The sequence below is a fragment of the Lacrimispora algidixylanolytica genome (genome assembly GCF_003609635.1).
Classification (GTDB): domain Bacteria; phylum Bacillota; class Clostridia; order Lachnospirales; family Lachnospiraceae; genus Lacrimispora; species Lacrimispora algidixylanolytica.
This window is the reverse complement of sequence record NZ_MCIA01000033.1, coordinates 57,672-115,342: the sequence shown is the minus strand read 5'-3', so window position 1 is coordinate 115,342 and position 57,671 is coordinate 57,672. Positions and strand designations below refer to the sequence as shown.

Below are 57,671 nucleotides of genomic sequence, written 5' to 3'. Positions count from 1 at the left end.
TTTTCCATAAATGGTATTCACGATTCGATTATCGATGCTACACATTCTGCTTAATAAGGCATCCTTTTGCTTTCTTCCGGTAATAATAAATAAATATTCAATGTTATCCATGGGCGCCCTCCTCTAAATCAATAAACGGTTCCATCTCACATTCAGTATCCTGAAGTATGGGTTCTATAGAACTGGCATCCTCTTCCTCCAGCTGTGCTGCATAAAAAGATAATTCCTCGTATTTTTCCTGCTCAAACTTCTCATTTAACGCCTGAGCCTGCTTCAACTTTCGGTTATAAAGTAAACCAAGAGACTGAACAGCGATTAATGGTGTAACTGAAATAAATGCGATGATTCCAAATCCATTGGTAAGCACAGATTGAGCCTCACTCCCTGCTGTAAGAGCTACTGCCTGGGCGGTTCCCAGAGTCAGCGGTGTTAAAAAAGCAGAAGTTAATGCTCCCCCTGTCACTCCCCCCGAATCAAATGCAAGGCCTACGAACAAAGGAGAACTCTTTATCATCATAATCAGAGATATCGCATAAAGAGGTACCAGAAACCAAAGTATATTAATCTGGGTTAAGATCTTAAGCATTGAGAAAAGTGAAGCAAAACCGATTCCAATGGCAAGAGTCGTCCGTATGGTCATCTTTTGAATATGACCATTGGTTATCTCTTCTAGCTGCTCTCCCAATACCGTAACCGCTGGCTCCGATAAAGTGATAGCTGCTCCCAGAACAAAACCTAGAGGAAGAAGCAACCACTTAAACCATTGGGGACGACCTGCGCTTAAAAACACTTCACCAATGTATTTTCCTGCAAATGCAAAACCATAATCAATCCCCGAGAGAAAAATGAGCAATCCAAGATACACCGGAACAACACCAAGTATGGTTCTTATAAACTGTTTCTTTGGAAGCTTAACCACAAAGAACTGAAATGGCAAAAAAACAATGATAATTGGAAACAACGCTAAGGCAACTCCAGTTACATTAGAAAGAATTAACTTTAAAAAGCTTTCCGCTCCGCCTGGATCATAAATACCGGCAGGAGGCAGATTCCCTCCATAACTAATCTTTAAAATAATACCATAGATAAATACTGCAATAATGGGACCTACCGAAGCGATTCCTATGATACCAAACATATCATCGTTTGTCTTACGCTTTGACATGGTTGCCGAAATACCCATACCAAGTGCAAGAATAAATGGAACTGAAATGTCACCTGTGGTCGCGCCGCTTCCATCAAAAGCAAGTGCCATGAATTCATCAGGAACAAAAATTATAATCAAAAATGTCATCACATAAAGAATTGCAAATATGAACTTGATGTTCATGTCCTTAATGACTCGGTATAAGGCTAATCCAACAAAGATACCCACACCTGTGCTTAGTATCCATACAAAGACAGTTTCATTGACCTCATTCATGGTCATATGAGTTTGTCTTGCAAGTACCGCCAGAGCGGGTTCAGCAACCGTGGCCAAAATACCAAAAAGGATTCCGAACAAGATAATAAATAAACTTTTATTAAATTTAATCAGGGAACTACCAACCAGCTTTCCAATGGGTAGAATACTGGAATCAAGTCCAATTAAAAAAAATGCCTGCCCAAATACGACGCTCAAATAACCAATTACCAATTTTACATAGTCGGATGATCGTTCCATTGGCGCCACAAAGACACAAACAATTATAATAATAAAAACAAGCGGAATTGAAGATAAAAAAACCTCTTTTAAAGTACGTAATGTTTTCATATTTTAATTATATTAAGAAATAAATAAAACTGCAACTTCTATTTCCAATTCTGGAAAATTATTTACGTCTTATAAACCTTTCCTTCAGTTTTGGCCATAATGATATTTAAATTGTTTTGCTAGGTACATAACCTTGTCTGCTTCTCTTATAAGTTCTGCTGCCGTAAGCGGGATATCTTCCATTGTCTTAATCCCATAAGTAAGAGACAACTTAATACTATCTTTTTCTGAATAAATTGGAAGGTTGCCCACATCCCTCTGTATTTTTTTCATAATCAATTGTGCATCTTCTTCCCTTGTACCATTTAAGCAGACAAGAAACTCATCTCCTCCGTATCTGGCTGCCCAGGATTTGTCACAATCAATGTTACTGATAATAATTTCGCTCACGGTTTTGATCGCCTTGTCCCCCGCCCCATGGCCATAAGTATCATTGATAGCCTTAAAATTATCAAGATCAAGAAAGCAAAGGGATAGAGGTCTGTTAGCCAGTGTGGACTCCACAATGTCCGCTGGAAGCCGCTCCTCCACAAACCTTCGATTAAATAGTAACGTAAGAGGATCTTTTATGATGGCATTGCTAATCTCCTCCACATACCTGCTAAGCATCTCACTTTTATTGTACTCTCCGCTTCCCACAAACATGGTATCTGTCACATTTTTAAGTAGCTCTAAAACAGCAGGAGATTCATTCGTAGTAATGGGGATCGCGGTCACAAGAAAAACAGCATTCTGGCTTTTTTCCATCTTTACCAAGCTTTTGTCCTCCTGATAAGACCGCATAGAAATGCAATTATCACATATTTTTTTATCTCCCCAATAGTGATAGCACACTTCTTTTGTAATCAAAATATCAGAATCTTGGCATTCTATTACTTTTTTATGCAGCGGATCTATCAAACGAACAGCATCAAACATTTTATGAAAAAAATCTAATTTATCCTTAATCTCGTTAAGAGTAATTCTATCCATGTATCCTCCTAAAAACTTAAAAATGTTTTGTAAAAACAAAAATATAAAACAGAAAACAAAACTTTTTTTCATATTACCATATATTATCTTAATTTAACAACAAAAAATTCCATTTTGTTTAAATAAACAATTTATTATTTAGAATGAACAGCTGGGAACATACCTCAGTTACTTCCAATCATAACCACCCGTTGAACGGGTGGTTTGCTCTACCCCTATAAGGGGTTATTACCGACGTTGGAGCCTAAAGGCTCTTCGAAAAAAATCCACAGCCGCACAAACATTTATCTACTGAGCCCAACAGGGCTCATTTTATTTGCTTTGTTTTACCGGCTCACCCGTGAACGGGTCTATGTATTCTTTTAACGTCATTTGATCATATTCTAAATCTTCTTTTAATTGATTCTGAATATATTCTTGTATCTTCTTTGCATTCTTTCCCACTGTATCTACATAATATTCACGACACCAAAAATGTCTGCTTCCATATTTGTATTTCAAATTTGCATTCCTTTCAAATATCATAAGCGTACTCTTCCCTTTTAAATATCCCATAAAACTTGATACACTGATATTTGGTGGTATTCTCACTAAGGTTTTTTACTTGAAGCTAAAGCTACTGTGGTCACACCTGCATAGCAGGTGGTTTATTAAAAGACTGCCATACAATAAAAAAAGCAGGCTAAATTCTACGCCTGCTTTTTTCCAGTCCCTTCAGACCTTCCATTTGCTAACACAAAAAACCTCCAGGTTTTATCCTGAAGGTTAATGATGACCTATCCGAGAATCGAACTCGGGATTCCGCCGTGAGAGGGCGGTGTCTTAACCGCTTGACCAATAGGCCCTTACAAATAAAAGGTGCAGAATCGAGGCGACAAGATTCGAACTTGCGACCTCTGCGTCCCGAACGCAGCGCTCTACCAAACTGAGCCACGCCTCGATTACGTTAGGTAGTATAATATAAATCCTAACGTATGTCAACCATATTTGCAAAATATTTTAAATAATATCAAATAATGGAAAAATATATTTAACCCAGATCAAACAATGACAACTGATTGGATTCAGGAAGTTCTCCTAAAAGACTCATTTCTCCCATCAGATCACAAACTGTCTTGCTGACCTTCGAACGATTCCTAAAGTCTTCCCTGGAAAGGAATTTACCATCTTTGACCGCATCCACCACGGCATCTGCAGCCTTTTCCCCCAATCCGTCTATACTGCTTAAGGACGGCATCAGTTTTCCATCAAAGATCTGAAAATGTCTTGCCTTTGCCCGATAGATATCAATCGGCATAAACTCATAACCCCTAGCATACATCTCCTGTACGATACGCATATCACGTAAGGTATCCAGTTCTTTTTTTGATAGCGTATCCATTCTCTTACGGTAATCAGCTAGGTAATGCTCCAGCTTTTCCCTTCCCTGACACATGAGCTCATAGCTAAAGCCGCTTGCGCGAATACTGAAAAAAGAGGCATAATAAGCCAAAGGATAAAACACCTTACAATAAGCTATACGCCAAGCCATCATAACATAGGCCGCCGCATGGGCTTTGGGGAACATATATTTAATTTTTTTACAAGACCATATGTACCAGTCAGGCACCCCATGTGCAATCATTTCTGTTTCCCAATCTGGCATCAGTCCTTTTCCCTTACGAACACTTTCCATGATAGAAAAAGAGAGACCTTCCTCCATCCCCATTGAAATCAGATAAACCATGATATCATCTCGAGTACAGATGGCTGTCTGAATGGTTGCCTTTCCTTCTTGAATCAAAGCTTGGGCATTACCAAGCCAAACATCGGTTCCGTGGGCAAGACCTGCGATACGCACCAAATCGGAAAAATACTTAGGTTTTGTATCAATTAACATCTGCATAGCAAAATCCGTACCAAATTCAGGTACACCCAAAGCCCCCAGCTTACATCCTCCGATATCTTCTGGCAAAATAAAAAGTGCTGAAGTATCCTGAAACAGGGACATAACCTCAGGACTATCTAGCGGGATGTCTTTTACTGGATCAAATCCAATGAGATCCTGAAGCATTCGTATCATAGTAGGATCGTCGTGTCCCAGAATATCAAGTTTCAAAAGATTATGGTCAATGGAGTGATAATCAAAATGGGTGGTCACCGTCATGGTAGTCATATCATTGGCTGGGCGTTGCACCGGAGTGAAGGAATAAATTTCCTCACCATGAGGCAGAACAATAATACCGCCTGGATGTTGCCCTGTGGTCCTTCTTACTCCCACGCACCCTTGAACGATGCGGTTAATCTCACAGTTTCTCTTTCTTACTCCATGCTCTTCGTAGTAATTCTTAACATATCCAAAAGCCGTCTTATCCGCCAACGTACCAATGGTGCCCGCTCGGAAAGTCTGCCCTTTTCCAAAGATGACTTCCGTATAATCATGTGCTTTGCTTTGATATTCACCGGAGAAATTAAGATCGATATCCGGTTCCTTATCTCCTTTAAATCCCAGGAATGTTTCAAAGGGGATATCAAATCCATCTTTTTCCAGTGGATGACCGCAAACCGGACAAGTTTTATCTGGCATATCGCAACCTGCCATACCAGAAAACTGTTTTACTTCATCTGAATCAAAATCATAATAATGACATTCCGTACAATAGTAATGAGGACTTAATGAATTAACCTCGGTAATACCTGACATATAAGCCACGAAGGAAGAACCTACAGAACCCCTCGACCCTACCAGATATCCATCTTCATTGGATTTCCAAACCAGCTTCTGAGCGATAATGTACATAACCGCAAATCCATTGGTAATAATGGAATTCAACTCTCTCTCCAGGCGCTCTGTAACGATTGTAGGCAGATTATCCCCATAGATTGCATGAGCCTTGTCATAACAGATGTTTCTTAAATCCTCATCAGAATTTTCAATGACAGGAGCGCATTTATCAGGGCGCACCGGAGATATCTTTTCGCACATGTCAGCAATTTTCCTGGTGTTCTTAATCACCACTTCTTCTGCTTTGTTGGGGCCAAGATACTCAAATTCCTTAAGCATCTCTTCTGTTGTTCGTAAATAAAGGGGCGCTTGTTCATCCGAATCCTTAAAACCTTGGCCTGCCATGATAATTCTTCGGTAGACCTCATCTTCTGGGTCCAGAAAATGCACATCACAAGTTGCACAGACCGGCTTTCCAAACTGTTCTCCTAAGGATACTATCTTTTTATTAATATCAATGAGATCTTGCTCTGTTTTTACCACACTTTTTTCATCTCGAAGCATAAACCCATTGTTACCAAGAGGCTGAATTTCCAGATAATCATAATAATTCACAAGTTTTGTAACATCTGCATCGGAAGAACCTCTTAACAGTGCCTGATATACCTCGCCCGCTTCACAGGCAGAACCAATGATTAAACCTTCCCTATTTTCATTTAATACACTTTTAGGAATTCGCGGTCTCCTGGCATAAAAGTCAATATGAGATCTGGAAATTAGACGGTATAAGTTTACCCTGCCTACATCATTGGCAGCCAATATAATAACGTGATGAGTCGGTAATTTTTTGATCATGCTAGCTGACATCGTGCTTAACTGGTTCAGTTCATCCAGGCTTTCCACTCCACGGTCTTTTAACATTTGAACAAACTTCGCAAATATAAGTGCGGTACATCCTGCATCATCCACCGCTCGGTGATGATTTTCCAACGAAATTTTAAGTGCTTTCGCAACCGTATCAAGTTTATAACGGTTTAAACTTGGCAAAAGAAGTCTTGCCAGAGCCACTGTATCAATCACCGTAGGAGTAAATGGAATTCCCAAACGTGTTGCATTATAGGCAATAAAACTGATGTCAAAAGAGGCATTATGTGCGACTAAAACCGCATCTGAACAAAAGTCCAGAAATTGAGGAAGTATTTCATCTATCTTTGGATGAGGCAGTACCATGTTATCATTGATGCCAGTCAACTTTTCAATTTCAAAGGGAATGGGTACCTCAGGATTTACAAAGGTGCTATATCGATCTATTACGGTACCATCTTGTATCTTTACCGCACCAATTTCAATAATGCGATTTTTGGAAGAACTAAATCCCGTAGTCTCAATGTCAAAAACAACATAGGTATCGGAAAGCTTCTGTCCACGTGAATTATCCACCAACTGCTTTAGATCATCTACTAAATACCCTTCCACTCCATAAATAATTTTAAAGGTATCTCCCTTGTCCAATGCATGATTGGCGTCGGGAAATGATTGTACACATCCGTGATCTGTGATAGCAATGGCAGGCATCCCCCACTTCTTAGCACGCTTAACAATATCTTTTACCTCGGATACCCCATCCATATCACTCATCTTAGTATGGCAGTGTAGCTCTACTCTCTTTTGCAAGCTGTTATCCGTTCTTTTGCCGGTAAAATCTTCTGATTTCTTGATTCCCACTACAGAACCCAGTGTAAGCTCACCATCAAATTTATCAATGGTAGTAACGCCTTTAATCTTAATAAAGCTTCCCTTTACTACCGCAGCCTTCAGGTCATCTACCTGCTCTTCTTTTGCAAATATTTTTACGGTAAGCGTATCGGTGAAATCACTCACATCAAAGATCATAATAGTTTTACCGCTTCTTAATTCTCTGCTATCCACTGTCAGAATCTTTCCACGAATATTTATTTCACCGATTTCGCCCTCTATCTTATCAATCTCAATTGTGTCTCCATCAAAATCTCGGCCATAAAGTACATCTGGATTATCGGAACGTTTTACATAAGGATTTCCACTCTTTTTATAGTCTTTCCATTCCTTCTTTCCATTCTCTTTTTTACCAAAATCAGACCCAGAAGCTTTTCCAGGCTCCTTTTTTCCGCCCATACGAAGTGCATTCGTCTGGCCGTCCTGAACAAACGGTACTTCCTGTGAAGTATCGCTTGCCACAGATTCGGGGCTTATGTTATCTGCACTTAAAGAAGAAGCCTCTCCCATATTTTCTTCCATAAGTTTTGATCCAAACGCAGTACGTCTTACAATCTCCTCAACTTCCCGTTGCATCTGCAGTTCTTTTTGCTTAGCAAGTTCATTGACCCGAGGAGCCACATAATCATACTGTACCTCTAAAGGTAAGCCGCAGCGTTCGATAAATATCTTCTCTAAAATCCGTTTTAGTTCTCCTGCCTTTTCCCTGGTAACAATGGTGTCTTCCACGGTAAGCTTAAGCAAATCCTGCTCCGGAAACTTAAATATCGCTTTACGAAACATATTATACTCGATGATACTGTAATTCTTCAGCTCCATTAACAAGCTATCCTTATATGCTTTTAAAAGCTTCTGAGGCGTATACTGTTCCGACAGATTAAAACGTTCAATCACTTTCACACTAAGCTGCTTAGAAGGAAAAAGCTGTTCTTTAATTCCTTTTTCCAAACCATAGATATTCTGCTTGTGGATTAATCTTTGACTAATCAGATAAACACGAATAGAGCTTCTATCTCTGGTGGAAGTGATTTTTTCCACTTCCACCAGCTTTAAAAGCTCTCGTAGTTCGTCTGTGATATGTAAATTTGGAAATACATCCAAAAATTTTTTCATCATCCTATCACCTATTACATTTTCATAAGTTCTTCCTGAAGTGCCATTAGTAACTGATCCTCAGGAACCTTACGGATAATTTCTCCTTTTTTAATAAGAAGTCCTTCGCCAACGCCTCCAGCTATACCAATATCCGCTTCTCTGGCTTCTCCTGGTCCATTAACGACACAGCCCATAACTGCCACCTTAACATCAAGATGGTCGAATTTGGATACCATTTCCTCTACCTGATTCGCCAATGTAATAAGGTCTATCCGGGTTCTTCCGCAGGTAGGGCAGGAAACCACTTCTACTCCGCCTCTTCTTAAACCAAGACTCTTTAATATCAATCTTGCAGCCTTAATTTCTTCTAACGGATCGCCTGTCAATGAAACGCGAATGGTATCGCCAATTCCTTCATAAAGAATAATACCCAGACCTACGGAAGACTTAATGGTTCCTGATACCAGAGTACCAGATTCCGTAATACCTACGTGAAGAGGATAGTCGGTTTGCTTTGATATTAATTCATGCGCCTTGATGCACATAAGAACATCGGAAGACTTAATGCTGATTACAAGATTGTCATAACCCAATTCTTCAATCATGCGCACTTTGTCTAGGGCACTATCTACGATTCCCTGAGCAGTCACACCACCATATTTCTCAATCAAGTTTTTCTCCAGAGAGCCACTGTTTACTCCTACCCGAATGGGTACGTTATATTCCTTGGCTTTTTCAACAACAGCACGAACCCGGTCAACGGAACCTATATTACCTGGGTTGATTCGAATCTTATCGGCTCCTGCTTCTATAGAAGCGATAGCAAGCCGGTAATCGAAATGAATATCTGCCACTAGTGGAATTGTAATTTGTTTCTTTATTTCCTTTAAAGCATTTGCTGACTCCATATCTGGAACAGCGACCCGGATGATATCACAGCCTGCTTTTGCAAGTGCATTGATTTGAGAAACCGTTGCTTCTATATCATGGGTCTTTGTGTTGCACATGGATTGAATAAGAACCGGGTTACCACCTCCGATAACCCGATCACCAATTCCAATCACTCTTGTATGCTCACGGTTCATGTCTTCCTCCAATCTGAGTCCATACCCGCTTACGTAAATCTGTTGATATCGTTAAAGACCACAAAAATCATAAGTGCCATTAATGCGGCCATGCTAATCATATTAACCAGGCCTTCTTTGTTAGGATCCATACGCTTGCCTCTGATTGCTTCAATAATCAGAAACAAAAGACGTCCTCCATCAAGGGCCGGAATGGGAAGCAAGTTCATAACACCTAAGTTGGCACTGAGCAGAATACACATGCTGAGCACATTCATAAACGCAGCTGCAAAACTGACTGTAAGGCCAGCCTTTACGGAATCATCTATCATTACTACAATTCCAACCGGACCACTTAAATCATTTACACTTGCTTTACCTGAAAAAAGCATACCAAGACTTTTTACCGTAAGTTTTACATCGTATTCCATTTCTTTATAACCGTATTTAACAAGTTCTCCAATAGAAGCTACCTTCGCATTCTGAGGCGCAATGGTAATTCCAATGAGATATTTCCCGGTATCCTTTGAAAGCTCTGGAGTAACGGAAACGGTTTTAATGCTGCTCTCACCGGTTTTAGAGTCCACTCTCAAAAATTCCACTTGATTCATCTTCTCATCCGGCTTTAATAACTTATAAAGAATGTATTCTCGGTACATGGAGACACTTTCTCCATTTATCTTAAGAAGCTTATCACTGGGTAAAAGCCCTGCAGCATATGCTGGGGAATCCTTAGTCACTTCTTTAACATATGTCATATCATATCCGCTCATCCCAACAAGGATCAGCGAAAGAAGAAAAGCTAGTATAAAATTAAAAATCGGTCCTGCCGCAATAACAGACATTCGTGCAGGAATGGATTTGTTTTGAAATGCGCCTTCATCTGCATCCTCTTCATCCTCACCTAACATCATACAGGAACCACCCAGAGGCAATGCCTTTATGGAATAAATCGTTTCTCCCTTTTTGAAATGCAACAGTCTAGGTCCCATCCCAACGGAAAATTCTACTACTTTAATCCCATTCTTTTTTGCGAACAAAAAGTGACCTAATTCATGAATTAAAACAATAAGTCCAAATACTAGAATTGCTACGATAACACTGGACAATCTACCACCTGCTTTCTATATATTCATAAGCCGCATTCTCTGCTTCAAGAATCTCTTCCACTGACGGATTCTCCTTTACAGTATGCCCGCTCATAGCTCCCTCTATTATATCTGTGATGGAAAGATATGAGATTTCCCTGCTTAAAAATTTTTCAACTGCGCGCTCGTTAGCAGCATTGAAGACGGTGGGAAGGGTTCCGCCTCTTTTACCCGCCTGGTAAGCTAAAGAAAGGCCAGGGAAATTAACCATATCAGGCTTTTCAAAAGCAATCTCTTTCAGACTCCAAAAGTCAAGACGTTCACCAGGAAGAAACCTTCTTTCGGGATAATAAAGTGCATACTGAATTGGAAGTTTCATATCTGGCGTACCTAATTGTGCCATAACAGCCCCATCTTTAAATTCTACCATAGAATGAATGATGCTCTTAGGCTGTACCACAACTTCAACCTGATCCATATCAACATCAAACAGCCACTTGGCTTCCATGACCTCAAGACCCTTATTTACCATAGTTGAGGAATCGATGGTAATTTTTCTACCCATAGACCAATTGGGATGCTTTAAGGCATCCTCGACCTGAACTGCTTTTAATTCTTCTCTGGTCTTTCCACGAAAAGGACCGCCAGAAGCTGTTAGAAGAACCTTATGTATGGTTTTTTTATTTTCACCGTTCAGACACTGAAAGATTGCGCTATGCTCGCTATCAACTGGGAAAATGTTCACTCCTCGTTTTTTTGCCAGTGGCATTATAATGTGTCCGGCGGTTACTAACGTTTCTTTATTTGCAAGAGCAATGTCTTTACCAGCTTCCATGGCTGCGATGGTCGGACGTATTCCAATCATTCCCACCACTGCGGTCACAACGATCTCAGCAGAAGGTTCCGTGGCGGCTTCAATTAACCCTTCCATTCCAAACACAACGCGGACCGGAAGATCCTTTATGGAAACAGCCAGTTCCCTCGCCTTTTCCTCTTCCCAAACGCAGACCAGTTTAGGCAAAAACTTTCTTGTCTGTTCTTCTAAAAGTTTAATATTACTACCCGCAGCTAAAGCGGTGACTACGATATCCCCTTGGGTTTCAACCACCTCCAGGGTCTGAGTCCCAATGGAACCTGTAGAACCCAAAATTGCTATTTTCTTCATCTTATGCTGCCAACTCCTTTTCTTTTACAAAATTCCAGCAAATATCTCATTACCGTAAAAAAGTAATTGCTAAATAAATAGCTGGTGCTGTAAAAAGCATGCTGTCAAAGCGATCTAAAATCCCACCATGCCCTGGAATCAGTTTTCCATAATCTTTTACCTGGTGATTTCTCTTGATCGCAGAAGCTGCCAAATCACCAATTTGTGATATAAGGGCTGCCACTACACATGCCAGCATACATGTAAATATAGGGGTACTAAGTCCAACCATTGATGCGCCAAAAACACCAGCATACAAAGAACCGAGAAGAGCTGCTCCCACAACGCCTCCAATCGCACCCTCTATGGATTTATGAGGGCTGAGGACGGGCGCAAGCCGATGCTTTCCTATTAGGCTTCCAACACAGTAAGCACAGGTATCACTCCCCCATGAACTTAAGAATACTAGCCATACCAGATACTTTCCATCTTCCATGGTTCTGACCTGATACAAATAAGATAACATAACTGCAACATAAAACAATCCTAAAAAAGCTACTGACACATCTTCCAACTGATACTTTGGAAAGGCAAAAACGTAAACGCTCATAAGGATCATAAGGAATATAACAGATAATAAAAGCATCCTATCTTCCATATGGTACCATAACAATCCGTAATAAGCCAATACAGCAAAATATCCCAGATACCCCAATAAGCTCCTCTGTATCTTCATCACACGATACAATTCAAACAAACCGATGATAGAAATGAAAACGGTGGTAGCAAAAAGCAAAAGCCCTCCATTGCCCACTGTCAAAAGAGCAATCAAGACAAGTACAATTCCGCTTATCAGTCTGATCGTAAACATCGCGTTACCTCCCTTAAGATCACTTCACTCCCCCGAATCTTCGTTCCCTGCTATTGTACGCTGCAATAGCCTTTTTCATTTCATCTATATTAAAATCAGGCCAATAACAATCAGTAACATAGAGTTCTGTATAGGCAAGCTGCCATAACAGATAATTTGAGAGTCTTAACTCTCCACTTGTACGAATTAACAAATCAGGGTCTGGAATCTTCGCTGTATCCAGATAAGACTGAAACATCGTTTCATCCATCTCTTCCGGAAGAACGTTTCCTTCTTTTACATCTTTCATGATATTTCTGGTTGCACGGACAATTTCATCACGTCCTCCATAATTCACTGCAATTACAAGAGTCAGACCGGTATTGTCTTTCGTCTCTTGTTCCAATTTATGGATTCCTTCTACTATATCTCGGTCAAACCTCTGCTGATCTCCAATCATACTGACTCGAACGTTATTGGCCTTTGCTACCTTTAACAATCTTACCATATAGTAACGAAAAAGCTGCATAAGTGCTCCTACTTCGTCGGAGGAACGCTTCCAGTTCTCTGTAGAGAAACCATAAACCGTTAAATATTTGATTCCAAGTCTGGCTGAATCTTCCACTGTTTTTTCTAAGGTAACACAGCCTTCTTTATGTCCCAAACTTCTGGGAAGTCCTCGCTTTTTGGCCCACCTGCCATTACCATCTAATATAATAGCAACATGCTCCGGTATCACCATATCCTGTATCTTATCATTCATACGAATCACTCCTTATAAAACACAAAACAGGACAGGCGAAAAGCCTGCCCCCCTGTTCAAAATTTTATACTGTAAGAAGATCTTTAGACTTCTCTTCAATTGCTTTATCTATCTGAGCTATCATCTTATCTGTTAATTTCTGAATTTTATCCTCTGCATCAGCCTGCTCGTCCTCAGAAATTTCCTCTGCCTTCAGCTGTTTCTTAAAGGCATCATTGGCATCACGGCGAATATTTCGAATTGCGACTTTTGCATTCTCGCCCTTCTTTTTCACATCTTTAACCAGTTCTTTTCTACGATCTTCTGTAAGCTCTGGGAATACAAGACGAATCATAGTTCCATCATTGGTTGGGTTAATTCCTAAATCAGATGTTAAAATAGCTTTCTCAATGGCCTTTAACAGACCCTTTTCCCATGGCTGAATCACAATCATGCGAGCTTCTGGGATAGTGACATTACCTACCTGCTGAAGTGGGGTCGGTGTACCGTAATAATCCACTCTAATTTTATCCAACACATGAGGATTGGCACGACCTGCACGAATGGTCACAAAATCATTCTCCAGTGCATTTAATGTCTTATTCATCTTCTCATCGTAAACCTGTAAAATTTCTTGCATATCGTCCTCCTGGTTATGCGGTAACTATCGTACCGTTTATTTTTCCCTGCATGGCATTGGCAATGCCATCTTTTTCATTCAAGCTAAATACCGCAAGCGGCATCTTATTTTCCATACACATTATGGAAGCAGTCAGATCAATGACTCCAAGCTGCTTATCTATTACTTCCTGAATTGTAATCTTATCATACTTTACAGCATTTGGATTGATCTTAGGATCGCTGTCATATACACCATCAATGGCCTTAGCCAGCAAGATACAATCTGCATCCATCTCAATCGCACGCAGAGCAATTCCAGTATCCGTAGAGAAATAAGGATGTCCGGTTCCACCAGCAAAAAATACGACCTTACCCTCTGCAAAGTACCCATTGGCTCTGTCTTTGGAAAAAAGCTCTGTCATGGAACCACATGAAAAAGGTGTCAAAATCTCAGTACCCATTCCTTCATTCCGGAAAATTTCCGAAACATAAATACAGTTCATAATAGTAGCCAGCATTCCGATCTGGTCTGCCTTAGTTCTCTCAATGGCATTACTGGTTCTTCCTCTCCAGAAGTTCCCTCCGCCAATCACAATACCCACCTGGACACCTGCATCAACGGATATCTTAACCTGCCGTGCAACCTCTTTCACTGTAGCCTCATCATAACCGGTCTTCTCTGTTCCGGCAAGAGCCTCACCGCTGAGTTTTAATAATACACGTCTTGGATTCATAGCCTTAACTCTCCTGTACTTTTGTATTGTCTTAAAAGATTATAGCATACTTTTATAAGGTTGGAAAGAGGTATTTCCCCGCAAAAAAACCCGGGAATGAATTCCCGGGCATGTAATATCAGGCTTTTATTCTTATTCCATCGTAGCATACTGAAAGAACCAGTAGCCAAATGGAGAATACCATGTTCCTTTTAACTTTGGATTCTGTAACCAGAATTCATTTCTGTAGTTAAGTGGAGCGATTGCAGCATCTTCAAGTATCATATTTTCTGCCTCATGAAGCTTTGCATAATGTTCTTTCACATCAATAGTTGCGTTGGCTTCATCTAACAACTTATCAAGTTCTGGATTTTTATATTGAGCATTATTATTGCCGCTTGTTGATTTCAATAAGTTTAAAAGATTGGATGGATCATCGTAATCAAGACTCCATGCATCACGTGCTGTGAGATAATCTCCTGCACGGCGAGTTGGTGCGAAGGTTCCCCATTCCACGATTTTAATATCCATCTTTACCCCAAGTTCCTTCCAACAGCTCTGTAAATACTCTGCCACTGCTTTGTTATGACCTGCATCATTGGTCATATATTCAACAACTGGGAATCCCTTTCCATCTGGATATCCAGCTTTTGCAAGAAGCTCCTTAGCCTTTGCTAAATCTGCTTCATGATCTTTAATATTAAAGAAATCTCTGCCGTTGTTTTTCCGAGTTACATCTTCAAAATAAGTTCCACTTTCTGCATCACTAACACCTTGAGGCACAAAATTTCCAGCAGGAGCACCGATTCCCTGCATCACTGTATTTGACACATAATCCCGGTCAATGGCAAGACTCAGAGCTTTACGAACATCCGAATTGGTAAAAGGCTCTTTCTGGTTATTAAAATCTAAATAAGAAATTCCTACGTTTGGTTCAACATGGAACTCCTCTTTGCCTTTCAAAGAAGGAATCTCCTCTGTGGGAACATCCTTAATCATAGCTACTTCTCCAGTACGGTATGCACTGTAAGCTGCATTTGAATCTTCCATTAAAACAAATTTCAAAGTATTAAGAGTGACTTTATCTGCATTCCAGTAATTTTCATTCTTACTAAAGGTAACATGGGAACCTGGAACCCAATCGATCATCTTTAAGGGACCGTTGGAAACATAAGTTTCAGGCTTTAAGCTCCACTGCTCCCCATTGGCCTCTACAGATGCTTTCTGCACAGGAACCATGGTTGCATGTGTCACAATCTTTAAAAAATATACACAAGGAACTGATAACTCTACAACAAAAGTCTTATCATCAGGTGCTGAAACTCCAAGAGCGTCAATATTTCCAGCTGCAGCTTCCTGATACCCCTTTACATACCCAAGCATGTCTTCTCCATATGGAGCTGCAACATTGGGATCTGATAACCTTTTCCATGAGAATACAAAATCGTTTGCGGTTAAGGGAGTACCATCACTCCACTTTAAACCATCACGTAAATGAAAGGTATATGTAAGCCCGTCCTTCGACACATCATAAGTTTCTGCCTGACCAGGTACAATCTTATTGTCCTTGTTAACAATTAACAGTGTCTCAAACGCATGCATAATCATGTTGGCAGCGTCAGCCGAACTGTTTAAGGCAGGATCAATGGTTTCAGGGTCAGGACCAACCTCTACTGCAAGATCAAGACCTGTAGTTCCGTTAGTCGGGGCTGTCATTTCCCCGTTTGCTGCTGTGGTAGCACCTTTCGATGATTCAGCCGACTTATTCCCACCGCAAGCAGAAAGTATAAGACTTGACACCATTACAGCAACTAATAAAAGTGACTTCTTTTTCATAGCTCATCCTCCTATAAATATCATGATATTGGCATAACATTACTTTACTGAATGCTTTACCAATTTTTTACAGAATAACATAGAAGTAGAAGAAAATCAATCATATAAAGATTTCGTTGTTCATTATTACCATGAAATATAGAGTTATTTTGAGGTTTGAGCACAAAAAAACACCCAGGAAAAATTCCTGGGTGTTTTGAGTAAAATCTACTTAATCCATCGTTGCATACTGGAAGAACCAATAGCCATATGGTGAATGCCATGTACCTTTTAACTTTGGATTCTGTAACCAGAAGTCAGTGTAATAAGCAACTGGAGCAATTGCAGCATCCTTAAGAATCATGTTCTCAGCATCATGAAGCTTTGCATAATGCTCAGCTACATCCGCTGTTGTGTTAGCTTCATTTAAAAGTTTATCTAATTCTGGATTGCTGTATTTCGCATTGTTATTACCACTTGTTGACATCATTAAGTTTAACATGTTGGAAGGATCATCATAATCATAAACCCAACCATCACGAGCCATCTGATAGTCTCCTGCACGACGAGTTGGTGTGAAGGTTGCCCACTCAACAACTTTAATGTCTACAGTAATGCCAAGTACTTCTTTCCAGCAGCTCTGTAAATATTCAGCAACTGGTTTGTGGTAGCCAGTATCATTAATCATATATTCAGTAACAGGGAATCCCTTGCCATCTGGATATCCTGCTTTTGCAAGAAGCTCTTTTGCTTTTGCAACGTTAGCTTCATGATCTTTTGTATCAAAGTAATCTTTACCGTTGTTCTTTTTGGTTATATCTTGAAAAAAGCTTCCTGGTTCAGCGTCAGAAATTCCAGGTCCTACAAGGTTAGTGGCAGGCATATAAGTTCCCTGCATTACAGTGTTGGCAACGTAATCTCTGTCAATTGCAAGGCTTAATGCCATACGCACGTCAGGATTGTTGAATGGCTCTTTCTGGTTCTGGAAATCAAGATAGTAAGTACCCATGATAGGCTCAACGTGGAAATCTTCTTTTCCCTTCAGCCCTGGAACTTCTTCAGTAGGTACAGTCTTGATCATGGAAACTTCGCCAGTCTGGTAGGCACTGTATGCAGCATTGCCATCTTCCATAAGAACAAACTTAAGTGTGTTTAAAGTAACTTTATCTGCATCCCAATAATTCTCATTCTTTGCAAATGTAATATGTGATCCAGGAACCCACTCGATCATCTTTAAAGGACCATTAGAAACATAAGTTTCTGGCTTTAAAGTCCACTGATCTGCATTGGCTTCAATTGTTGCCTTCTCCACAGGAACCATGGATCCGTGAGTTACAAGTTTAGAAAAGTATACACAAGGAGCTGATAATTCAACAACAAATGTATTATCATCTGGTGCTGAAAGTCCAAGAGCATCAAGATTACCCTTTGACGCCTCTTCATAACCCTTTACATATCCAAGCATGTCTCCTGCATAAGGAGCTGCTGTCTTAGGATCAGCAAGTCTCTTCCAAGAATATACGAAATCGTTTGCTGTTAGAGGTGTACCATCACTCCACTTTAATCCCTTACGAAGTTTAAATGTGTAAGTTAATCCATCTGGTGATACATCAAAAGATTCTGCCTGACCTGGTACGATCTTATTCTCAGAATCCACAATTAATAATGTCTCAAAAGCGTGAAGAATCATGTTACCACCATCAACCGCGCTATTTAAAGCAGGATCGATTGTCTCAGGATCTGGTCCAATCTGAACTGCAAGATCAAGTGCTTTTGAATTTCCTTCTACAGGTGCGGTCGTTTCCCCGTTTGCAGCAGTAGTCGCAGCAGTTGTTGGCTGAGCTGTCTTACTTCCGCCACAAGCGGTAAGAATCACACCTGTCGCCATTACGGCTGCCAGTACAAGTGACATTTTTTTCATAGTTTTTCCTCCTACAATAGTATTCTTAATCAGCGCAGTAACACTTTACTCGGCTACTGCGCTGATTTATTGTCTAGCATATCATAATTATGGAAAAATAGCAATTTATTTTTAGTTTAGTTTATCCAGATGATGGCAAGCAGCAAAATGTCCAGTTGACACTTCTTTCCATTCCGGTTCCTGGAGTGCGCAAAGCTCATCCGCATAAGGACAGCGTGTTCTAAAACGGCAGCCAGATGGTGGATTTACAGGGCTTGGAACATCTCCTTCTAATACAATTCGGTTGGATTTTCTGCTGAGTTCAGGATCTGCTATTGGAATCGCAGAAATCAAACTTCTGGTATAAGGGTGCATGCTATGGAATGTAAGCTCATAGCTATCTGCAAGCTCTACCATCTTACCCAGATACATTACACCGATACGGTTGGATATATGCTTAACAATAGAAAGGTCATGGGCAATGAATAAATAAGTAAGTCCACGTTCCTCCTGAAGCTGTTCAAACATGTTAACAACCTGTGCCTGAATGGATACGTCCAAAGCAGAAACCGGCTCATCACATACAATAAACTGTGGGTCCACTGCCAAAGCTCTGGCAATACCAACACGCTGACGCTGTCCACCTGAAAACTCATGAGGATAACGGTTTGCATGCTCGGAGTTAAGACCTACCGTAGATAGCACTGAAATAATTTGTTCCTGACGATCTTTTTTATTGGCAGCCAAACGATGAATATCAATTGCTTCACCAATAATATCACCAACTGTCATTCGAGGATCCAGGCTAGCATAAGGATCCTGAAACACGATCTGCATCTTGCGGCGGTAAGGAAGCATATTTACGTTTGTTATGTCCTTTCCATCAAAAAGGATTTTTCCTGCGGTAGGCTCATGAAGACGAAGCAGGGTACGACCTGTCGTGGTCTTACCACAACCGGATTCACCTACAAGTCCAAGAGTCTCTCCCTTTTTAATTCCAAAAGAAACGTCATCAACCGCTTTTACAACCCTTTTTTCAAGTAGCTTGCCACCGGAAACCGGGAAATACTGCTGTAAATTCTGAACTTCTACAAGATATTTATTGTCCATCATGCATCTCCCTTCTGAGCCTGCTGCTTTTCAAACTCCTGCTTCTGTAGGAGCCAGCAAGCACTATAATGTATGTCTGTAACATCTGTATACGGCGGCATTTCGCGCAGACAGATCTTCATACAGGATCCACATCTTGGCGCAAAAGGACAACCTGCTGGCGGATTGAGCATGTCTACAGGGCTTCCCTCAATAGGAATAAGCTTGCTGTGTTCTTTTTCCGTCAACTTCGGAATGCTTCGAATCAAACCTTTTGTATACTCGTGGCTTGGGTTATAAAAAATATCATTGGCATCACCATACTCAACTACTTTTCCAGCATACATAACTGCAATGCGATCACACATATTAGCAACTACGCCCAAATCATGAGTAATCATAATAATAGCCATACCAAGCTTTTCTTTTAATTCCATCATTAATTCCAGAATCTGAGCCTGAATGGTTACATCAAGAGCGGTTGTTGGCTCATCTGCAATCAGAAGCTTTGGCTCACATGCTAATGCAATGGCAATCATAACACGCTGGCGCATACCACCTGATAACTCGTGAGGATATTGTTTCAAACGTTTTTCCGGCTCATTAATTCCAACTAGGCTTAATAACTCTTTTGCACGCTCGTTAGCTCCGCTTTTATTCTTATCTGTATGAAGCATAACAACTTCACAAATCTGGTCTCCAACGGTATACACAGGATTTAAGCTGGTCATAGGATCCTGAAAAATAATCGAAATTTCATTTCCTCTAATTTTTCTCATTTCCTTTTCTGTCATCTGGTCAATCTGATGTCCGTTAAACTGCAAAGATCCCCCGATTAAACGTCCAGGATAAGCAGTCAGCCCCATAAGGCTGTATGCAGTAACGGATTTTCCAGAACCTGATTCTCCAACAATACCAAGAACTTCTCCTTCACGTAATTGAAGGGAAACATCATTTAAAGCCTTAACTTCCCCTGCTGGAGTAAAGAAAGAAAGACGTTCATTTTCAATATTAACTAAATATTCACTCATTACTTCTCTCCTCCTTTAATCTTTTAGTTTCGGGTCAAATGCATCACGAAGGCCATCACCCAAGAGATTAAAACTTAAAATAATTACAGATATCATAATTGCTGGCGCAAATAAACGATGAGGATAACTCTGAAGTCCGTTTAAAGCAGCACTTGCAAGGCTTCCAAGAGATGGCATAGGTGCAGCAACACCAAGTCCAAGGAAACTCAAAAAGCTCTCTGTAAAAATAGAAGATGGAATCTGCAGTGTTGTTGTAACAATTAAAGTACCGATACAGTTGGTAAGAAGATGCTTCCTAATAATATGCCCACTGGAAGCTCCAAGAGCTCTGGCAGCCGTTACATATTCCTGTTCTTTCAAAATAAGAATCTGGCTTCTTACAATACGCGCCATACCTACCCAATAAAGAAGTGCGAACACAACAAAAATACTGATTAGGTTAACACCGATAACCTGTATCCATTGAAAACCGGGCTGTTGCGATAGAGCCTTTAGAGGTTGATCAAACGCTACTGATAATAGTACAATAATCAAAATATCAGGCACGGTATAAATCATGTCCACGATACGCATCATAATCATATCCACCCAGCCTCCAAAGAAACCAGCGATGGAACCGTAAAGTGATCCTATTAACAAGATAATACAGGAAGCAACCAAACCAACGGTTAGAGAAACACGACTTCCCATCATAACACGAACCGCATAATCTCTACCTAAGCTATCCGTACCAAGAACATGAGGAAATACACTTTCCCCTGCTTCAATTGTCTGTAATTCTTTCTGAGAATACTGCATCGGAGCAAGATTCTCACTTCCTCTTATCTGTTGCTCATAGCTATAAGGATAAAGCTGTGGTATAACAAAAGACAGGATAAATACTAGAAGAATTACAAAAATGCTAACCATGGCAATTTTATTCTTTTTCAAACGTCTGATTCCATCTTTCCAGAATCCGACACTTTTTCGCATGACTGTTAAGCTTTCCTTTTCCGCATCACTTGCCGGGAGAAAGTCTTCCACATTAAGTTGTAATGATATTTTATTCTTTGGCATCCTCTTTCTCCTCTCTATTATTTCAAATTGATACGTGGATCGATGAATTTGTAAGCAACGTCGACCAACACGTTCATGATAACCATCAAAGTAGCAAGGAAGATAGTGGTGCCCATAATAAGAGGATAATCACGACCAGTAATTGAACCAATAAATTCTGATCCTAAGCCAGGGATGGTAAATATTTTCTCAACAATGAAGCTTCCTGTTACTGTATAGGCCAAAAGTGGGCCTAAGTATGTAACTACCGGAAGAACTGCATTACGAAGTGCGTGTTTGAAAATGCTGACCAACTGAGAAAGACCTTTTGCTCGAGCAGTTCTCATATAATCCTGTCCCATAACATCAAGCATAGAAGAACGCATGAGGCGTGCAATATAAGATGATGGATAAAGGGAAAGAGCCATTACCGGCATGATATAGTTTCTCCACGAAGTCAGTCCATAAGTGGGCAATAACCCCAACTTCAAGCTCAAAACATACATAAGAACGGTACAAACAACAAAGCTTGGAACGGCAATACCGCAAGTACTAAATATGATAATTATATTATCAATTGTTGTTCCACGTTTAAAAGCAGCAATACTTCCAAGAGGAACACCTATAATCATTGCAGTTAAGATAGCCATACCACCAATTCTAGCTGATACCGGAAATTTTGTTTCAATAATCATGTTAACAGTACGTCCACGCTGTTTTACACTTAAACCAAGATCTCCATGTAAAAGGTCTTTCATATAGGTGATATACTGCTCACTTAACGACTTATCCAGACCATATTTCTCATTTAATGCAGCCTGGGCCTGCGGACTGATTGCTTTCTCAGACATGAAGGGGCCGCCTGGGACCATATTCATGACAAAAAATGTAACCGATGCAACCGCAAAGATTGTTATGATCGCCATAACGATTCGCTTAATAATATACTTAGCCACTTTCGTCAACTCCTTTGGTATAGTGATGTCCGTACAATATGGAAACATTTGTCAATGGTAAACGGACACTGTTTTAATAGAAAAATCCCATGGATACCCATGGGATTCCACCCTGAATCCTGTTAAGGTTATTGCATCTGTCTCGCAACTTCCTCAGCGAAATTATCTTCTTTCTTTTCAAGACCCTCACCAGTTTCAAAACGTACAAACTTCTTCACATCTACCTTGCCACCAACTTCTTTGGATACCTGCTCTAAATATTTACCTACAGTCAGATCACCATCTTTTACATAAACCTGGTCAACCAAACAGAACTCTTTTAATTCTTTATTCAGACGTCCAACGATCATTTTCTCAAGAATGTTGTCTGGCTTGTCTGGGTTCTCGTTCTTAGCCTGAACCTTTAATATCTCTGTTTCATGATCAATGAATTCCTGAGAAATCTCATCTCTCTTAACATACTTTGGAGCCAAAGCTGCAATCTGCATTGCAATGTTCTTTAAAGCTTCTTTTACTGAATCATTTACAACTTCTGCGCTAGCTTCGATTAAAACACCAATTCTGCCGCCGCCATGGATATAATCAACTACAACGCCATCAGTAGTTATTTTTTCAAATCTTCTAATATTCATGTTCTCGCCAATTACTGCGATCTGGCTTGACAACATCTGCTCTACAGTTAAAGAAGTATCTTTTGCCCATGTTTGAGCAAGAAATGCCTCCATATCATTAGATTCAGAAGCCATTGCCTGAGCTGCTACATCAGCAACATATGTCAGGAACTGAGCATTCTTAGCAACAAAGTCTGTCTCACTGTTTACTTCTACGATAGCTGCAGATTTTCCATCTTCGCTTACAAGAGTAGTAACAACGCCTTCTGCTGCAATTCTGCCTGCCTTTTTGGAAGCTGCTGCAAGTCCTTTTTCTCTTAAGAACTCTACTGCTTTTTCCATATCGCCATCAGTCTCTCCAAGAGCTTTCTTGCAATCCATCATACCTGCACCGGTTAATTCTCTTAATTCTTTTACCATTCCAGCTGTAACTACTGCCATTGATTTGCCCTCCATATATATATATCAATATATCATTTCATATTTTATAGTCTACATTAAATTACTGGAAATTTTCCCAGTAAAAAATGCTCCGACCCGCTTCTCAAAGCAGGTCGAAGCATTCAATCGCCTGAATAATTAAGCTTCTACAGTCTCTTCCATATCCTGAGCTGCTTCTGCTTCCTCAGCTACTGCTTCGCCCTGGTTTGCTTCAATCACTGCGTCAGCCATGCTGGATACAATCAACTTAACTGCTCTGATCGCATCATCGTTTCCTGGGATTACAAAATCAAGTTCCTCAGGATCACAGTTTGTATCAGCGATACCAATCAATGGAATCTTCAGATTGTGAGCTTCCTGTACGCAGATTCTTTCCTTCTTAGGATCAACGACAAAAATCGCATCTGGAATCTTCTTCATGTCTTTGATTCCACCTAAGTTCTTCTCTAATTTATCCCACTCTTTTTTAAGAGCGATAACTTCTTTCTTAGGAAGCACTTCAAAAGTACCATCCTGAGACATAGTTTCAATTTGTTTTAATCTTGCTATTCTAGACTGAATTGTCTTAAAGTTTGTAAGCATACCGCCAAGCCATCTCTCGTTGATAAAGTACATTCCACAACGCTCTGCTTCAGATTTGATTGCATCCTGAGCCTGCTTCTTTGTACCAACGAAAAGGATCTTACCGCCTTCAGCTGCGATGTTAGAAATTGCCTTGTAAGCCTCATCTACCTTTACAACAGACTTCTGTAAGTCGATGATGTAGATACCATTTCTCTCTGTGTAGATGTAAGGAGCCATCTTAGGGTTCCATCTTCTGGTCTGATGACCAAAGTGTACGCCAGCTTCTAAAAGCTGCTTCATTGAAATAACGCTCATGTTATTACCTCCATTTGGTTTTTACTTCCGTCCGTTTCTCATGCTTCCTGGGAGACCCTTATCAGGCACCTTCCACAGAAATCCGCAGACGTGTTTTTTTATTAAGCTTAGCCAGTATAGCATAATTTACTACACGATGCAAGTAGTTTTTTGTACTTAACGCCTGAAAAAAGGAACATTAAAAGCCTTTTTATAAAAAAAGAGCAGATCTTTGTCCGCTCCTTTTTTTCCTATATTTTATAAATCTTTAATTTCTCTTCGCTCAGATATACTCTTTGCAGTTCCAGCTCTAACAATTCTCAATTCATCAAATATTACGTCATTTAAAACCTTAATATAGGTTCCCTTCATACCGGAAGACCTGGATTCAATGACACCGGCACTTTCAAATTTGCGAAGAGCATTGACAATAACAGAACGGGTGATTCCTACACGGTCCGCAATTTTACTTGCAACAAGAATTCCCTCATTTCCATCCAATTCTTCGAAAATATGAGTAATTGCTTCTAGCTCTGAAAAAGATAAAGTACTGATAGCAGATTTAACGATCTGTACTTTTCTAGTTTCCTCTGCATTCTCCTCATTGACAGACCGCATCATCTCAAGTCCTACTACAGTTGTACCATATTCACTTAAAATAATATCGTCAATATCGTACTGAGAATCAGATTTGTAAAGGAACAAAGTTCCTAACCTCTCACCTGCAATATCAATCGGTGTTATAATTGCCTGATATCTTCTAATATTGTCGCCAGTAAAACCTAGCGTCTCTAAATTGACATTCTCTTTCGTGGATAAAATGCTGAGAAGTCGCTCATTGAGCATTGTATCTACATAACCGCCGACCTGGTCTGCAATCAGTTCCTGAATCTCATTGATGTCCGGTGTAAGGGCAACCCCAAGCACCTTTCCCTTCTTGCTGATTACAAGAATATTCGAATTCAGGATCTCGGTCAGCACTTCACAGATATCGTTAAATACTACCTTATGCGAATTATTGTTATGCAACAATTTGTTAATTTTTCTAGTTTTGTCCAACAACTGTACGCTCATAGCCGAAAACCTCCTTATGAATTTGTGTGAAAATCCAAAATATATCTTTAATGTATAAATATTAACATTATTATCCTCAAATAACAATAGTTTTTTGAAGATTTTCGATTTTCTTAATAATTTTCCTTTTTTACTGTTTATCCGCGCTAAATCCACACTGTTCATTTGAACAAAGTAACTTATTTCCTTTTTCAACCATGTAAGATTCGCATTTAGGACATTTTATAGTAGATGGTTTTTGCCATGACATGAAATCACACTCAGGGTTAGATTCACAACCATAGAAAATTCTACCTTTTTTGGTTTTTTTAATAACCACATCTTTTCCACATTTTGGACAAGGTACTCCAACTTTTTCCAAGTATGGTTTTGTGTTCTTACACTCAGGAAATCCTGGGCACGCAAGAAACTTGCCGTGGGGACCATATTTTACAACCATATTGCGACCACAGAATTCACAAATCTCTTCTGTCACTTCATCAGCAATGGTCACTGATTCCAATTCCACAAGTGCTTTGTCCACTGCTTCTTTTAAATCCGGATAAAAGTTTTTTACAACCGTTTTCCACTGAACAGAGCCGTCCCCTACTTTATCAAGAAGATACTCTAGGTTAGCGGTAAATGTAACATCAACGATACTCGGGAAACTTTGCTTCATTATATTGCTAACAACTTCTCCCAGTTCAGTTACATAGAGATTCTTGTTTTCCTTAGCAACATACCTTCTGGCTATAATCGTCGTAATGGTTGGAGAGTAGGTACTTGGACGTCCTATCCCTTGTTCTTCCATTGCCTTTACCAGGGATGCCTCAGTAAAATGTGCTGGAGGCTGAGTGAAATGCTGGCCAAAATCAAGCTTATCCAGCTTAAGCAAGCTACCTTTTTCCAAATTCCCTAATAACATGTTGGCTTCTTCTTTATCCTCTTCCTGAACATAGACAGACATAAATCCATCAAAAGAAAGCTTTGATGCAGAAAGGGTAAAGGTATAATCCCCTGCCCCAACTTTTACTGAAGTTGTCTGATATACAGCAGGCTGCATCCGACTGGCCGCAAAGCGCTTCCAGATTAGCTGGTAAAGACGGAACAAATCTCTCTGTAAAGATTCTTTCACCAATACTGGTGTAAGGACGATATCTGTAGGACGTATTGCCTCATGTGCATCCTGAATCTTTGCATTGGTCTTTTTATTCTGTTCTCCCTGTGCTATATACTGACTGCCATACTGTTTCCCAATGTACTCTCTCGCTGCAGTATCTGCTTCTTCTGCAATCCTGGTAGAATCTGTACGAAGGTAAGTAATAAGACCAACGGTTCCGTGACCGGCGACCTCAACACCTTCATATAGTTGCTGTGCCAGACGCATGGTTTTCTGAGTGGAAAAATTAAGTACTTTGGAAGCTTCCTGTTGAAGTGTACTAGTAGTGAATGGGATAGGAGCCTTTTTAACTCTTTCTCCATTCTTAACTTCATCTACTACATAGGTTTGATTCTTAAGTCCCTTAAGAATCTTATCCAATTCCTTTTTATTTCGAATCGGAAGCTTTCCGCTTTTATCGCCGTAAAACTTTGCAACAAGCATCTTCTTGCTTGATTCCTGCTTTAACTGCGCATCAAGATTCCAATATTCTTCTGGTATAAAAGCATTAATTTCTTCCTCTCGGTCACAGATAATTCTCAGTGCAACTGACTGTACACGTCCTGCACTTAAGCCTCTCTTGACCTTTGCCCATAAAAGAGGGCTTATCATATATCCAACCATACGATCCAAGACTCTTCGGGCCTGCTGAGCATCCACCAGATCCATATCTATGACTCTAGGGGTCTTTAAGGATGTTTTAACAGCGTTTTTCGTAATTTCATTAAAACTAATTCGAAACACCTGTTTATCCTTTAGCTCATCTAGTTTTAAGGCTTTCATCAAGTGCCATGAAATGGCTTCTCCTTCACGGTCAGGGTCAGTTGCCAGATAAATCTTATCTGCCTTTTTAACTTGCTTTCTGAGCTTGGCCAAAATATCGCCTTTTCCCCTGATTGTTATATATTTTGGATCGAACTCATTCTCAACATCGATACCCATTTGACTTTTCGGCAGATCTCTTACGTGTCCGTTAGATGCATCTACTTCATAGTTCGTCCCCAAGAACTTTTTTATCGTTTTTACTTTTGCCGGTGACTCCACAATTACTAAACAGTTCGCCATAACAAACTCCTCGCCTATAGTTTCTTACCATAATATTGATGGGATGTCTGCAAAATAAGGCCATTTAATTCTAACTCAATAAGGGCACTCATACATTCACTGACAGACAATCCGCTTAGAGATACAATCTCTTCCAGATTCTTTGGTTGCAAATCTAGGCAACTATACACCATTTTTTCTTTTTTGGCAAGCCCGTTCTCATTTTTTTCATGAACTCTTAATATTTTACCATTTTGTATTTCAAAATATTCCAAAATGCTATCAGGACTTAAAATAACACCGGCTCCCTCGGAAATAAGACGATTGCAACCTGCACTTAATGGGTCCGTGACTCGTCCTGGAAGAGCAAATATTTCCTTTCCCTGTTCAAGGCCAAGGTTCGCTGTAATAAGGGAACCACTTTTTTCTCTGGCTTCTATTACAAGGATTACATCAGACAATCCACTGATGATCCGGTTCCTCATAGGAAAGTTACAAGGCTTAGGTGCTTCATCAGGAATGAATTCTGTAAGAATCCCTCCTTTTTCAATCATCTGTTCAAATAAGCCATAATTTTCTTTGGGATAACAGATATTAATACCACACCCCAATATTCCGTATGTATCTCCCTTTGCTTCCAAGGCCCCCTGGTGACCTGATCCGTCTATTCCACTAGCAAGCCCGCTTATTATCTGCACACCACAGGCAGTCAGCTCCTTCGCTAGATAGGAAGCCATCTGTTTTCCATAGTTCGTACAGTTTCTAGCCCCAATGACAGCTACGGTTGGACGGTCTTTATCCGGTAGCCTGCCTTTGTAAAAAACCCCCATGGGATAATCATAGATTTTATAAAGTCGATTGGGATATTCGGGATCATGAGATGTGACAAAACGAATACCACGGTGCTCTAAGCCAGCAAGTTCCCGATCCGATGTCACCTTTCTATTTTTGCATTCTTCAAACGCAGATACATAAGACTGTTTTAATAGTCCAAGCCTTTGTAATTCCGTTCCTTCTATATTATGTATCCCTTTGTAGCTTCCCATGTAATCATAAAGTCGTTTTATGCTCACCGCCCCTAAAAAGGGAACATGGCAAAGCCAGTATAAATATTCTCTTTCTTCATGACTGACCATAGATTCCTCCCCAGTATTTTCCTTCCAGACTGCGCAGTCCTGCCGCTTCAGCCAGATGTTCTTTTTGTATCTGCTCAGACCCGTCCAAATCCGCAATGGTTCTTGATATCTTAAGCAGCTTTTCATAACCTCTTGCACTAAGCTTCTGAGTTTCGTATATCTGTTTTAAAAAATCTCTATCAGACTTCTTCAATTTACAAAACTCTTCTATCTCCGCTTTTCTCATAGAACTGTTAAAATATATCTTCTGACCCTCATATCTCTTTGCCTGTATCTTTCTTGCAGACTCTACTCGTAAGCGGATGGAGGCGGATGATTCCCCTCCTTCCTTCTTCTCAAGTTCTTCGTATGTAATCATTCTGGATTCGACACAAATGTCGATGCGATCTAAAAGCGGTTTTGATATTTTGCCTAAGTATTTAAATACTTGTTGCTCCGAACATCTGCATTTGGTTCTATCTGGATAAAATCCGCAAGCACATGGGTTCATGGAAGCGGTAAGCATGAAGTTTGCAGGAAATTCATAAGATCCATGCATCCTGGAGATGGTTATTTTCCCTTCCTCCAAGGGCTGCCTTAAGATCTCTATGGTGTTTTTTTGAAATTCAGGAAATTCATCCAGAAACAGAACGCCTCCAGATGCCAGTGAGATTTCTCCTGGTTTTGGTATCCGTCCTCCGCCAGCAAGCGCTTGAGGACTAATTGTGTGATGTGGACTGCGAAACGGACGCCTTACTACTAATGGCATCTCAGGCGACAGCAATCCACTTACGCTGTAGATTTTTGATATCTCTATGGTTTCCTCCAGTGATAACGACGGCATTATGGTTGGGATTCTCCTAGAAATCATAGATTTACCCGTACCGGCCGGCCCGATATAGAGAATATTGTGCATTCCTGCCACTGCTACTTCCGTTGCCCTCCGAAGAAGCGGCAGTCCTCCGATTTCAGAAAAATCCATATCATAAGAACAAGGTTCTTCTATTACAGAATCTGCTACTGTACTTGCTTCTTTGATGTAACCTGGTGAGTTAAGTTCTTGAATCAGCTCCTTTAGATGCGAGACGCCAATGACCTTAATTTCTTCAATTACCAAACCTTCTCTTACATTCTCCTGGGGAAGAAAACAGACTGCTTTCCCAGCCTTCTTTGCCGCAGCTGTAATAGAAAGTGCACCATGAACCGGCTTTATTGTTCCATCCAGTCCCAATTCGCCTGAAATCACACAATCCATTAAAGCAGAGGAACTGATGTGGCCAGAGGCTGATAATATGGAAATTGCAATGGGCAGATCAAACGCAGTTCCCTCCTTGCGTATATCTGCAGGAGAAAGATTAATTGTGACTTTCTTAGCCGGTAGTCTAAAACCAGAATTTCTTAATGCTGTCCTTACCCGGTCCTGAGCTTCTCTAACCTGAGAAGAAAGATATCCAACCATGGAAAAGCCAGGAAGTCCATCACTGACATCCGCCTCCACCAGTATGGAAACACCCTCCACTCCCGTAATACCAACGCTATGAACTTTGCTGTACAAAGTGCCTCCATCCTTTCTTATTCAGTTTTATACTTCCAGTTATATGGAAAAACGTGCAGAAATGCACATGGAATGTTCCTGATACGGAACCTAATTCCATCTTAACTCAAAAGGAATAAAAAGGCAAGAATTGTTTGCTAAGTATCTTTTAGCCCATGGGAAAATTCCGGCATATAGGGCCGGTAACGAAGAGGCATATGGCTTCGCTGGCAAACAGGATTTTCCCGTTCTTTGATGGATACGCTTTTCCGGAAACATTGAAACAATTTTTCATATTCATCTTCTTCTGATGCTTTTTTTAGTTTACTTTCCCACTCAGGAGAAATGAGGTCCAGAAGATACCACGGACGATTCGCAGGATGAAGAACTGCCTTTTTCCTATTATCATCATAAATCACCCAACTCTCTCCTGACATGCGATCCGCGAAGTGAGGTGCCAGAAGCACGACGACATCATTCTTAGGGCCAATACGACTCACCAGAAGATTGCCTTCCATCTCCACAAATCGCACAAATCCTGTTAGGAGATGCCTTTCATCGTCAATATGACGGCACATCTGAAATATCTCAAATACCTCCGGTTGCTGAAGCATACTTGTAATACGTGATCCAATATGAAACCCATAGATAAGAAAACGGTAAATCTTATCTGCTCTGTCTAAATCCATGCTTAAAGCTGATTTATAAACAACCGTATATGCTTCACTAGAAATCTTCTCTTTTATCGCTTTCGCCACTTTTTCTGCAGAGACCGGATCCGCCTTGACTTCTTCATATTGGCAGAACAGTTCCATGGTATCCTCGGCGCCCATAACCTTTAATTTGACGTTATCATGTCCCTTTCTGCTGGTCCACGCTGTATAAACGCCACTTAGGATTCCCTCTACGCTGTCCTCACATAAATAGACTGTTTTCATTCTCTATAATCCTCCTGCTGCGGTGAGCGTCGGGACATTAATTGTATCAAACAAGGAAATCTGCCGATAAGTTCCAGATGAACTTATGTCCCATACTTTCTTTTTCTCATCTCCAATTAGATGACTGCAAATATAGTCCTCATTTATCTTCACCGGATACATCATCTTTCCAGAACAAGTAATAAAATAGATCGCTCGTTTTAATACAACACCGATTCGTTTTAGGGCATCAAAATCTAGCGGTCCGTTTTTTCTGGCCGCTATAATGCGCTTCGCTGATTTCACACCCATTCCAGGTACCCTTAAAAGGGTAAAATAGTCTGCAAGGTTCACCTCCACAGGAAATAATTCCAAATGTCTTAATGCCCAATCGCACTTTGGATCCAGAAGTGTATTAAAGTTAGGACGATCTTCAGAAAGTAATTCTCCCGCTTGGAACCCATAAAAGCGCATAAGCCAATCCGCTTGATAAAGTCTATGTTCCCTTAATAGAGGGGGGCCACCAGGCAGAGCAGGCAAGTTGATATCTTGATTAACAGGAACGAATGCCGAATAAAAAACTCTCTTCAAATCATACTTTTGGTAGAGAGCTTCAGCTACCATCATCATCTGAAAATCATTCTCCGGTGTTGCACCCACAATCATCTGAGTACTCTGTCCGGCCGGAACGAAGGATGGCGCCTTTTTGTATTCCATAAGCTCAAATCGATTGGCTGTAATGCCTCTTTGTATCTGCTTCATTGGAGTGAGTATCTTACTTCTGCTTTTTCCTGGTGCCAGCTTCTTTAGCCCTTCTGCTGTAGGCAGTTCTAGATTGATGCTCATACGGTCAGCTAAAAAGCCTGTCTTCTCAATCAAAACAGGATCCGCACCAGGTATGGCCTTTACATGAATATAGCCATGAAAGTGATACTCTTCTCTTAGCTTCTTTAAGGTCTGATAAATAAGGTCCATGGTATAATCTGGACTGTGTAAGATACCAGAGCTTAGAAATAATCCTTCTATATAATTACGCCGGTAAAACTGTATGGTTAGCTGACATACTTCTTCTGGAGTAAAGGAAGTCCGAGGCACATCATTGGAACTACGGTTAATGCAATACTTACAATCATAGATACACTGATTGGTAAATAAAATTTTCAACAATGAAATACATCTGCCATCTGCTGAAAAGCTATGGCAAATTCCTGCATTCTCTGTATTCCCCAAAGTACCAGCTTTTCCCTTCCTGTCAACTCCACTGGACGTACAAGCCACATCATACTTTGCGGCATCTGATAAAATTTCAAGTTTTTTCTGAACACTCAATTCTTCCTGTATTAACATTCCATCACCTCGAACACACGTTCTTTTAATAAATAATATCATAAGTCCCTGTGATTTTCAAGTGATTTCGAATTTATGTTCGAATTTGGGAGAAATTGCCTTATATACTTATCTTGTTATACTGCTTCTTTGGAAATAAAACTTTGAGCCTACATTTATATAGGAAGATACGCATTCAAAATAGCACCTATTTATAAAATATAGGTGTTAAAATGGAATTATTGATATTGGGAAAAGAGCTGAAAAATCCGCGGGATTTTAAGTCGAATACTGATTTGAAATCATCTATCTGTATGTAGACACCTTCTTATCTGGATCAGCCATACCTATTTTTGGATTCATTTAGAGACAAAAACCGCCGACCGTCTATAAACGGAGGCGGTTTTATTCATTGAGATGATTGTAAAAGCGATTAATTTCTATATCATATTAGCTTAGATATCCTTCTGGATTGTTTTTCTGCCAATTCCAGGAATCACGACACATATCCTCTAAGCTGCGCTCTGCTTTCCAACCAAGCTCTTTTTCAGCTTTGGAAGGATCTGCGTAACATTTCGCTATATCTCCCGGTCTTCTATCTTTCATAACATAAGGGATTTTTAAATCATTGGCATCTTCAAATGCATGAATCACATCTAAAACGCTATAGCCGATACCAGTGCCAAGATTATAAACCCATACCCCGCTGTGATCTTTAGCAACTTTTTCTACTGCATTTACATGGCCGACAGCCAGGTCCACCACATGGATATAATCGCGGACGCAGGTACCGTCCTCGGTTTGGTAATCACCTCCAAACACACCAAGGCAATCTAATTTGCCCACTGCAACTTGAGTGACGTAAGGAATTAGATTATTAGGAATTCCCTTAGGATTTTCTCCGATACGGCCGGATTTATGAGCTCCAATGGGATTAAAATAACGCAGAAGCATTACCTTCCACTCAGGGTCAGCCGTGTGTAGATCGGTTAAAATCTGCTCCAGCATCGCCTTAGTCCGTCCATAAGGATTTGTGATTTCACCTTTTGGACAGTCTTCCGTAATCGGTACAAATTCAGGATCTCCATATACAGTTGCAGAGGAACTAAACACAATGCTCTTTACTCCATGACTCTTCATTACATCACAAAGAATTAAGGTTCCGGTAATATTATTATGATAATATTCAAGCGGCTTGCCAACAGACTCTCCCACTGCTTTTAATCCGGCAAAATGTATCACCGCATCTATATTTTCTTTTTCAAATATCTCATTAAGGGCTCCACGGTCTAATAAGTCCACTTCATAAAAAGTCAGGGTCTTTCCTGTAATATCCATTACACGCTTTAGAGACTCCCCACTGGAATTACAGAGATTATCTACTACTACTACTTCATATCCTGCATCCAGCAATTCTATACAGGTGTGACTTCCAATGTAGCCAGCGCCTCCGGTTACCAAAATAGTCATTTTGCTTCCTCCTTTAAAAATGTATGTCTTTTCTTATTATAATCAGAAAGGTTCAAAATGACAATGCAGAATTTTAAGAAAAACCTATAGTTTTCTTCGTTTATCCCTTCACGCTGCCCGCCGTAACACCTCCTATGATGAATTTAGACAGACATAGATAGATTATCGCCACTGGAACAATGGCAATGGTGATCAGCATGTAAACCTGCCCCATGTCGAATTTTAGGAAATCCGCACTTCGAAGCTGTGCAATTAATATGGGGAGTGTCTTTTTTTCATTGGATTTAAGTATCAGGGATGGAACAAAATAATTATTCCAAGAAGCTACAAATGCAAAGATTCCCTGAACAGCAAGTGCTGGTTTAACAATAGGCAAAACAATAAAGTTAAACGTATAAAATTCATTGGACCCGTCAATCCTTGCGGATTCCACAATTTCCAGCGGAAGGTTGCTTTCAAAATAAGATACCATGAAGTAAAATACAACTGGTGCAGCCATGGACGGGAGAATCAAAGGTAAAAAATTATCCATAAGCCCCATGGTATTAATCAATCTTAAAAAGCCAAGGGTCGTTACCTGAGTCGGGATCATCATGATCAAAATAATAAACATATAAATCGTTTTACGCATCTTGAACTCATAAGCATGTATCCCATATGCTGTCATAGCAGATACATATACTGCAAGAGCAGCTGAACTGCCGGCCACAATAAGACTGTTTATAATTCCCTGAACGACTGGGAGATTTTTATTGTGAAGAACATTTTGTAGATTGGTACCAAAAGAGCTGCCGGGAATAAATGAAAATCCCTTGGAAATCTCCGGATGAGATCTAGTGGCATTGATCACCAGACAGTAAAAAAAGAAGAGACATAAGAACACTAAAAGCATCAGTACAACGTATACCACAGCTTTTTTAAACTTTTCTGCCTTGCCCATTAATTGCGCCCCCCTTTCTTATTGCCTGAACTCGTCAACATAATAAATACAAACATGCTGAGCACTGCTGTAATAAAGAACAGTATGACAGATAAGGCGCCTGCCATTCCGTAATTCTTGCTATAAAGATGATTATTCAAAAACATAATTAGAGTCATACTAGTTCTGTCTGGTGTACCTTTTGCATTTGTGAGTACCTGCGGCACATCAAACATCTGCAGACCTCCGATCATAGAGGTGACTAGTACATAGATAAAAATCGGTCTTATAATAGGCATAGTCACTTTCGTAAATATCTGAAAGGACTTCGCCCCATCAATGGAAGCCGCCTCAAAAAGGGACGCATCTACTCCCATAATGGCTGCCATTAAAAGAATGGTGGTATTGCCAAACCACATCATGAAATTCATAAGGCCAATCAGCCCCCTGGTTCCCCAAACCGTGGCCAGAAAACGGATAGGTCCATCTGATAATCCCGCCTTTATCAAAAGGTTATTCATTGGACCGTCATCAGAAAATAATGCAAAAATCAACATAGCAAAAGATGCTGCCATTATAACATTAGGCATATAAATTATTGTCTTAAAAAACGTGCTGCCTTTTAGCCTCATCCGAAAATCAGCAAACCATACTGCCAAAATCAAAGATACGATGATCTGGGGAACGAATCCAATAATCCACAAAATCATGGTATTACCAAAGTATTTTAAAAGATCACTTTGGAAAATAGAAATGTAATTCTGAAGTCCCACAAAATTTGGTCCTATCTGGGTTAACCCAGAACGATAGTTTTCAAACAGACTGTTATAAAACGTACTAATCAGTGGAATCAGAGAAAAGATTGTATAAGTGGCAAAAAATGGTATCAGAAAAATATATCCCCATTTTGCATAGCTGACTTTTTTTCTGGTCTTTGCCTTTTTTTCTTTTACCATAGCAAAACCTCCTGCTTTTTTCAGGGCGGGGAACACCCGCCCTGCAACTTACAGCTACTCGGTTTTTAATTCCGGGTATTTTTCTTTGATAGATGTATAGAAATTCTTCATTGCTGTGTCTTTATCAACAGTTCCGTTAAAGTAATCATGCATTGCTGTCTGAATGCTTTCATTAAGACCCTGATCGTAAGGAGATATCTTACTCATATCAATCTTTTCTGCTGCATCATAGAACATCTGAAGTGGGTTCTGTCCGCCAAGGAACTGAGATTTATAATCACTCTTTGCAAGAGCTTGCATAACTGTTTTGTTGTTTGCGAAATCATTCTTCTCTTCAACAATTTTTTTCATGGTAGCATCATCTGTACAAATAGTCTTCATAATATCAGCTACAATATCAGCATTGTCTGTTCCAGAAGCTGCACATAACCAAGTTCCGCCCCAGTTATAGGATTCTGGTCCAGTGGTTGCTGCCCAGTCACCAAACGTACCATTGCCAACTTCCTGTTTTCCGCCATCAGCTACTGCTTTTGCAAGAGAGTTCTTCGCCATAACGAAATCTACGCCCCATGCTGGCATGAAATAGCCAAATACTTTAGAATCTGGTCCCTGGCCTGATGCCCATTCTGCTGCCCAGAGAACCGTCTTCTGATTGTAACCTTTGTCTGTGTAGTTCTTTGTCTGCTCAATCCATTTTTCAATCTTAGGATCAATTACTACCTTATCTCCATTTACCCATGGACCGGAAACGTTATTAGAGAAAGTACGATAGGAATCATCAAAACCGGATACCATGTAAAATCCTTTGTCCTTCATCTTTGCAGCAGTCTTATCAAAGGTATCCCAATCATTAATTGCTTTTTGAACTTCTGCTGGATCATCTGTTCCAAGTACTTCTTTTGCAATGGAACGACGGTAGATATAAAGTCCTGGGCAGCCCTGCCATGAAATACCTTTTTGGGCGCCCTTTGTATCCTGAGCAATTACCTTTGTATAATCAAACTGCTTTGACATATCCTGCTCTGTAATGCCAACTTCCTTTAAATCAAGAGTACTGTCAGAATTTACATATTTTAATATATAATCAGCCTCTACAAGGAACATATCTACTTTATCATCTGCCTTGGCATCGGCCTGATTTAATAGGGCTTCGTCAAGTGCGTTCTGATAGGCATTGTTCTCACTTGGGGTGGTAACAAAATTCACGGTATACCCTGCTGGCAATTTGGAAGCATAGTAGTCCTCATATCTTGCCTTGAACTCATCATTCCACACATAAATGTTAACGACTTTCCCCTCTTTGCCTGGCTCCTCTTTTTGTGCCTCTGCTCCTTTACTTGTTGTTTCTGCAGTTGCACTCCCCTTGGTTGTTTCCTGAGTCTGGGTATTCTTTGCACCACAGCCTGCAGTCAATGATGCGACCATGACTGCACACAACAATCCACTTACTACCTTCTTCTTCATATTACCTCTCCTTTTCTTAGAAACTATTTTAAATCATATGCAAATCCAACCGATTCCCCAACAAGCAAATCTCCCTCCACAATGATTTGCTCTGTATATGTAGTTTTCGGGTTCTCGATGGTGCTTATCAATTTTTCAGCTGCCCGCCTTCCAATTGCTGCCGTATCCTGACGAATGGTTGTTAGGAGTGGGTTTAGAAACTGGGAAACCCGACTGCCATCATATCCGGCAATAGAGATATCTTCCGGAACGCTCATATTCCTTGCCCTGATCTCATTTAGGCCGCCAATCAAAGCGGTATCATCCGGGTAAAGAATGCAAGTAGGCGGATCTTTTCTATCCAGCAGTTTAGCGGTTGCTTCTGACGCCTGGCTCACATCCAGATAATTTGCTTCCACCGCATAATCATCAGGAATATCCAGGTTGTGATTCTCAATAAACCTGTAATAACTGGTAACTCTTGTTTTTGTAACTGCTGTACTGGACTGTCCATGGATATAGGCGATCTTTCTGTGCCCCTTTTCATAGACGTGTTCTAAAAGAGTCTTAATCCCTTCTGCATTATCAGATAAGACAGAAGAACAATTTTCATGTAAGTGGTCTACCGTAATGACCGGTATATTGCCCGTCATAAGTTCTACAACTTCAGGACTATCAAAATTCACACAAGCAATGACTACGCCATCTACATTCCGGTATTTGCAGTGTTCATAGTAAGATACCTTCTTTTTTCCAATTTGACTATTGATAAAGGTAATATCATACCCCTGCTTCTCCGCTTCCACTTTAAACCCTTCTAGCACCGCTGCAAAGTATTCATGAGTGAGACCACTGTTCGCCTCATCTACAAATAAAACTCCAATGTTATAGCTTTTATTTGTTTTTAATGACCTTGCTGCTGCATTTGGAAAATAACCGAACTTTTCTGCCGCCTTTTTAACTTTAATCTTTGTGCTCTCTCCAATATCGCTTTGATCGTTGAGTGCTTTGCTTACTGTGGCAACAGATACCCCGCAATGCTGCGCCAGTTCTTTCATCGAAATCATATGTCTCATCCTTTTACTTAATCGTTTTCGTAGTTCCACTATACCCCTACTTTGGAAAAAAATCAATACTTTTTTAGAAATTTATCTAATTTATATAGATTATACGTTGACATTTTATGCACTATTACGGTAGGTTTAAAAATACGAACCTAGTCTCTTATAATTTCCACTTGTATTTCCCTAACAAATACGCTATTATTGCAATATGGCTCCAATTATCTTTTACTTAATCGTTTTCGAAAAATGTCATTTTTAGTAAAATATATCTTTCAGCCGAAAGGAGTTATCCTATATGAAATTTGGTTATTTCGATGATCAGGAAAAGGAATACATCATTAATACACCGGACACTCCGCTTCCCTGGATCAATTATCTAGGCAGCGAAAATTTCTTTTCCCTGATATCCAATACCGGAGGCGGCTACAGCTTTTATAAAGACGCAAAGCTTCTTAGACTGACCCGGTATCGCTATAACAACGTTCCCTTAGACAGCAATGGACACTACTATTATATCAATGATAACGGAACCATTTGGAATCCAGGTTGGCAGCCGTCTCAGACTCCACTTGATTCTTATGAATGCCGTCACGGTCTTGGCTACACCCGCTACAGCGGTACAAAAAATGGAATTAATGCTAGCGTCACTGCCTTTGTTCCCCTCCAAGATCCCTGCGAGGTTCATAAAGTTTCATTGGAGAATATAACTGACTCTCCAAAGGATTTTACCCTTTATTCCTACGTGGAATTTTGTTTGTGGAACGCGATGGATGATATGACAAATTTTCAGCGAAACTTAAGCACCGGAGAAGTTGAGGTGGAAGATTCCGTCATATATCATAAAACAGAGTACAGGGAACGCCGCAACCATTATGCGTATTATGGTGTAAATGCAGAAATCAATGGCTTCGATACAGACCGAAACACCTTCGTGGGGACGTATGGCTCGAATCAAGAGCCTGTTATGGTTGGAAAGAATTCATCTGGAAATTCCATGGCAAGCGGCTGGTCTCCTATCGGTTCCCATCGTTTATCCATTCATCTAGAGCCAGGGGAGAAAAAGGAATTAATCTTTGTTCTTGGCTATGCAGAAAATCCTGATGAAAAGAAATGGAGTGCTCCTAACGTCATAAATAAAGAGCCTTCTAGATCTATTCTGGAAAAATATAAGACAACTGCTCAGGTGGATGAGGCTATACTCGCTCTAAAGAAATACTGGGAACAGCTGCTCTCTAACTATTCCGTTTCTATGTCAGACCATAAGACAGCACGCATGGTGAACATTTGGAACCAGTATCAATGTATGGTCACATTCAACATGTCCCGCTCCGCATCCTACTATGAGTCAGGTACCGGTAGAGGGATGGGATTTCGGGATTCTTGCCAGGACCTTCTGGGCTTTGTACATATGATACCAGAGCGGGCGAGAGAACGAATCATAGACATTGCATCCACTCAGTTTGAAGACGGAGGCGCTTATCACCAGTATCAGCCTCTTACAAAAAAGGGAAACCTTGACATTGGAAGCGGCTTTAATGACGATCCTCTTTGGTTAATTGCCGGTGTTTCTGCTTATATCAGAGAAACTGGAGATTGGGATATCCTTAAGGAATCCGTTCCCTTTGATAATGACGAAACAAAGAGTCAGTCTCTTATGGAACATTTAAGACGTTCTCTTGGCTTTACAAAAACTCATTTAGGCCCTCATGGACTTCCTTTGATTGGCAGAGCGGACTGGAATGACTGCCTGAATTTAAACTGCTTCTCTACCGAGCCTGGAGAATCTTTCCAGACAACAGGCCCATCTGAGGGTCCAGTGGCTGAATCAGTTATGATCGCAGGCATGTTTGTAAAATACGGAAAAGAGTACGCAACGATTTGTCGTATGCTTGGACTGGATCAAGAAGCACTGGAAACAGAAGCTTCTGTAAAAGAAGTATACGAAGCGGTAATTAAGTCTGGCTGGGATGGAAACTGGTTTTTAAGAGCCTACGATGCGTTTGGTGTAAAGGTTGGTTCCGGAGAATGTGAAGAAGGAAAGATCTTTATCGAGCCTCAGGGATTTTGTGTTATGGGTGGCATCGGAATTGAAGAAGGTCTGGCAAAGCAGGCACTTGACAGCGTTGAGGAGCATCTTGATACGCCTTACGGTATCGTAATTTTACAGCCTGCCTATTCCACTTACCACAAGAATTTGGGCGAAATCACCTCCTACCCACCTGGCTACAAAGAAAATGCAGGGATTTTCTGTCACAACAATCCATGGATCACCATTGCAGAGACCATGATCGGCAGAGGCAACCGGGCCTTTGAAGTATACCGTCGTACCTGCCCTGCCTATACGGAGGAAATCAGTGAACTTCATAAAACAGAGCCTTACGTTTACTCCCAAATGATTGCAGGCAAAGATGCAAAGAATATGGGAGAAGCAAAGAATAGCTGGCTTACAGGAACGGCTGCATGGACCTTTGTCAGCATATCTCAGTATATTCTTGGAATACGACCTGGATTTCACGGACTTATTGTAGATCCATGTCTGCCAGATTCCATTGGAGAATTCTCTGCTGTCCGCAAATTCAGAGGCGCCGACTATCATATTCAGGTCAATAAGGGCCTGGATGGAGATACCAAAGCGATTCTTGTTGATGGTATTAAGATAGAAGGTAATGAAATTCCTTATGAAGAGGGAAAGAAAGAATATCACGTAACTATCATGCTTTAATGAATAAAAGGGTAAGGTCATTTTACGGCTTTGCCCTTTATCTCATCCTATGTTATAATACTTAGTAAAAATGGGTAAGGAGAGGAAAAATGGATTTTTTAGAATTGGCCAAAGAACGTTACTCTGTCAGAAAATTCAGTGACAAGAAAGTGGAACAAGAAAAGCTGGATCTAATCTTGGAAGCAGGAAGGATTGCTCCAACCGCAGTAAACTTTCAGCCCCAAAGAATTCTTGTAATTGAAAGCGAAGAAGGTCTGGAAAAGCTAAAATCCTGTACAATTTATCATTTTCATGCTCCCATGGCACTTTTGGTATGCTACGATACAAGTGCTAGTTGGAAACGTCCATATGATAAAGAAGATATGGGAGTGGTTGATGCCAGCATTATTACCACTCAAATGATGCTTCAAGCTGCAAATTTGGGATTAGGCACAACATGGGTCGGACACTTTGATCCAGAAGCGATTCGAAGCGCCTTTGAAATACCGGATTTCCTGATTCCAGTAGCACTGCTTCCTCTCGGCTATCCAAGAGAAGATTGTATCCCTCATAAACTTCATGGAATTCGCCACGATATGGACCACACTGTTTTTTATAATACCTTTGAAGGCATAAATGAAGCAACGTCTACGAAAGAATAACCATTTAAAAACTGCCCTCTCTTATTGGAACTGGTGTATCCAGTTACTCAACAAGAGAGGGCAAATTTCATTTATAATCCTTCACCATCGTAGGCACTAAGTGCAATGGGAAGAGAATGGATAACCGTATTTCCAACTGCCGGAAGGCCTGTCAATACACTGCTAATGATCTCTTCTCTTGTAGCTCCATGGGCTTTCGCCATTTGCACATGAAAGGGAAGTCCACTTTCTAATTTTACGGCTGCCATAACTGCGATATAGGCAAGCTCCTCTGTCTTTTTATCTAGAGCACTTGCGGCATCTAGTTTCTGAATGGCCTCCATCCAAGCTTTATGGACCTCTGGAGCCTCCTTTGCAAACGTCTGAAACGCATTACTAACCTGCATATATTTTCCTCCTTTATTATCTCCTACCCCTGAAAATAGCATTTCCAAGCTGGTAGCTTTTTCATGCTAGTTAGAGTAATCTTTAAGGCAGCGGATTCATTAAATCCCTGAGATTTCATTGTAAATTCAACCATACCAACCTTTTTCTCTTCAAAGGACTGCATAGTTCCATCCGGTCTTGCACAGTAGATACAGTAATCTTTTGTTTCATCACCACCTGGAAAATCAGACACCTTCTCCATGGGCATTCCACAAGCAATACATATCTTCATCTTTCCACCTCCTGCGATAATTAAATCAGCGTTAAAAAGGTATCCTTTCGTTCCTTTGAATAAAGGCCTATTTCCGATTCAAATACCGCTTCCTTTGCAATCTTTGCTGTTGCAATCCCAAATCCATGCTCCGGATAGGCCCGATATGCTTTATCTAGTATATTCTGCCTTGTATTCTACTTCTGTATCTGCCCTTTTGTCTTTATACATTGACCAACCATTCACTGAGCATGTACTCATTATAATTGCAATATAGAAAAAAATCAATATCTTTTTATTTTTTTTATAGTTTTACTTCTACTGCCTTATTATGACAGTTTTATGCAAGCCATGAAGACCACCCGCATACTATATACATATACTCTGCTATATTAGGCACAGGAGGCAATCCATGCAAAAAATTCTGGACAATGATTATTATGATCTAATCATAAGCAATGCCTTAATTCCCAGTTCTCATCCCGGAGGCAACGTGACTAGGATTAACGATAAGCACTCCCTCCTCCACTTACATAGAAGTCAAATGAACGCCTGTGACCTGGGAATCTATCCTTATAGCAGTTTCCCCACTCTCTTTACCCTCTCATCAAAGATAAGCGTAGAAAAATCCGGAATTGGGAATATACAAAGACAGCCTGACCTAAATCTATTTGGCCTAGGTGTCGTCATAGGGATAATTGATACCGGTATTGATTATCAGCATCCTGCTTTCCGTAACCACGACGGCTCTAGCAGGATTCTTTCCATATGGGATCAGGCCGATCAAAAGGGAGTCCCTCCCAACGGGTTTGAATTTGGTTCTGAATATACAAAAAGTAATATCAATACAGCCCTCATGTCCACTTCTCCCTTAAGCATTGTTCCAACCTTTGACGCTCATGGACACGGAACAGCAATTGCCAGCATTGTCTCCGGAACTCCCAATGAAGAACAATCCTTTACCGGAGTTGTACCTCAAACGAAACTTGCCGTTGTAAAACTAAAGGAAGCAAAGAAAAATATAAAAGATATTTTTTTTGTGCCAGAAGACTCCCTATGTTACCAGGAATCGGATATTATGCTGGGAATCCGGTTCTTGCTTTCTGTTGGGGAGAGGTTAAACCGACCCGTTATTATCTGCATTGCCCTTGGAAGCAGCCAAGGAAGTCATGGTGGCCGGGGGGCTTTGGCCCGGTACATTGATCATATCGTAAATCTGAATAAAATTAACGTAATCATAGCTGCCGGAAATGAAGCAAACAAACGACGCCACTATTACCGTAATATTACCTCTGCTCCATTCCAGGATGGATTTTATCTAAATATTGGAGAACAGGAAAAGATGTTTTCCATGGAGATATGGCCTTTTCCTCCAGGGAGAATCACTCTGGACATTGTTTCTCCAAACGGAGAATTACTAGAAGGAAAGCCACCTTCTTTAAACCGATGTGAGAAATATGAGCTTTCCTACAATAACACCACCGTATGGGTCAATAACATTGATATGGACGGGGAAACCGGAGACCAGATCATTTTAGTTCGCTTTGCTAATCCCACTCCCGGGCCTTGGTTTCTTAAGATCCAGAGCATTGAAAACGAACCCCTTTTTCTCCACTCCTGGCTACCCTCAGGAAACCTGATTACAAATGAAACTTTCTTTCATGATGCAACGCTTGATACAACGATCACTGCTCCTGGAAATGCCAAGAATCCGCTTACAGTAGCTGCCTATAACCAATTTACCAATCATATCCTTGAGGAATCAGGAAGAGGTAATACTCGATTTGGAGATATCGTTCCGGATGTTGCCGCTCCCGGTTATTGCATTCCTTGCGCTATTCCAGGAAATCAGTATGGCACTTTAACTGGCACAGGGGCTGCTTGCTCTCATGCTACAGGTGTAGCAGCCATGGTTATGGAATGGGGTTACTGCAGGGGAAATCATACCGACATTACAGGACTGATGGTAAACCGTATGATCATCAGAGGGGCTAGAAGAAGTGAAAGTTATGAATATCCCAACAATATATGGGGATATGGTCAGACAGATATCTATCATTTATTTGAACGGCTATCTCTCATATGATAACCTAAGTCTGTTATCAAAAAACCATTGCTTAACTAAGTCAGAATGAAAGAAAACTGTAATAAAATACTCCCTCCGAAGCGGCAAGTTTATAATATTTCACTTGTTCACCTAGAAGGGAGCGTTTCACAATTGTTTTTTAGTTTTCTTTCCTACAACTGCTATGATTCATATAATATAAAATTGATACTGCCGTACCGATAAGAGCAATTCCTGCCAGCATCATATAACTGCACCGGATGCTAAAGGCAGAGGCTATGGTTCCTGTAAAGATTGGAAATGTGGTCATACCAATGGCGTAAACTGCCTGAAAGAGTCCCATTGCCGTTGAACGCTTTTCCGCTGGAATCCCACACATTGCCTCTGAATTTATATAAGAAAACAGGATTCCCGTAGACATTCCAGGCAGTATTTGCAATATCAAAAGTTCTGAACTACTTTTTGCTGATGGTACCAGGATACAGTATACAGATACAACCACAAAGACTGCTGGTATCCAGAATTTAGGGCCTCTCTTACAACAGAGAAAGGTAGATGCGAACGCGGCAAACCCTACGGCTGAAACCATATATATGATGGAAGATAAACCAACTAGACCATTGGAACCTCCAAGGTCTTTTAGGATTTGATTTGTAAATGACATCGCTGTCGTAAGCTGAATTCCCTGCTGAATTAAAGCAAGAATGGCGAACAACCACAACCGCTTGATCTTGCATACAGATAGAAGATCCTTTCTATCAATCGTCTCCATCTTTTGGCATGGTTCTTTTATTTGAAGTGAGAGAAAAAAGGCAAGCAGTCCGGCACACACACTGAGAATACATATTCCCATCATTCCGATCCTACTGTAACCGATAGTGCTTAACAAAAAACCGATGAGCATACCAAAGTTGTTAAATAACACGATTCTGCTGGTAGCCGCCTGCTGTCCTTTCGTTGAAAAATGGTTGGTATAAAATATCATAAACGAAATCCACATGGCAGAAGCAAGTCCTGAGAAGAGGTTTGCTACTAAATATCCCATTCCATCGCCCCAAAAAATTCGAAATAAAGAGGCTAATCCAGAAAAAAGAGTTCCTGCCATGATGAAACATTTATGCCTTCCAATGGAATCCGCACAAAGTCCTATGGGAAACCGAAATACTAGCTGGGTAATCCCATAAGCTCCTAAAACCATTCCAGTGAATGCACTGCTGACACCTAAAAGATTTAGGTATGTGGTTTGATATGGAATGTATATGTACTGCGCAAACCAAAACAGGGAAACCATAGCAAGAAAACGGATTTCCTGTTTGCGCGTAAAAGTTTGTTTGTTCAATCTCTGTCCCTTCATTTCTTGTTTTGCTGAGAGTATTCCTCCAATATCCGATGAATATGGACCGTTAAATACATTTCTTCCTGTCTTGACAGTCTTGAATCAAACTTTTCCCGAATGAAAATACCGATTTTTCTGACACATTCGTATTCTCTTGGACAACTTTCAATTACATGGGTATAAAAGGAGTCCTCATAATCATATAAATCCTGACTGCCATTCACAAGCCGTTGTGCAAAAAGCCGCAAATGCGTTACGAAACGGGTATAACCGATCCCATCTTCATTATAAACAATGGAGAAGTTATATTTCACAATATCTAAAATTCCTTTAACCGTTTCAAATATTGTCTGGTTGTCTGTACTATAAGAGTTATTTGTTTGGGCATTGATAAAATGAAAGGCAATGTTGCCGGCCTCATCCTGGGGTAAGTCCACATGCAGCTGCTCCCTCACAAGCTGCAGAGCATATAAGCCGACCTGGTATTCCTTCGGATTAAAACGCTTTAATGTCTGAGTATAAAAATTCTGTATTAAAATCCCCTCATTGTATCTTTTTACAGCAAAAGAAAGATGGTCCGTTAGCCCCAGGTAAATATGCTCCATCAGCACCATTCCATAAGCTTCAATGGCATGGTCAATTACTTGCTTTGCCAGTTCAAAATAAGTGCTGTCAATTTCAGATGCGAGACGGATGATATTCTTTGATATGGACCGGTCTTTTAAGACAAACACCTTCTCAATGTCTTCACTTTTCAAATGATGTCCGATGGATTTATTAAAACCAATTCCCTTTCCCATCAAGATCACTTCTCTGCCGCTGTCGTCAAGTGCCAGCAGCAGAGAATTATTCATTACCTTAACAACCCTCATAACCAAACCCCATTTCTGTTATTTAGAGTTCTTCCCCGTTCGTTTCGATTACCCGTTTATACCAATAAAAGCTGTCTTTCTTAATGCGGCTCATATCTTTTAAGTCATGATCCTCACGATTGATATAAACGAAACCGTAACGTTTCTTAAATCCCTCGTGGGAGCTGAGCAAATCCATAAAGGACCATGGGGAATACCCCATCATCTCGACTCCGTCTTCTATTGCCTGGCTGCAAGCCAGAATATGCGCTTTTAAGTAATCGATTCGATAATCGTCATGGACTTTTCCGTCTTCTGTCAGGGTATCAGCGGTGCCCAGTCCATTTTCTGTAACGATTAGAGGAAGATGATATTTCTGATAATAATTGTTTAGTACGGTACGTAGGCCTAAGGGATCAATCTGTGCTCCATATTCGCTGGAAGCAAGATGTTCATTTTTCAAATGATGGAAATATCCATACTGGTCAAAGTCAACCTGATTGATTGGGAAAGCTCTCTCTCCTACCGGATGTTTGTCATCCGCTGGCAGATAACTGACACAAAGTGTACGGTAATAATTCACCGCAATGAAATCCATTTTTGCATCTTTTAAAATCCCCTCATCCTCCGGCATCATAATCGGAACGATGTTTCTCTCTTCCAGATAACGCATATAGTATCCTGGATAACAGCCATAGTAATGCATGTCCAGACAGTAATCTGTCTTAAACCAATCATTTAACTTAGCTGCCCAAACATCTTCCGGTTGATTGCTTTCTGGATAGGTACAGGTGGATGATACCGCCGGACCAATCTTTCCTTCCGGAATGATGGAGTGACACGCTTTTACTGCCAGGGCATGAGCCAGGAACATATGATAATCCATCTGTGCTCTTTGGCGATCCGCCTCCCAGCTATCTTCTGTAGTGATGTTCACCCGTTCATTTACACGAACCATAAGATTTTGTTCGTTATGAACCTGCCAACTACTCACTCTGTCACCAAACGCCTCAAAACAAACCTTAGCATAGCGCTCAAATGCTTTCACGCATTCTCTGGATTCCCAGCCATTGTATTTTTCAACCAGTGCATGGGGAAGATCAAAGTGGTACAGTGTGATAAATGGTTGAATTCCATGTTCCAACAAGCAGTTGATGACATTATTATAAAAATCAATGCCCGCCTGATTGATTTCTCCGTCTCCGTCCGGCATGATTCTAGCCCAAGCAATGGAGAAACGGTAAAGATTCAATCCCATCTCCTTCATAAGAGCAATATCCTCTGGCCAGTGATGAAAGAAATCGCTGGCAACTTTACTGTCTGCCTGTAAATGGGAACGCTTAAAGGAATTTACATCTGCAACGGTTGGCCCTTTTCCACCTTCAGCCCAACCGCCTTCAATCTGAAATGCGGAAGAGGATGCTCCCCATAAAAATTTTTCAGGAAACTTAGCTTTTAATTTATCCATTTCAAAACTCCTTTACTGATTTTTTTTGATGGCAATGACAGGCTTTTCAAGGGTCGCCCCTTTACCTGAAATACCGGAAACCTGCTGAAATACAGGAGTATTGCTTACGATAATCGGAACGATGGTATCATAGCCATCCTTTTTAAGTGCATCGATATCAAAGGCCAGAATTTTAGTTCCTTTTTTAATATGACTGCCTTCTTCTACAAACTTCTCAAAATGTTTTCCTTCTAACTGAACAGTGTCGATACCAACGTGGATGATCATTTCTACCCCATTATCTAACATGAGGCCAAGTGCATGAAGGGTTGGATAAATCAAAGTTACAGTACAGTCTTCCGGCGCTACTACCTCTCCCTTTTCAGGAATAATGGCAATTCCGTTTCCTAAAGCCAAAGAAGAAAATACCTCATCATTTACTTTTGTCATAGAAACAGCTTCACCTTCAATTGGTGAGTAGATTAATAAATCAGCTTCGGATGGATCTAACTCATTTACTTTTAATTCTGACGCTACCTCTAATTCTGCTGTTTCAACTTCTGCCGCCGCGTTTGCTTTCTTTTTCTTATCTCCCATTTCATCAAAACCAAACAGGTAAGTAAGTATCATTGCGCCAAAGAAGGAAACGCCTACACCAATCAGATAATATACAAATGGTTTCATTCCAAATGCCGCATACGTTGCAAAGGTAAGAATTCCGTTGTTGGCAAAGGAATCACCATATACACCACCAACACCCATAATTGCTCCGCCAATGGCACCGCAAATGATGGCATAAATCATCGGTCTTTTTAAACGAAGGTTACATCCGTAAATCGCTGGTTCTGTAATCCCACAAACAGAAGCAGAAATTGCTGCTGATGCTGCTACCGTCTTTAAATCTTTATTCTTGGTCTTTAACATAACACCCAGTGCGGCTCCACCCTGTGAAAAATTCGCAGCGCCTGCAAAAGCCAGAAGATTCTGGTGTCCGAACTGAGCGACATCATTAATACCAATCGGAAGCAGTGCTCTATGAGCTCCAAAAATAACAAACACGCACCACATACCGCCAATAAAGGCACCGCAGATGGCTGGACTTAAATTCATCATACCAGTGTAAACAAAGGTAATTGCATTACCGATGTAGATACCAATCGGGCCAAATACCATAAAGGTTGCTGGAAGCATAACTAGGAGTGATAAACCAGGAACCAGAATGATCTTTAATACTTCTGGAATCACTTTTTCTAAAAATTTCTGTATATAGGAAAGAATGAAAACTCCAATAATAATCGGAATAACAGAGGAAGCATAACTTGCTTTGGTAATTGTAACACCGAACATGCTTACTACATCTTTACCGGTCATCAGTGCTACGACGGAAGGGTAACACATGGTGCCGCCAAGTGCCATGGCAATAAATTCATTTGCCTTAAACACTTTAGCACTGGTATAAGCTAAAATAACGGGCATGAAATAGAACAGGGCATCTGTACCTGCCATGATCAATGTGTACGTTTGGTTAACCGTAATATCCACACCTTGTTTCGCTGCCAAGATTTTTGCTATGGTAAGGAAACCTTTTAAAAGTCCGGAAGCAGCAATCGCAGGGACCATAGGTGTAAACATAGCTGAAACCGCAATTAGAATACGGTTCCAGATGGATACCTTCTCTTCGCTGATTTCTGTTGTTTCATCAATGGATATCATAGGAACGATGGCATCATAGACATTATTCACTTTCGTTCCCAATACCACTTGAAACTGTCCTCCGCTTTCCACAACGGATATTACACCTTCTAACTGCTCAATTGTTTCTTTATTTGCCTTCTTAGAATCCTTTAATTGAAATCTTAATCTTGTAAAACAATGGGTCAGTCCTTTTACGTTACTAGAACCGCCAACATTTGTTAAAATATCTTTGGCTATTTGATTATAATTCATATCCAAAACCCCTTTCAAGTATTTTCTTATCTTCTCATCCGGCCGGAATGACAAAATAAAAAGACCCAATTAAACAAACTCCTTATAAGACAAACTACCCCATACGTCTTATAAACATTCGTTTAATCCGATCTTGCCTGCATTACCAGTAACACGTCATCATATTGATTTATTTAGTTGTCATCAACTCAAGCATAATATATCATCATTTCTGCTATTATGCAACAACTTTTTAGGCCTTTCTACGTTTATGACAATATCCAGAGGTGTTTTTTGTCGATAATAAACAAAACCAAAGTTCTTATCTTTTTACAAGGAAGACCTACAGCACATTTCCCGGGCTTCATATGATATTTTCAATCCTTGCATCTCGTTAATAGGGTCATTCGTACCAGTTTGATCTTTTTTGCACCCCCGATTTAATTCAATTTAATTTAATTTATTTAATGTAGTTTCACCATATTGGATTAACCTATTTTTCTTTTCATATTTGTAGTATAATGTTAAAAGGTTGCATATTATGACACCTTTTAACATTCATCAGGAAACGGAAAAATATATGAATAAAACAGAACGTTTAAGCGATATGACTATGTTTTTAAAAGATAAAAGCACCTTTCGTCTTAAGGATATTATGGAGCGCTTTGAAATTTCAAGAAGCACTGCGCTCAGGGACGTACAGTCTTTAGAACGAATGGGGTTGCCCATCTATTCCAAACAAGGTAGAAATGGCTATTATGGCATCCTTAAAAACCGACTGCTGTCTCCCATTCTTTTTACTATGGACGAGGTTTTCGCCTTGTATTTCTCCATGCTTACGCTAGAAGCTTATGAGAGCACTCCCTTTCATTTAAGCTTAAATCAATTAAAAGTGAAATTTGAAACTTGTATTTCTTCCGATAACATTACCTTATTGCACCGCATGGAACAAGTCTTTCGCCTAGGTTCCATCAAACATTATAATCATTGCCATTTTCTAAAGGACATTCTTCAATATGCAATCGAAGAAAAAGTTTGTGAAGTGGTTTATAGAAAAAATAATCAGGAACACCGTTATGTGGTACAATTTTTTGACATTACCTCTGCCTACGGCCAGTGGTATGCTACCGGGTATAACTTTAAGACCAATGAATCTCGAGTGTTTCGCTGTGATAAAATCATTGATATGGAAGAAAGTCACCTATATCAGGCAAAGCCATTGGAAGAATTCCAAAGAAAAGCTGATCACTTATATAAAAAATCAGGTGCAACGGATTTTGAGGTAGCTATTTCAAATGAGGGAGCTGATTTATTTTACAAAGAACATTATCCCTCCATGGAACTGTTCTTGGAGCATGGACAATATTTTATCCGTGGATTTTATAATCCAGGAGAAGAAACCTTTATTGCACATTATTTCATGTCCTATGGAGAAAACATTCAATCTATAAAGCCCGATTCCCTTAAAAAAGTTTTATCAGAACGGCTGAAGGCTCTAATCAAACACCTGAATTAGCATCCTTTTCTTCCTAGTACAAATCGATGAAAAGAGCGCCTGCATAAAAACAACCTTATGCAGACGCTCAAACAGTTTTAAAATTTGATTGGACTAATTAATTTCTTTTTTCTTTTCAATTGGTATCCACAGCTCACAAAACAATCCTGGTTCCTTTATATCATAATACACTTCCATGTCTGTATCTTCCGTCTGTACATAGCCAGATTGGGGTAGGAATTCCTTAAAAAACCGGCTCCAGGCTTCACCAATACAATCACCATTATCTCCATAACATTTAAATACCACATACTCTGCAGGGTCAACATTCCATATCTGAAAACCATTATTTTGTAAGGATATCTCATCCCCTGAATCCGTTTCCTCATCAAGCAAAACTCCAATGCCATAATCAAAGGTGGTTTCACTTTCATTGGTCGGACTACAAAGTCCATATAAATCCTTTTTCCCCTCTGGTCGCATACCAAGCATCTGTTTCAGGATGTCTTCCTTACGGCATCTATCCCAGAACTGAGGTATCTCATTATTATCTTCTTCATTAATGATTTCATTGCGAAATGCCATTACTTTTGAAATAAACGTTCTCTTCCCAACTGCTTCTACTCTGTAATCCATGGATTTTCCACCTTCCAATACGATTTTAATGACTAAGGCGTTAAATAAAGAAAGCTGAGTGCCTTTTACACTGGCAAGCTTTGGGGATACACCATGAAACCTAGAAAATGCTTTCGAAAAACTTTCCGGCGTTTCATAGCCATATTTGTAGGCGACATCTATAATTTTTATATCCGTTAGCTGCAGCTCCTGCCCTGCAAGAGACAGCCTGCGATTGCGAATATATTCATTTGCCGTCATCCCTGCCATCAAGCTAAATGTCCTGTGAAAATTGTAAGAAGACATATGTACTTGTCTAGCAGCATCCTCATAGTTGATCTTCTCCAAAAGATGATCTTCCATATAATCAATTGCTTTCTGTATAAGAGTTACCCATTCCATCAATACTTCCCTCCCTGTATAACGTATTATAGAAGATATTCTTCACACTTTCCTGTTATAGTTTGCTCACTTCTGTCCGGTTGGATGGATTGCATCTCTTCTACCGTTCTCTCATTATACATAGCTTAGGAAAACTGGTCAATAAAACAAAAGGATGGCACCTTTTCTTGCTTGACTATCACGGTATCAGAATTGTGGTTTTTGTATCGCTTGTGTGATAAACTAAAAACAGATTAGCAAAAATAGTCGAGTGATTTTCTTTTACTACTGTTATGATTATTGCTGTAAGGAGGTGGAAAATGGAGGAACAGATGTCAGCCGTAAGGCGAATGCAGGATTATATTGAGCAGCACTTACAAGAGAATATTACACTTGCTGACTTGGCAAATGCTTCAAACTTTTCTCCTTGGCATTCTCACAGATTATTTTCTCAGTATGTAAACATGACACCTGCTGACTATATTCGGCGACTTCGACTGTCTAAGTCAGCACTTAAGCTGAGAGATGAATCTTGTAAAATCATTGATGTTGCCTTGGAACTTGGATTTGGCAGCACAGATGGTTACCAGCGTGCGTTTCTGCGAGAGTTTGGCTGCAATCCAAGAGAATACGCAAGAACCCCAATACCTCTATACCTTTTCACTCCATACAGAGTTAGCGATCTAACAGTTCGAAAGGAGATTCCTATGAAACGTACAAAAACTGTATTTATCCAATTGGTTGAAAAGCCTGCTAGAAAAGTAATCGTAAAACGAGGAGAAAAAGCAACGGATTATTTTGCTTACTGTGAGGAAGTTGGCTGTGATGTCTGGGGACTGCTTACCAGTATAAAGTCCATCGGCAATGAGCCTGTTTGTCTTTGGCTTCCACATGCTTACAAAAGTCCAAATACCTCAGAATATGTGCAAGGTGTTGAAGTATCATTGGACTATGACGGAGTGATTCCCAATGGATTTGATACTATTTTACTGCCAGCAGCAAAATATTTAATGTTTCGAGGGGAACCCTTTGCTGATGACGACTATTGCGAAGCCATTTTGGAACTACAAGAATCGATGAGTCAATACGATCCCTCTTTTATGGGATTCATCTGGGATGAGGAAAATCCTCGTATTCAATTAGAGCCTCTTGGAAGTAGAGGATATATTGAACTAAAGGCTGTAAAGGAATTATAGTAAAATCCACCTCTATTTTACAAAGCAAGAGCCGGCTAATTAGCCGGCTTTTACTGTGTGATACTCTATTCCTAGATCATCCGGCACCTGCCGGAATAAATAGAAAGACCTGACAGTCTACCAGGTCAGATTATTCCTTATTATTTCACTACTGCCTTTTCAAAATTACTTTTAAAAATGTTATTAAAAATCAAACGTACGAAAGGTCCTACAAAGAAAATCTGTGACATAAGAGCCATTGGAAAATTAAATACAACCGTATTAAGCCAAACAGCTACGATCTCAGTGCCAGGATTTTTAAAAAGTATCACGGCAATCAGACTCATGATTGGACACATCACACAAACAGTCAATGCTGATATCAACAATACAATAAAAATCGAATTCTCCATAACCGGTGCGATAATTCTTTTCGCTAACTTCATGGTGATTCTTTCACCAATTAGTAATTCAATTATAATTGCGGCTGGCCACATAATAATCATTTCATGAAAAGCCAGTAAAAATATCTGATTTTTCATGTTACCCATATCCAGTGCAATATTATAGCAAATCATAACATACACCATAAAAAAGGTCATTAATAGAGTGAAAATAATAGTTTGGAATTTGTTTCTTGGCATTTGATGCTCCTCCTAGTAATAAAATTAAGCAAAGTATCTGTGTTGTTCATGCAAGTAGCAACGTTTCCAATATACACCAAATTCTCAACTCTAAAGCTCTAATATTATATAATATTTTAGCGTAACAAGCAAGTTATTTATAAAAAACATAATAACTAGTTACAGAAAACACTTCATAAATAGTCTCAAAGACCATTCGTTATTTCACAACGCTTACGATACTCTTCCATGATATGTCTGAATATTTCACCATTGGTTGGAGGTGTATAGGTGACAGCGTTCGCTCCTGCTTCTATCACTGCTTCTACCGTCGCTTTGTTTGGACCTCCAGTTGCAATAATTGGAAAAGATGGATCAATCTTTCGCAACTCCTTAATAATCTCAACGGTATTCTTTCCACCAGACACGTTAACAATATTAGCTCCCGATTCCAGCATTCGTTCCTCCAGATTCTCATTGATTGATATAATGGATAATACAATTGGAATATCAATATATTCTGATAAACTCTTTACAAATTCTGTTTTCGTTGGCGCATTGAGTACCACTGCTATGGCTCCATGTAACTCAGCATCTAGGGCGATTTCACGAACTCTGGCCCCAGCGGTTGTGCCACCACCAATGCCCGCAAAAACAGGTTTTTGTGAGACATCAATAATTGCATTTGTAATTTGCAATGAGGGGGTAAACGGATATACGGCAATGACTGCATCAGCGTTGCAATTTGCAATAATTGCGACATCTGTAGAAAATAAAATTGATTTTACACGCTGTCCGTTAATAATAATCCCTGTTGCCTGATTTATAGCATCTGGAACAATCACTGTATGACTGCGCAAGTTTGTGTTAATTCTCGGCACGATTCTTTCTTTCATATGTATGTTCCCCTTTGTATTTTATTAAATTACTTTTTTTGATTATATCATATTTTAAAGAACAAAAAAACGAGTATTTTTTTAGATTACTCGTTTTTTGATTAACCAAATATTCCTTATAACATTCTTCTGGTTAAAGGTGCTTTTATAGATACCTCCCACATTAATTTGCCGTGCTAATGCTACATAGTAGTTTCTGTATACGTTACCTCTATAACAGTTTAATGCATTTCAAATTTATCCTTTAGCCAGTCAATTATTTCTGGAAATACTTCATCCAAGTGATTTTGTGTACAATGTTCCCCGTCTTCATAATATTTAAGAATTTTTTCACCCTTTGCCCATTTCATCATTTTATCTGCATGTATTTTAGGAGATGGCATTACCTCATCTTTTCCCGCATGATAGAATAATAGTGGCACTTGCAGATTAGGAGAATCTTCAATATCCCAGTTGAATTTGTTAACAGCTTGTTCCAGCGTTTCACATCCAGTCATATAGGTTACCCCTCTCTGCCAGATTGGATTAAGTCGCTTCAATCCAGCTAATCCTCCTATATAAACAAGACCACTGTTTCCTACGGTACATTTTACTCGCTTATCGTAAGCTGTGGACATGGGTGCCAGATATCCGCCTAAGCTGAAACCAACTAGAGCAATTCTACTTAAATCAATATTATACTGGTCCTGTTTCATAAACCAGTCAATAATAGCAGATACCGCTTTATGATATTCTTTTGAATCAAATTTCATATCCTTCCAAAGTTCTCCCTGACCTGGTCCGTCAAACGTGAAGAAATTAAAGCCATTTTGTTTGAATACAGTGCCCTGCGCATGGCCCTCAGCTTCTTTTATGTTATCCATTCCGTTAACAAAAATCACCAGCGGCATATTGGGGGAATTTGAAAGTCTGAGATATCCGGGAATTTTTATTCCATTAAAAGGAATCTCAATGAATATGGGCCTATCCTCTTCATCAGATAAGCTAATTGCTCTTTTATAACTTGTTCTTGCTTTTTCCTGTGCCTTTTCTTTTTGCGCACTATCAATGAAAAATATATGTTGACCAATATGATAGCAGGCTGTAGCTTCATGAAACATTTCTTTCGCCTTAGTTTTATACCCTTCCTTTAATGCTTCTTCCCCTTTTTTATAAACTTCATCTCCTTCCTTGGTCCACTCACTGCACCATTGTAGCCAGTTATGAATTCTAGAAATAACACGTTTCAATCTCCAGTAATCAACCCCAAAAGATAGAAATCGTCCGTACCATCTTTGATATATTTTTTCATTGAAGACAAACTTGAATGCTATTTTTTCCTTTAATGATAATCTTACCATGATAAATAGCTCCTCTCATTTTCACGCATTAGTTGTTATGTATATAGTAGATATAACAACTATATTACAAAAAGATTTATTCCGCATTATTGCATATCCTTTCAAGAATGCTATCAAGCACCTCCAATTCAGCATTGGTTATTCCTTTCTTGAACTGATCATTAATGGATGTTACGCAGGTTATTAGATCATCAAACATTTTACTCCCTTTTTCTGTGAGGAAAATACAAGAGCTCCTCCTGTCTTTTTCATGATTTTCTCTTATTACATACCCATTTTTAGAAAGCACATCTAGTATTCTGGTGACATTTGTCTTGTCTTTATATGTTTTTTCAGCAATTTCACTTTGAATTAATCCTGGACTCTCATATAATACGTTCAGCACGGTCCACTGCTCAAAAGTAATGTCATACCCTTTTTCCATAAATGTACTGAGTATCTTTCTTTTAATCAGCACCTCACCTTTAATTATTTTGTATCCAATTAGTTTTGTATAATCATATTCAGTACTCAAATTATCACCTCACTCATTTAGTTGTTATAACTATAATATTACTATCTACATATTTTTGTCAAGATATCATTTTTAAACCTAATGAAATTATTGGAGGTGCATTGGGCTCGGCGATGCTCATGACCACGGCTTACCACAACGGTGTCATATTAGCCGTAGTCCTTATTGTGGTATTGCTCTTTCCGGCTATATTCTAAACGAATAAGACATCTAAGCAAAACCACAAAGGACGTTGTTAAATGAAAAAATTGAGTAACGGCGACAAAACATTCGGAATTCCTTTACTAAATAAGATATATTTTATATCCCATTGTTTCAAGAAGTTCTTTATTACTCGAGGAGGTGAGAATCATTTTTCCCTCTTCCCTTTTCCAGACCCGACTGGTCTCTGCAATATTCAAACTTACTAATAACCTTCCTTTCCTTCCTTCTCTAACAAAGGTCAGCACTTGTTCATCGGTATCTTCCCATAATACTTCATATGAAGTATTTTCCTCTATATATTCCTTCCTTATCTCTATCATATTTTGCACAAATTCGCATAGTTGCGGATTTTGCCCCCATACCATGGGATTCCTATACTCATTTTCCTTAATTCCGCATATTGCCTGTTCATCTCCGTAAAACAAACTAGGGACTCCCGGTAGCAGCATAAGCAATATACAAGCCAGCTTCCATTTTCTTTGATCCCCCTTGCAAATCGATAAAAATCTGGGTACATCATGGCTATCCAAAAGATTTAACTGTCCGTTTACAAGATTGGTGGGATA

General features: G+C 39.9%; 47 protein-coding genes, 2 tRNA genes and 1 pseudogene (2 of these 50 cut by a window edge). 5 read left to right on the top strand and 45 right to left on the bottom strand.

Going from position 1 to position 57,671, the window contains the following annotated elements; genetic code table 11:
• The 33 genes and pseudogenes from BET01_RS18675 to BET01_RS18515 form a co-directional block, all read right to left on the bottom strand.
• A protein-coding gene (locus BET01_RS18675; RefSeq protein WP_120198387.1) for a hypothetical protein crosses the window boundary here: on the bottom strand, positions 1–111 show its beginning. Its footprint begins 192 nt before the window's first position; 111 of the gene's 303 nt are visible here — the first part of the coding sequence; the start codon lies at positions 109–111; its stop codon lies beyond the left edge, outside the window.
• Positions 104–1,753, bottom strand: a complete 1,650-nt coding sequence (locus BET01_RS18670) for a DUF1538 domain-containing protein (protein WP_120198386.1) — start codon at positions 1,751–1,753, stop codon at positions 104–106. The genes BET01_RS18675 and BET01_RS18670 overlap by 8 nt, the downstream gene beginning before the upstream one ends.
• Positions 1,754–1,837: 84 nt before the next feature.
• On the bottom strand, positions 1,838–2,725 hold the full coding sequence (locus tag BET01_RS18665) for a GGDEF domain-containing protein (RefSeq protein ID WP_120198385.1): 888 nt from the start codon (positions 2,723–2,725) through the stop codon (positions 1,838–1,840).
• Between the two features lie 312 nt (positions 2,726–3,037).
• A pseudogene (tnpA, locus tag BET01_RS18660) lies at positions 3,038–3,319 on the bottom strand (IS200/IS605 family transposase); the annotation flags it as partial.
• 178 nt (positions 3,320–3,497) lie between these two features.
• A tRNA-Glu gene (locus BET01_RS18655) sits at positions 3,498–3,569 on the bottom strand.
• A gap of 22 nt (positions 3,570–3,591) precedes the next feature.
• A tRNA-Pro gene (locus BET01_RS18650) sits at positions 3,592–3,665 on the bottom strand.
• A gap of 90 nt (positions 3,666–3,755) precedes the next feature.
• Entirely contained in the window at positions 3,756–8,300 is a 4,545-nt protein-coding gene (locus tag BET01_RS18645; protein WP_120198384.1) for a PolC-type DNA polymerase III, read from the bottom strand.
• An 11-nt stretch (positions 8,301–8,311) separates the two neighbouring features.
• Positions 8,312–9,364, bottom strand: coding sequence for a flavodoxin-dependent (E)-4-hydroxy-3-methylbut-2-enyl-diphosphate synthase (gene ispG, locus BET01_RS18640; protein WP_120198383.1), 1,053 nt, complete (start codon positions 9,362–9,364; stop codon positions 8,312–8,314).
• Between the two features lie 29 nt (positions 9,365–9,393).
• The gene (locus tag BET01_RS18635) at positions 9,394–10,452 is read right to left on the bottom strand and encodes a M50 family metallopeptidase (RefSeq protein WP_120198382.1); all 1,059 of its coding nucleotides are present in this window, start codon (positions 10,450–10,452) and stop codon (positions 9,394–9,396) included.
• 1 nt (position 10,453) lies between these two features.
• Positions 10,454–11,596, bottom strand: coding sequence for a 1-deoxy-D-xylulose-5-phosphate reductoisomerase (locus tag BET01_RS18630; protein ID WP_120198381.1), 1,143 nt, complete (start codon positions 11,594–11,596; stop codon positions 10,454–10,456).
• A gap of 49 nt (positions 11,597–11,645) precedes the next feature.
• Positions 11,646–12,446 carry a phosphatidate cytidylyltransferase gene (locus tag BET01_RS18625; RefSeq protein WP_120198380.1) on the bottom strand — a complete coding sequence of 267 codons (801 nt, stop codon included), beginning with the start codon at positions 12,444–12,446 and terminating at the stop codon, positions 11,646–11,648.
• Between the two features lie 19 nt (positions 12,447–12,465).
• Positions 12,466–13,188 carry an isoprenyl transferase gene (locus BET01_RS18620; RefSeq protein ID WP_120198379.1) on the bottom strand — a complete coding sequence of 241 codons (723 nt, stop codon included), beginning with the start codon at positions 13,186–13,188 and terminating at the stop codon, positions 12,466–12,468.
• Between the two features lie 64 nt (positions 13,189–13,252).
• Complete coding sequence (gene frr / locus BET01_RS18615) at positions 13,253–13,807, bottom strand: ribosome recycling factor (protein ID WP_120198378.1); 555 nt, start codon at positions 13,805–13,807, stop codon at positions 13,253–13,255.
• A gap of 13 nt (positions 13,808–13,820) precedes the next feature.
• Positions 13,821–14,522: a UMP kinase gene (gene pyrH / locus BET01_RS18610; protein ID WP_120198377.1), complete on the bottom strand. Its 702-nt coding sequence runs from the start codon at positions 14,520–14,522 to the stop codon at positions 13,821–13,823.
• Between the two features lie 132 nt (positions 14,523–14,654).
• Positions 14,655–16,337, bottom strand: a complete 1,683-nt coding sequence (locus tag BET01_RS18605) for a peptide ABC transporter substrate-binding protein (RefSeq protein ID WP_120198376.1) — start codon at positions 16,335–16,337, stop codon at positions 14,655–14,657.
• A gap of 211 nt (positions 16,338–16,548) precedes the next feature.
• Positions 16,549–18,237, bottom strand: a complete 1,689-nt coding sequence (locus tag BET01_RS18600) for a peptide ABC transporter substrate-binding protein (RefSeq protein ID WP_120198375.1) — start codon at positions 18,235–18,237, stop codon at positions 16,549–16,551.
• A 111-nt stretch (positions 18,238–18,348) separates the two neighbouring features.
• Positions 18,349–19,326, bottom strand: a complete 978-nt coding sequence (locus BET01_RS18595) for an ABC transporter ATP-binding protein (RefSeq protein ID WP_243117276.1) — start codon at positions 19,324–19,326, stop codon at positions 18,349–18,351.
• A complete protein-coding gene (locus BET01_RS18590) occupies positions 19,326–20,336 on the bottom strand; it encodes an ABC transporter ATP-binding protein (protein ID WP_120198373.1) in 1,011 nt (336 codons plus the stop codon). The genes BET01_RS18595 and BET01_RS18590 overlap by 1 nt, the downstream gene beginning before the upstream one ends.
• A 15-nt stretch (positions 20,337–20,351) precedes the next feature.
• Positions 20,352–21,392 (bottom strand): ABC transporter permease, encoded by a 1,041-nt coding sequence (locus tag BET01_RS18585; protein ID WP_120198372.1) that lies wholly within the window; start codon positions 21,390–21,392, stop codon positions 20,352–20,354.
• 17 nt (positions 21,393–21,409) lie between these two features.
• Positions 21,410–22,327, bottom strand: a complete 918-nt coding sequence (locus BET01_RS18580) for an ABC transporter permease (protein WP_120198371.1) — start codon at positions 22,325–22,327, stop codon at positions 21,410–21,412.
• Positions 22,328–22,455: 128 nt separating this feature from the next.
• The gene (tsf, locus tag BET01_RS18575; protein WP_120198370.1) at positions 22,456–23,379 is read right to left on the bottom strand and encodes a translation elongation factor Ts; all 924 of its coding nucleotides are present in this window, start codon (positions 23,377–23,379) and stop codon (positions 22,456–22,458) included.
• A 138-nt stretch (positions 23,380–23,517) separates the two neighbouring features.
• Entirely contained in the window at positions 23,518–24,258 is a 741-nt protein-coding gene (gene rpsB / locus BET01_RS18570; RefSeq protein WP_120198369.1) for a 30S ribosomal protein S2, read from the bottom strand.
• Positions 24,259–24,495: 237 nt separating this feature from the next.
• Complete coding sequence (gene codY / locus BET01_RS18565; RefSeq protein ID WP_120198368.1) at positions 24,496–25,311, bottom strand: GTP-sensing pleiotropic transcriptional regulator CodY; 816 nt, start codon at positions 25,309–25,311, stop codon at positions 24,496–24,498.
• Between the two features lie 130 nt (positions 25,312–25,441).
• Entirely contained in the window at positions 25,442–27,514 is a 2,073-nt protein-coding gene (gene topA, locus BET01_RS18560) for a type I DNA topoisomerase (RefSeq protein ID WP_120198367.1), read from the bottom strand.
• Between the two features lie 14 nt (positions 27,515–27,528).
• Positions 27,529–28,629, bottom strand: a complete 1,101-nt coding sequence (gene dprA, locus BET01_RS18555) for a DNA-processing protein DprA (protein ID WP_120198366.1) — start codon at positions 28,627–28,629, stop codon at positions 27,529–27,531.
• Positions 28,616–30,163, bottom strand: a complete 1,548-nt coding sequence (locus tag BET01_RS18550) for a YifB family Mg chelatase-like AAA ATPase (protein ID WP_120198365.1) — start codon at positions 30,161–30,163, stop codon at positions 28,616–28,618. The genes dprA and BET01_RS18550 overlap by 14 nt, the downstream gene beginning before the upstream one ends.
• Before the next feature lie 137 nt (positions 30,164–30,300).
• A complete protein-coding gene (locus BET01_RS18545) occupies positions 30,301–31,080 on the bottom strand; it encodes a TIGR03915 family putative DNA repair protein (protein WP_120198364.1) in 780 nt (259 codons plus the stop codon).
• Between the two features lie 3 nt (positions 31,081–31,083).
• Positions 31,084–32,406 carry a putative DNA modification/repair radical SAM protein gene (locus tag BET01_RS18540; RefSeq protein WP_120198363.1) on the bottom strand — a complete coding sequence of 441 codons (1,323 nt, stop codon included), beginning with the start codon at positions 32,404–32,406 and terminating at the stop codon, positions 31,084–31,086.
• A gap of 429 nt (positions 32,407–32,835) precedes the next feature.
• Entirely contained in the window at positions 32,836–33,855 is a 1,020-nt protein-coding gene (gene galE, locus BET01_RS18535) for a UDP-glucose 4-epimerase GalE (RefSeq protein WP_120198362.1), read from the bottom strand.
• A gap of 100 nt (positions 33,856–33,955) precedes the next feature.
• Positions 33,956–34,795, bottom strand: coding sequence for a carbohydrate ABC transporter permease (locus BET01_RS18530; protein ID WP_120198361.1), 840 nt, complete (start codon positions 34,793–34,795; stop codon positions 33,956–33,958).
• Positions 34,795–35,730, bottom strand: a complete 936-nt coding sequence (locus BET01_RS18525) for a carbohydrate ABC transporter permease (RefSeq protein ID WP_120198360.1) — start codon at positions 35,728–35,730, stop codon at positions 34,795–34,797. The genes BET01_RS18530 and BET01_RS18525 overlap by 1 nt, the downstream gene beginning before the upstream one ends.
• Positions 35,731–35,784: 54 nt before the next feature.
• Positions 35,785–37,194: a carbohydrate ABC transporter substrate-binding protein gene (locus tag BET01_RS18520; protein ID WP_120198359.1), complete on the bottom strand. Its 1,410-nt coding sequence runs from the start codon at positions 37,192–37,194 to the stop codon at positions 35,785–35,787.
• Between the two features lie 23 nt (positions 37,195–37,217).
• Positions 37,218–38,240 (bottom strand): LacI family DNA-binding transcriptional regulator, encoded by a 1,023-nt coding sequence (locus tag BET01_RS18515; RefSeq protein WP_120198358.1) that lies wholly within the window; start codon positions 38,238–38,240, stop codon positions 37,218–37,220.
• A gap of 292 nt (positions 38,241–38,532) precedes the next feature.
• Between BET01_RS18515 and BET01_RS18510 the strand changes: the two genes are divergently transcribed.
• The gene (locus tag BET01_RS18510; RefSeq protein ID WP_120198357.1) at positions 38,533–40,959 is read left to right on the top strand and encodes a GH36-type glycosyl hydrolase domain-containing protein; all 2,427 of its coding nucleotides are present in this window, start codon (positions 38,533–38,535) and stop codon (positions 40,957–40,959) included.
• An 89-nt stretch (positions 40,960–41,048) separates the two neighbouring features.
• A complete protein-coding gene (locus tag BET01_RS18505; protein ID WP_120198356.1) occupies positions 41,049–41,600 on the top strand; it encodes a nitroreductase family protein in 552 nt (183 codons plus the stop codon).
• A gap of 71 nt (positions 41,601–41,671) precedes the next feature.
• On the opposite strand, the gene BET01_RS18500 is transcribed toward BET01_RS18505, so the two are convergent.
• Both BET01_RS18500 and BET01_RS18495 read right to left on the bottom strand, forming a co-directional pair.
• Positions 41,672–41,986, bottom strand: a complete 315-nt coding sequence (locus BET01_RS18500; protein ID WP_120198355.1) for a carboxymuconolactone decarboxylase family protein — start codon at positions 41,984–41,986, stop codon at positions 41,672–41,674.
• A 23-nt stretch (positions 41,987–42,009) separates the two neighbouring features.
• Positions 42,010–42,258: a zinc ribbon domain-containing protein gene (locus tag BET01_RS18495; RefSeq protein ID WP_120198354.1), complete on the bottom strand. Its 249-nt coding sequence runs from the start codon at positions 42,256–42,258 to the stop codon at positions 42,010–42,012.
• 391 nt (positions 42,259–42,649) lie between these two features.
• On the opposite strand from BET01_RS18495, the gene BET01_RS18490 reads away from it, so the two are divergent.
• On the top strand, positions 42,650–44,323 hold the full coding sequence (locus BET01_RS18490; RefSeq protein WP_120198353.1) for a S8 family peptidase: 1,674 nt from the start codon (positions 42,650–42,652) through the stop codon (positions 44,321–44,323).
• A gap of 139 nt (positions 44,324–44,462) precedes the next feature.
• On the opposite strand, the gene BET01_RS18485 is transcribed toward BET01_RS18490, so the two are convergent.
• From BET01_RS18485 to BET01_RS18470, 4 genes are read right to left on the bottom strand one after another with little or no spacing between them, the layout of a single operon-like run.
• Entirely contained in the window at positions 44,463–45,641 is a 1,179-nt protein-coding gene (locus tag BET01_RS18485) for an MFS transporter (protein WP_243117273.1), read from the bottom strand.
• A gap of 11 nt (positions 45,642–45,652) precedes the next feature.
• On the bottom strand, positions 45,653–46,510 hold the full coding sequence (locus BET01_RS18480; RefSeq protein WP_120198351.1) for a PRD domain-containing protein: 858 nt from the start codon (positions 46,508–46,510) through the stop codon (positions 45,653–45,655).
• A 22-nt stretch (positions 46,511–46,532) separates the two neighbouring features.
• Positions 46,533–47,957: a glycoside hydrolase family 1 protein gene (locus BET01_RS18475; RefSeq protein WP_120198350.1), complete on the bottom strand. Its 1,425-nt coding sequence runs from the start codon at positions 47,955–47,957 to the stop codon at positions 46,533–46,535.
• A 12-nt stretch (positions 47,958–47,969) separates the two neighbouring features.
• Positions 47,970–49,883, bottom strand: coding sequence for a beta-glucoside-specific PTS transporter subunit IIABC (locus tag BET01_RS18470; protein WP_120198408.1), 1,914 nt, complete (start codon positions 49,881–49,883; stop codon positions 47,970–47,972).
• Between the two features lie 559 nt (positions 49,884–50,442).
• Here BET01_RS18470 and BET01_RS18465 point away from each other — a divergent pair.
• Positions 50,443–51,378, top strand: a complete 936-nt coding sequence (locus BET01_RS18465) for a helix-turn-helix transcriptional regulator (protein ID WP_120198407.1) — start codon at positions 50,443–50,445, stop codon at positions 51,376–51,378.
• A 93-nt stretch (positions 51,379–51,471) separates the two neighbouring features.
• Here the strand turns inward: BET01_RS18465 and BET01_RS18460 are convergent, their stop codons facing one another.
• Entirely contained in the window at positions 51,472–52,374 is a 903-nt protein-coding gene (locus BET01_RS18460; protein WP_120198349.1) for an AraC family transcriptional regulator, read from the bottom strand.
• A gap of 299 nt (positions 52,375–52,673) precedes the next feature.
• Between BET01_RS18460 and BET01_RS18455 the strand changes: the two genes are divergently transcribed.
• Positions 52,674–53,549: an AraC family transcriptional regulator gene (locus BET01_RS18455; protein WP_207667656.1), complete on the top strand. Its 876-nt coding sequence runs from the start codon at positions 52,674–52,676 to the stop codon at positions 53,547–53,549.
• Between the two features lie 140 nt (positions 53,550–53,689).
• Here BET01_RS18455 and BET01_RS18450 read toward each other — a convergent pair whose 3' ends face one another.
• The 5 genes from BET01_RS18450 to BET01_RS18430 form a co-directional block, all read right to left on the bottom strand.
• Positions 53,690–54,172 carry a DUF2798 domain-containing protein gene (locus BET01_RS18450; RefSeq protein ID WP_120198348.1) on the bottom strand — a complete coding sequence of 161 codons (483 nt, stop codon included), beginning with the start codon at positions 54,170–54,172 and terminating at the stop codon, positions 53,690–53,692.
• Positions 54,173–54,357: 185 nt separating this feature from the next.
• Positions 54,358–55,047, bottom strand: coding sequence for a beta/alpha barrel domain-containing protein (locus BET01_RS18445; RefSeq protein WP_120198347.1), 690 nt, complete (start codon positions 55,045–55,047; stop codon positions 54,358–54,360).
• Between the two features lie 221 nt (positions 55,048–55,268).
• A complete protein-coding gene (locus tag BET01_RS18440) occupies positions 55,269–56,387 on the bottom strand; it encodes an alpha/beta hydrolase family protein (protein ID WP_120198346.1) in 1,119 nt (372 codons plus the stop codon).
• Between the two features lie 76 nt (positions 56,388–56,463).
• Positions 56,464–56,901 (bottom strand): MarR family winged helix-turn-helix transcriptional regulator, encoded by a 438-nt coding sequence (locus tag BET01_RS18435; protein ID WP_120198345.1) that lies wholly within the window; start codon positions 56,899–56,901, stop codon positions 56,464–56,466.
• Between the two features lie 284 nt (positions 56,902–57,185).
• Positions 57,186–57,671, bottom strand: partial view of a glycoside hydrolase family 13 protein gene (locus tag BET01_RS18430; protein ID WP_120198344.1) — the 3' end only. The gene runs 1,272 nt beyond the window's last position; 486 of the gene's 1,758 nt are visible here — the last part of the coding sequence; its start codon lies beyond the right edge, outside the window — the gene reads right to left on this strand; it ends in the stop codon at positions 57,186–57,188.

Bases quoted from the DNA above. Each gene is read 5' to 3' on its own strand.
- BET01_RS18470 (WP_120198408.1), bottom strand. From the start codon at position 49,883: ATGAATTATAATCAAATAGCCAAAGATATTTTAACAAATGTTGGCGGT.
- BET01_RS18590 (WP_120198373.1), bottom strand. From the start codon at position 20,336: ATGAGTGAATATTTAGTTAATATTGAAAATGAACGTCTTTCTTTCTTT.
- BET01_RS18510 (WP_120198357.1), top strand. From the start codon at position 38,533: ATGAAATTTGGTTATTTCGATGATCAGGAAAAGGAATACATCATTAAT.
- BET01_RS18540 (WP_120198363.1), bottom strand. From the start codon at position 32,406: ATGTTAATACAGGAAGAATTGAGTGTTCAGAAAAAACTTGAAATTTTA.
- BET01_RS18520 (WP_120198359.1), bottom strand. From the start codon at position 37,194: ATGAAGAAGAAGGTAGTAAGTGGATTGTTGTGTGCAGTCATGGTCGCA.
- BET01_RS18525 (WP_120198360.1), bottom strand. From the start codon at position 35,730: ATGGTAAAAGAAAAAAAGGCAAAGACCAGAAAAAAAGTCAGCTATGCA.
- BET01_RS18515 (WP_120198358.1), bottom strand. From the start codon at position 38,240: ATGATTTCGATGAAAGAACTGGCGCAGCATTGCGGGGTATCTGTTGCC.
- ispG (WP_120198383.1), bottom strand. From the start codon at position 9,364: ATGAACCGTGAGCATACAAGAGTGATTGGAATTGGTGATCGGGTTATC.
- BET01_RS18495 (WP_120198354.1), bottom strand. From the start codon at position 42,258: ATGAAGATATGTATTGCTTGTGGAATGCCCATGGAGAAGGTGTCTGAT.
- BET01_RS18625 (WP_120198380.1), bottom strand. From the start codon at position 12,446: ATGTTTACGATCAGACTGATAAGCGGAATTGTACTTGTCTTGATTGCT.
- BET01_RS18505 (WP_120198356.1), top strand. From the start codon at position 41,049: ATGGATTTTTTAGAATTGGCCAAAGAACGTTACTCTGTCAGAAAATTC.
- BET01_RS18670 (WP_120198386.1), bottom strand. From the start codon at position 1,753: ATGAAAACATTACGTACTTTAAAAGAGGTTTTTTTATCTTCAATTCCG.
- BET01_RS18600 (WP_120198375.1), bottom strand. From the start codon at position 18,237: ATGAAAAAAATGTCACTTGTACTGGCAGCCGTAATGGCGACAGGTGTG.
- BET01_RS18490 (WP_120198353.1), top strand. From the start codon at position 42,650: ATGCAAAAAATTCTGGACAATGATTATTATGATCTAATCATAAGCAAT.
- BET01_RS18620 (WP_120198379.1), bottom strand. From the start codon at position 13,188: ATGAATGATAAGATACAGGATATGGTGATACCGGAGCATGTTGCTATT.
- BET01_RS18480 (WP_120198351.1), bottom strand. From the start codon at position 46,510: ATGAGGGTTGTTAAGGTAATGAATAATTCTCTGCTGCTGGCACTTGAC.
- BET01_RS18475 (WP_120198350.1), bottom strand. From the start codon at position 47,957: ATGGATAAATTAAAAGCTAAGTTTCCTGAAAAATTTTTATGGGGAGCA.
- BET01_RS18665 (WP_120198385.1), bottom strand. From the start codon at position 2,725: ATGGATAGAATTACTCTTAACGAGATTAAGGATAAATTAGATTTTTTT.
- BET01_RS18440 (WP_120198346.1), bottom strand. From the start codon at position 56,387: ATGGTAAGATTATCATTAAAGGAAAAAATAGCATTCAAGTTTGTCTTC.
- BET01_RS18460 (WP_120198349.1), bottom strand. From the start codon at position 52,374: ATGGAATGGGTAACTCTTATACAGAAAGCAATTGATTATATGGAAGAT.
- frr (WP_120198378.1), bottom strand. From the start codon at position 13,807: ATGCAAGAAATTTTACAGGTTTACGATGAGAAGATGAATAAGACATTA.
- BET01_RS18645 (WP_120198384.1), bottom strand. From the start codon at position 8,300: ATGATGAAAAAATTTTTGGATGTATTTCCAAATTTACATATCACAGAC.
- topA (WP_120198367.1), bottom strand. From the start codon at position 27,514: ATGGCGAACTGTTTAGTAATTGTGGAGTCACCGGCAAAAGTAAAAACG.
- BET01_RS18585 (WP_120198372.1), bottom strand. From the start codon at position 21,392: ATGCCAAAGAATAAAATATCATTACAACTTAATGTGGAAGACTTTCTC.
- rpsB (WP_120198369.1), bottom strand. From the start codon at position 24,258: ATGAGCGTTATTTCAATGAAGCAGCTTTTAGAAGCTGGCGTACACTTT.
- BET01_RS18450 (WP_120198348.1), bottom strand. From the start codon at position 54,172: ATGCCAAGAAACAAATTCCAAACTATTATTTTCACTCTATTAATGACC.
- codY (WP_120198368.1), bottom strand. From the start codon at position 25,311: ATGAGCGTACAGTTGTTGGACAAAACTAGAAAAATTAACAAATTGTTG.
- BET01_RS18595 (WP_243117276.1), bottom strand. From the start codon at position 19,326: ATGGACAATAAATATCTTGTAGAAGTTCAGAATTTACAGCAGTATTTC.
- BET01_RS18465 (WP_120198407.1), top strand. From the start codon at position 50,443: ATGAATAAAACAGAACGTTTAAGCGATATGACTATGTTTTTAAAAGAT.
- BET01_RS18605 (WP_120198376.1), bottom strand. From the start codon at position 16,337: ATGAAAAAGAAGTCACTTTTATTAGTTGCTGTAATGGTGTCAAGTCTT.
- pyrH (WP_120198377.1), bottom strand. From the start codon at position 14,522: ATGAATCCAAGACGTGTATTATTAAAACTCAGCGGTGAGGCTCTTGCC.
- BET01_RS18455 (WP_207667656.1), top strand. From the start codon at position 52,674: ATGGAGGAACAGATGTCAGCCGTAAGGCGAATGCAGGATTATATTGAG.
- dprA (WP_120198366.1), bottom strand. From the start codon at position 28,629: ATGGTCAGTCATGAAGAAAGAGAATATTTATACTGGCTTTGCCATGTT.
- BET01_RS18530 (WP_120198361.1), bottom strand. From the start codon at position 34,795: ATGGGCAAGGCAGAAAAGTTTAAAAAAGCTGTGGTATACGTTGTACTG.
- tsf (WP_120198370.1), bottom strand. From the start codon at position 23,379: ATGGCAGTAGTTACAGCTGGAATGGTAAAAGAATTAAGAGAATTAACC.
- BET01_RS18545 (WP_120198364.1), bottom strand. From the start codon at position 31,080: ATGAAAACAGTCTATTTATGTGAGGACAGCGTAGAGGGAATCCTAAGT.
- BET01_RS18500 (WP_120198355.1), bottom strand. From the start codon at position 41,986: ATGCAGGTTAGTAATGCGTTTCAGACGTTTGCAAAGGAGGCTCCAGAG.
- galE (WP_120198362.1), bottom strand. From the start codon at position 33,855: ATGACTATTTTGGTAACCGGAGGCGCTGGCTACATTGGAAGTCACACC.
- BET01_RS18630 (WP_120198381.1), bottom strand. From the start codon at position 11,596: ATGAAGAAAATAGCAATTTTGGGTTCTACAGGTTCCATTGGGACTCAG.
- BET01_RS18445 (WP_120198347.1), bottom strand. From the start codon at position 55,047: ATGAAAGAAAGAATCGTGCCGAGAATTAACACAAACTTGCGCAGTCAT.